The organism is Paenarthrobacter sp. RAF54_2 (genome assembly GCF_052113945.1).
Lineage (GTDB): Bacteria > Actinomycetota > Actinomycetes > Actinomycetales > Micrococcaceae > Arthrobacter.
The window spans coordinates 1-57,671 of sequence record NZ_JBFRDV010000010.1; the positions used below are offsets into that span (position 1 = coordinate 1).

The window sequence follows — 57,671 nt, forward strand, 5'->3', positions numbered from 1 at the left end:
CGCCCCACCCCTCGGATGGACAGATCCCACTCCAGGACACCCTTGCGGGGCCAGTCACTTACTGAGTCACATCCAAGGGGCAGCACGGCCAATACCCACTCTGCCAGCCAGTCCCAGACCAGCCACAACAATCCTCACAGTCACTTATGCACCATCCGGAAGCCCGGAAAGGTGCGTAAGTGACCCCGCGTTGAAATTAAACTTCCGCTGCTACACCGTCGCGGGAGATGTTGACCATGTCCTCGCGCGGCACAACCTTGACGCGCTCACGCGTGACCTCAACACCGTGGGAGCCGCCGGCCTCGGTGGCTGCTGCGCCGAGCGCGAGCTCGTGGGCGTCCAGAGCCAGCCAACCTTCCCAGCTGGTGAACTGCACGCCGCGGGAGTCGAGCAGATCCACGACGGCGTCTGCCGCCGGAACCTCGGCGAACGGCAGGTTTTCGCGGTCCTCCAGGAGGTACGTCACGGTCTCAAGGGCATCGCCCTTGGTGTGGCCGATGAGGCCTACGGGACCACGCTTGATCCAGCCCGTTGCGTAGAGGCCCGGCACGTGCTGGCCGTCGGCGTCCAGGACGCGGCCGCCGTCGTTCGTCACGACACCCTTCTTGTGGTCGAACTCGACGTCCGGCAGGGCCGAACCGAAGTAGCCGATGGCGCGGTACACGGCCTGGACCGGGTAGTCGACGAACTCGCCGGTGCCGCGGGCGTTGCCCGTGCCGTCCAGCTCGGTGCGCTCGAACTTGATGCCGGCAACCTTGCCCGGAGTTTCCGGGGAGTCAACGATCTCAACCGGGCTGTGCAGGAAGTGCAGGTGGAGGCGACGCGAGGCCTTGAGCTCCGAGAGGTCCTCGGGCTGCTCGGCGATCCAGTTGGTGAGCGTGCCAACCATGGTCTTGGTCTGGTTGTTCGTCTGGACCTGGCGATCGGACTCTTCGTCGAATTCGAAGTCCTCGGCGTAGAGGATGATGTCCACGTCCTTGGAGTGCGAGAGTTCGCGGAGTTCCAGCGGGGTGAACTTCACCTGCGCCGGGCCACGGCGGCCGAAGACGTGAACGTCCGTGACCGGGGAATTCTTCAGGCCCGCGTAGACGTTGTCGGGGATTTCGGTGACGAGGAGGTCGTCGGCGTGCTTGGAGAGGACGCGGGCGACGTCAAGGGCCACGTTGCCGTTGCCGAGGACGGCAATTTCCTTGGCGTCCAACGGCCATTCGCGGGAAACGTCCGGGTGTCCGTCGTACCAGGAGACGAAGTCGGCGCCGCCGAAGGAACCTTCGAGCTCGATGCCCGGGATATTCAGGTCCGCGTCCTTGATGGCGCCGGTGGCGAAGATGACGGCGTCGTAGTGCTTGCGGAGGTCCTCGATGGAGATGTCCGTGCCGTAGTCAACGTTGCCGAAGAAGCGGATGTCGCCGCGGTCCAGGACCTTGTGCAGGGCGTTGACGATGCCCTTGATGCGGGGGTGGTCCGGAGCGACGCCGTAGCGGATCAGGCCATACGGTGCCGGGTAGCGGTCGAAGAGGTCGATGCTGACGTTGAGCTCGCCGCTCTTGACGGCCTCGCTCTTGGTCAGGATGTCTGCTGCGTACACGCCGGCAGGGCCGGAGCCGATGACGGCGACGCGAAGCGGACGGTCCGCAGAACCTACGGGAGTGCTAATTGACACGGCTGTGTTCCTTCTTCTTGTTCAGTCCTCCCAACCAGGTCGCAGTTGTGCGCGTTTTGAGGGCTCAAAACGCGCACTGCTGCTACCTAGTTGGGCCGGGGGCTAGTTACTGCGGACGCGGGGACGGTTGGGGGTAATCGTGCTGTAGTCAGCGGTCTTGAAATGCTGTGGGGCGAAGGGGCTGACACGGACAACATCGCCGATCACGATGACCGCGGGATTGGCCACGCCGACGGCCTCAGCCTGGTCCGCGATGGTTCCCAACGTGCCGATCGTGACGCGCTGATCCGGCAAATACCCGTTCTCAACGATACCTACTGGAGTGTCCAAAGGCAGACCCGAGCCAGCCAGGGCAGCCGCGGAATCGCGCAATTGAGCCACACCCATGAGCAAAACCACAGTGTGATCCGGCCGGGCGGGGACCTCGGAAAGCTCTTCGTGACCGGTCACGACGCTGAAACCCTTGGCCAAACCGCGATGCGTGACGGGGATACCGGCAGCGGCAGGAACAGAAATGGCCGACGTCACACCGGACCCCACTTCAACCTCGACGCCGTTCTGGCGGCAGAACTCTGCTTCCTCGCCGCCGCGTCCCAGGACGTAGGGGTCGCCACCTTTGAGGCGGACCACGCGGTTGCCTTTGAGGGCTTCGTCCACGAGGATGCGGTTGATCTCAAGCTGCGGCACAGGGTGATGGCCGGGCGTTTTACCGACCTCGATCACGCGGACATCGGGAGCCAGTTCCTTGAGCAGCTCACGCGGGCCAAGACGGTCAGCAACCACGACGTCGGCCTGGCCCAGCAGGCGTCGACCCCGGACTGTGATGAGTCCCGAGTCGCCAGGGCCGCCACCGACGAGGGCAACAGAACCAGCAGGCGCTTTGCCGGCAGCGTCCGGCTTGCGGTGACGGCGAAGCGGCAGGTCTCCGGTTTCCAAGGCAGTGGCAACAGCATCGCGGAGCGCCATGGCGCGGCGAGGGTCTCCCCCTGCGTTGATGGCGATCTTGACGTCATCCACCACGGCCACGGCGGGCGTCCAGGCAGCTGAGGATTCGTGGTCCGAGGCGTTGACGCACCAGATGCGCTGCGCTTCGGCGTCGGCTGCTACCTGAGTGTCCACAGCGGCAGTCCCGGTGGCGGTCTGAACGAACCAGACGCCGTCGAGGTCTGACGTGCGGTACTCGCGCGGCTCCCAGGTGAGGAGTCCGGCATGGGCGAGTCCGCGGAGGTTTTCGGAGGCAACGGGAGCGACCACGGTGACTTTCGCACCGGCGTCGAGCAGTCCCTTGGCACGGCGCTCCGCGACGGGCCCGCCGCCCACAACCAGCACCGGGCGGCCGAGCAGCCGCAGTGCCGTGGGGTAAATGTCCTGTATTGCCATAAAAAAACTGTAGGGCGGGCCCGTAACATGCTTCAAAGGCTCGGAAACACCCGGTAACGCTGGGTAATCCAGCGTCACATACGCGTCATCCCTTGTTTCCGCCGGCAAACGTCCGGAAAGCAGCTAAAAAACGGACCAGCCCGTCCGCGTCGTGAATTCATCCAGGGCAGCCACACCTGCCACCGAGTTCCCGGACCGCCCAAGGCCCGGGCTCCACACACTGATGGCGCATTTGTTGGGGACCACTGCGACGATTCCGCCCCCAACTCCGCTCTTCCCTGGAAGGCCCACGCGGTAGGCGAATTCGCCGGCGGCGTCGTAGGTCCCGCAGGTGAGCATGACGGCGTTGATCCGCTTGGTTTGTGCCGGGGACAGCAATCGTGTGCCGTCCGCTCCCACTCCGTTGGCAGCGAGGAACCGCGTTGCGAGCGCCAGGTCTTCACAGGTCATGGCCAGCGCGCACTGCTCCACATAGGACTCGAGGACAGCTTCCACCGGGTTCTCCAGGTTGCCGCAGCTGGCAAGGAAGTGGGCCAGTGAGGCGTTGCGGTGGCTGTTGCGGAGTTCCGACGCCGCTACGTAGTGGTCCGCGGCCACTGTGGAGTTGCCGGTTTCGCGGCGCATCAAGTCCCGGACGGCGAGGGCAGCACTTCCCGTGACGCTGAGGAGCCGGTCGCTGACGACGATCGCGCCGGCGTTGATGAAGGGGTTCCGGGGAATCCCTTCTTCGCTCTCCAGCTGGATCAACGAGTTGAACGGGTTGCCTGAAGGTTCACGGAAGACGCGCTTCCAGATCCCATCGCCGTCGAAGGCCAACACCAAGGCGAGCGCGAACACCTTGGAAATGCTTTGGATGGAGAAGGGCACATGCGCGTCGCCTGATGAGTAGACGTCACCGTCCCGGGTTGCGATGGAGATGCCGAACTGGTGGGGGTCCACGGCTCCCAACTGCGGAATGTAGTCTGCAACGTTGCCCTGGCCGACGTGCGGCTGTACTGCCCCGACGATGTCGTCGAGGAGATTCTGGATGTCCAAGGGGTTCTAGCTCCTGGCCTCTGCGTAGGTCCAAAGTCGTATCTGGAGATGGGCAAGCAATCGTTCGTCTGCGGACTGCAGGTCCAGTCCGGCCTCTTCGCACGCGCGACGCAGCCGGTAGTGGACAGTGTTGCGGTGGATGGCCAGTTCCTCGGCGCAGCGGTTCACATCACCAAAGAATTCGAGGTAGGTCAGCAGCGTCAAAGCAAACTCTGGATAACGGTCGCAGAGCTTGGCTATGCCCTGGTGCCGGAGCCCTTTCCGGGTTTCCAGCAGATCCAGCAGTTCGTTGGTGAGGACCGTGGTTTCCACATCCCTGTAGGAGGCAACACGGATCGACGGCGTGCTCTGCAGCACTTTCAGGACGCTGCGGACGTGGTCAAGCGTGGCGTACAGGGCGTCCAGCCGCGGAACGATCGGGCCCACAGCGGCCTGGACCTGGAAGTGCAGGTGCGTGGTGGCGTCACGCACAATTGTGTTGACCAGCCGGTTGATCGCGGGCAGTGACTTTACGGGGTCCAGATCGGGCAGGATGATCGCTGTTTCCGTGCCCAGGGCTCCGACGACTGCTCCCGGACGGTAGGCCGCCGCATGGATGGAGGCGAGGTTCGAGAGCTCACCCCTTCGGAGCTGTTGACCCGGAGCGCTCTGATCCAGCCCGCCCGCGGAAATCAGTACCAAGGCAGCAGGTTTGGAAGGATCGATGCCTGCCGACTGGGCCTGTGCGTGAATCTGTGCCGTACCGCTGAGCAGGCTGGACACCCGGTCTTCGCGCATGGATTGGGATTGCTGGTTCCGGTGGCGGACCAGTTCAATCGCGGCGTGCCGGGCAGCGCCGATCATCAGCCTGTCAGTGTTCGGCGCCAACGGTTCGGCGCCTTCCTGCAGCCAGATATAGCCCATCACCCGGCTTCCCGCATGGATGCCAATGGCCACGCGTTCACGAAGGCCGGCCTCAGGGTTGGCCTCCACGTGGACGGGTTCCTCGGTGGCCTGAAGGTGCTTGTAGACACCTGACTCCTTGAGGAGTTTCTGGTACCGCTCCGGTCCGCGCCGCGCCAGGATGGACAAGCGCCGGAGCTCATCAACATCGTTGGATGCCGGCGAGTACGCGAGCACCCTGTTTCCCGGGTCCTCGATGACTACGTGGCCGTTGGTCAGCGTTGCCGTTGTTTGGGCGATGGCGAACAAGTCCCTGTGCACCGTGGTGGGATTCTCCCCGGAGACACCGCGTTCCCGGATACGGTCCATGGCGACGCTTTCGAACTTGTCCCAGCGAAGGCCGGGGGCTACCGCTACCAATCCGATTCCAGTGGATTGCAGCAGCTCCGCCACGGCTTCGAGTTCACGTTCGTTGCCCTTGACCGCGACGGCTGTGGGCCTGTCGCTGATGATCCGGCGGATTGCCGGCAGCGCCACACGGCCACGGGCACCGATGAGCATCACCAAGGACCCAGGGCGAGTTGCATCCTCGTCTTCTGCATCCACAATGACCGTTTCACGAACCGTCAGGTTGTCCGCGTCCGGGGCAAGCAACAAGCGTGCGTTGTCCACGCCCAGGTCTTCAAGTACATCGCTCAGCAAGGTGACGACGCCGTCGTCGTCAATGTCCAGGGCCTTCAACGAAGCTATCGCTTCCTCTCGTATTCAGTTCGGGTCAATCGGACGTCCTTCGCCATTGAAGAAGTCCTGCCCATGCTCCTGCGCAATCGCGCACAGCCAGAAACATTACCGGGCCTTCAGGACACCAGTGTTGTCCAGCCAGCACAAGAGCCGGGCACTGAATTTGGTTCGCCAGCCAATTTGCGCGATTCGCCTGAGATCTAGAGTTATTTACTGTCCCCAACGCCACAAACACTGTGTGTTGCGCCGTGTCAGAGAACACATCTGTGCCGTTTGGGACTGTTGAGCTGCCGACGGCGGCGCCGGAGTCAAAGGAGACCCCCAAGTGATACCCACGTCAGTTTCAGCGCATTCTGCTGCGCCCGACCGGTCCGACGAGGCCGGCACCCTGCTTGTCGGCCAGGAGCCAGGCCAGGATTTCTCAACGGAAGAATCGGGCTACCGGAAGACCCTCAAGCCCCGACAGATCCAAATGATCGCCATAGGCGGCGCGATCGGGACCGGGCTTTTCATGGGAGCCGGCGGCCGCCTCAATGGTTCAGGCCCGGCCCTGGTCCTGGTGTATGCGGTGTGCGGTTTTTTTGCTTTCCTCATCCTGCGCGCATTGGGCGAGCTTGTTCTGTACCGCCCGGCCTCAGGCTCGTTCGTTTCCTACGCCCGTGAGTTTTACGGCGAGAAGATGGCCTACACGGCTGGCTGGTTGTACTTCCTGAACTGGGCCATGACCTCCATCGTGGATGTCACCGCGGTGGCCCTGTACGTGAAGTTTTGGGGCCAGTTCTGGCAGCCCATCAATGACGTCCCGCAATGGCTCATCGCCCTCATCGCACTGGTGGTAGTGCTGGCGTTGAACCTCGTGTCAGTGAAGATCTTCGGCGAGATGGAGTTCTGGTTCGCCCTCATCAAGGTCGGTGCGCTGGTGGCATTCCTCGTCGTCGGCATCTGCTTCATCGTCCTTGGTGGCAGGACGGATGTGGGCGTTCCCGGCCTGAACGTCATTGCTGACAACGGCGGCCTTTTCCCCACGGGCGCTGTGGCACCGCTCCTGGCGATCAGCGGCGTCGTCTTCGCGTACGCAGCCGTTGAGCTGGTGGGCACCGCCGCCGGGGAAACTGCCAACCCGCACAAGGTCATGCCTAAAGCCGTCAACACGGTGGTCCTCCGTATCGGCATTTTCTACGTCGGCTCTGTCCTGTTGCTCTCCCTTCTGCTGCCCTTCACGTCCTACAAGTCCGGCGAATCGCCGTTCGTGACCTTTTTCTCGCACCTTGGCGACCCCCAGGCCGGTGCGATCTCGGCCTCCGTGATGAACTTCGTGGTTCTGACCGCGGCCCTCTCAAGCCTCAACGCTGGCTTGTACTCCACCGGCCGGATCCTGCGTTCCATGGCCATCAAGGGTTCGGCTCCCCGTTTCACCGCCCGCATCAGCGCTTCCGGCGTCCCGTACGGCGGCATCCTCCTGACTGCAGTCATCACGTTGATGGGCGTAGGCCTGAACGCGATCGTTCCGTCTCAGGTCTTCGAAATCGTGCTCGAGGTCTCTGCGCTGGGCATCATCGGCGGTTGGGCCACCATCATGCTCTGCCACATCAAGCTGCAAGCGTGGGTGCGGAGCGGCAAAGTCACCAGGCCCGCGTTCCGGCTCTTCGGCGCCCCCTTTACTTCCTACCTCACGCTCGGATTCCTGGCCTTTGTCCTGATCACCATGGGCTTCTCGGAAACCGGCCGATGGGTGCTCGCTTCCCTGCTGGTACTGGCACCGCTACTGGTGGGTGGCTGGTATGCCCACCGTGGCCGCATCCGTAATGAGCAGTCCGCTTTGAACCCGCCCTCAGTTTGAAAGAGAAAACACGTCACATGAGCACCCTCTCCCCCCTTCCAAAAATTGGCACGCCCAGCCGCGCCTGGAGGTCGCGCGCCGATGCTTGGGAGTTCCTGGGATATGCCATCAAGCAGCTTGCCTTGGACCGTCACGCCGGATCGTCCGACTCAGGTTTGAACTCCCAGATCAGCCGGACTTTTGCGCTCCTGGATGCAGTGGAGCCCTACTGGGCGGAGCCGGGCGTTGCAGCTGTGGCGCAGTTGCGCCACTTGGTCGACGACGGCGACCCCCACGCCGCGCTGGAACTTCTGGGCGGTTTGGCGCACCTTCCCCTCGCTTCCGGAGCGGAGCAAGGCTCAGTTTCCGGGGTTCTCCCGGAGTCGCCGGAGGACGAGGTTCCACAAACGGAGCAGGCTGAACGTCCTCGCTTCGAGGTTCTGGTGGTGGACAACATCACGGCCCAGGAAGCGGAGGCATTGAAGGGCAACATGGCAGCCCAGCGCCGCCCATCCGATGCTTTCACCTACGAAATCAACGTGGTCCCCAGTTACGAAGACGCGCTGGTCGCCGTCCTGCTCAACCCCGATATCCAGGCCGTGATCCTGCGTCCGGGCTTCTCCGTTCGCAGCTCCCAGCAGCTGGGCAGCGACCTCCGCCGGTTCCTGGCCGGGCACACTCCCGAAGGCCTGCAGGCCTTGCGGCCCGTCAAACGGATCCTGGGCCTGGCCGAGGAAATATCCGGTCTCAGGCCTGAGCTGGACGTCTACCTGGTTGCAGGCGTCTCCATCGAGTCCCTGGCCGGATCACTGACCAGGAAATTCCGAAGGATTTTCCGCAGGCAGGATCACCTGGATCTGCACTTGTCCCTGTTGTCCGGGGTTGCAGAACGCTATGAGGCTCCGTTCTTCACAGCCCTGCTGGATTACAGCCGGCGGCCTGCAAGCGTCTTCCACGCGCTGCCCATTTCGCGTGGCGGGTCCGTAGGGAACTCCCCCTGGATCCGGGACATGGCCGATTTTTACGGGACAAACCTGCTGTTGGCAGAAACCTCGGCAACGTCCGGCGGCCTCGATTCCCTGCTGGACCCGCACGGATCCATCAAGCAGGCGCAGGACCTCGCTGCCCGGGCCTTCGGAGCGCAGAGAACGTACTTCGTGACCAATGGCACGTCCACGGCCAACAAGATCGTTCATCAATCCCTGCTGGCCCCCGGTGACGTCGTGCTGGTTGACCGGAACTGCCACAAGTCCCACCACTACGCCTTCGTGCTCGCCGGAGCCCGCGTTTCATATCTGGATGCCTACCCCTTGGACAAGTACGCCTTCTATGGTGCCGTGCCGTTGGCCAGTTTGAAGCGCAGGCTGCTTGAGTACCGGCGGGCCGGACGGCTGCACGAAGTCAAAATGGTCACGCTCACCAACTGCACGTTTGACGGGATCGTTTACGACGTCGAGCGTGTCATGGAGGAATGCCTCGCCATCAAACCCGACCTGGTGTTCCTCTGGGACGAGGCATGGTTCGCCTTCGCTCGCTCCCACCCCATCTACCGGCGTCGAACGGCTATGGCTTCAGCAGCCGCGCTGGAAGCCTCCTTCAGCAGCCCTGCGTACGCTGCCCGGTACGCCGAGCAAGCAGCAGCCCTGCATGACCCTGCCACCGGTGAACCACTTGAAGACGAGGCGTGGCTGAACAGGCGGCTGATTCCCAACCCTGCCAAGGCACGCATCAGGGTTTACGCCACCCAGTCCACGCATAAGACCCTGACATCCTTGCGCCAAGGTTCGATGATCCACGTGTACGACCAAGACTTCATGGCGTCCAACCAGGAGTCCTTCCGCGAGGCGTACATGACCCACACCTCCACCTCGCCCAACTACCAAATCCTGGCTTCCCTGGACATTGGCCGGCGGCAGGTGGAGTTGGAAGGTTTTGGTTTGGTCCAGAAGCAATCCGACCTCGCCGTCTCTGTGGCACAAGCAGTCGCACGGCATCCCCTGCTGAAGAAATACTTCCGGGTGTTGACCTCGCGGGACCTTATTGAGCCCCGATACCGCGAAACCAGCGCCGCCATGCCACTGCGCGAGGGATTGGCGGAACTTGAGGACGCCTGGCAACGCGATGAGTTCGTCATTGATCCCAGCCGCCTTACGCTGGACATCAGCAGGACAGGGATCGACGGCGATACGTTCCGCCACAGCTACCTCATGGACGATCACGGAATCCAGGTGAACAAGACGTCCCGGAACACTGTGCTGTTCATGACCAACATCGGCACCTCGCGAAGTTCCGTGGCGTACTTGATCGAGGTCCTGGTCAAACTCGCCGAAGGTTTCGAAAACCCCCATCCCTCATCGCGACCCCGGACAGTGCCCGTGCTTTCGCCCGCATCTTCGGCCGCATCTTCGCAGCCCGGAGGATCAGCAGTGGTTGGACAGACGCCGCCGCTTCCGGACTTCAGCACGTTCGCGGCGCGGTTCCGTGTGGACGACGCCTGTGAAGACGGCGACATCCGCGCAGCCTACTTCGAAAGCTACAAGCCCGAATCCACTGCCTACTTGTCCGCCGACGAACTGTCCCGTGCAGTTCGTGCCGGGCAGGAAGTCATTTCCGCCGGCTTCGTCACTCCGTACCCGCCCGGCTTCCCCATCCTCGTCCCGGGCCAGGTCATTACCCGGCAGACGTTGGAGTTCATGGCTGCCTTGGACACCCGCGAGATCCACGGTTTCGATCACGAACGTGGCTACAGGGTTTTCGTGGACGGGTCTGGTGTTTCGGGGTCTGTGGTTTCGGGGTCCGGCTCCGCCGAAGCTGGTGTTTCGGAGACTGCTGTTGCAGCGGCGGGCATCGGGCGACTGCCCGCGGCTTCGTAGGGCTGGCCGGATACCTGCGCAGCGTGCGCTAGGCGCTTTGGCGGGCCCAACCAAAAGCAGGTGCGATGTACTTCGCGACGTTCCCCAGGAGCTTCGCGTTGTACTCCACCCCGAGTTGGTTGGGCACCGTCAGCAGGACAGTATCAGCAGCTTGGACGGCTGCATCGGCTGCGAGTTCTTCTGCCAGGTCGTCCGGCTCCCCGATGTAGCTTTTCCCGAAACGGGACAACGCGCCGTCGAGAATTCCTACCTGGTCCTGCCGGTCCGCTTGGGCGCGAAGGCCGAAGTAGCGGTTGTCCACCTCATCGACGATCGGCAGGATGCTGCGGCTGACTGAAACGCGGGGCTCGAACTCGTGCCCGGAAGCTGCCCAGGCCTCGCGGAACATGTGGATCTGCTCGGCTTGCAGTTGGTCGAACGGGACTCCGGTGTCTTCGGTCAGGAGCGTGGAACTCATGAGGTTCATGCCCTGCTCGGCGGCCCAGACTGCTGTCTTGCGGGTGCCGGCACCCCACCAGATTCGCTGTGGAAGTCCCGGAGAGAGCGGCTGAATAGGCAGAAGCCCGGTGGCTCCGCCTGCGTAGTGGGGATCAGCTTGGGCTACCCCGTGCCCGGCAATGGCTTTGCGGAAGAGCGCGGTGTGACGCCGTGCCATCTCGCCCGTGTCCTCGCCCTCGTTGGGAACATAGCCAAAGTTGGCGGCTCCGTTCAGGGCAGGCTCGGGTGAACCACGGCTTACTCCAAGCTGAAGCCGGCCGTCGCTGATCAGGTCCGTGGCAGCAGCTTCCTCCGCCATATACAGCGGGTTCTCGTAGCGCATGTCGATCACGCCGGTGCCCATCTCGATGGTGCTGGTCCGTGCGGCAATGGCGGCGAGCAGCGGGAACGGAGAGGCTTGCTGCCGGGCGAAGTGATGCACACGGAAGAACGCGCCGTCGATCCCTAGTTCTTCCGCCGCAACGGCCAGTTCGATGCCCTGCTTGAGCGCTTCACCGGCCGATGGCACCAGCGAACCCGGGACGCGCGCCCAGTGGCCGAAGGAAAGGAAGCCGATCCGTTTGTTGTGCATGTCCGGGACAACAGCGGTAGGCGCCCGGTAATTCCTCAGTCGGCGCGTCGGTAATGCATGGCGACCGCGCCGTTGCTGAGCGGCTCGGCCGAGATGAGTTCGAGGCGTCTGGTGCTGGGCAGTCCGCCCTGGTACAGAGTGGGACCGTGGCCCGTGATCATGGGGTGGACCAGGAACTTGTACTCGTCGATGAGGTCCAGTCGGTCCAACCCGGTAGCAAGTTTGCCGCTGCCGACAAGAACGCCGTTAGGAGTCCCATCCTTGAGATCCTGCACCGCAGTGCGCAACTCGCCGACGAGGTGATGGCTGTTGGTCCACGGGAAATCGCTACGGGTCGCCGAGACCACGTATTTGGGCTTGGTCTCCAGTTTGAGGGCCCAATCGCGCATGGCTGGCGGCGCATCGACGTCGCCACGGGCCACCAGCGGCCAGTAGTCCTCCATCATTTCGTACGTGGTGCGGCCCCAGAGCATCGCGCCGCTCTCCTCCAGGAGTCGGGTGAAGTGGGCATGCGTCTCGTCGTCGGCGATGCCCTCCCGGTGGTCGATGCAACCATCCAGTGTGACGTTGATGCTGAACGTTAGAAGGCCCATGCGGTGATTCTAGCCAAAAGACAGCTAGCGGCTGCTACCCGCCAGCAGACCGCGACGCTGCAGCAGGCGCTTCTCGATCGGGCCGAAAACGAGGAGCTCGATCAGGATGCCCACAGCCAGGATCAACAGGATCGCGGACATGACCACGGCCATGTCGGACAGCGCACGTCCTTGGTCAAGCAGCGAGCCCAAGCCGAAGCCAATGGTGCCACCCACAGCGATGATTTCAGCGGCCATCAAAGAACGCCAGGAGAACGCCCAACCCTGCTTCAATCCGCCGATGTATCCGGGAAGTGCTGCAGGAAGCACGATCTGCAGGGCCATCTGCAGCCGGTTCGCGCCGAGAACAGTGCCAACGCTGCGGTATTGCGGCGGGATCTGGTCCACACCGGAGATGAGGCCATTGATGATCGACGGAATGGCACCCATGAGGACAACGAAGTAGACGGTGGCATCGGTCAGGCCGAACCAGATGATCGCGGCCGGTACCCAGGCCACGGACGGAAGGACCTGAAGCCCGGAAATCAGCGGGCCAAACGCACGGCGGAGAGGAGCAACCTGTGCCAGCAACAAGCCCACGGGCGTAGCAACTACTACCGAAATCAGGAAGCCGATCAACCCGCGCTGCAACGAGGTCCATACCGATTCCTGAACCCTGCCTTCGCCCCAGAGCGTCACCAGCTGGTTCAGCACGTCAAGGGGCCCGGGCACCTGGTCACGGCGCTTGAGGCCGAGTGAAACGTAGAACTGCCAGGCGAGGACGAGAACTACCAAGGCAGCGATCGGCAGCAGTACGCGCTTCCATTCGATACCGGCTTTGCGTCCGGTATCGGACTGCAGGTTGTCCAGGCCCGCTTCGAGATCGCGCAGTTCGGAGGGGTTGCCCTTCAAGGACGGCGACGTAATGTGCTCGCTGGATTCGCTCACGGGCAGGGTCCGCTCCTGGGTAGTGGTGGGGTTACTTGGCATGGCGGCGGATCTCCTCGCGTAGCCGGCGGGTAATGACTCCGGTCAGCTCCCCAGCACGACCAGCATCAGTTCGGTGTTCTTCGGTCACATCCCATTCKGCCACAACACGGCCGGGCCGCGAAGACAAAAGCAGGACGCGCTGGCCCAAGCGGACAGCCTCACGAACGTTGTGCGTCACGAACACGATGGTGCGGCCCGTTTCCTTCCAGATCCGCTCGAGTTCGTCGTGCAGGAGATCGCGGGTAATGGCATCAAGGGCGGCGAAGGGCTCGTCCATCAACAACAGCTGCCGGTCCTGCGCCAAAGAACGTGCAAGGGCAACGCGTTGCCGCATGCCACCGGACAGTTCGTGCGGACGCTTGTCGCCGGCACCGCCGAGGTGGACGAGTTCCAGCAGTTCGGTTGCCCGTTCGCGGCGGCTGGCTTTGGTGCTGGACTTGTCAGCCAGCTGAAGTGCGAGCTCGATGTTGCCTCGCGCCGTCAACCACGGGAACAGTGCCGAGTCCTGAAACATGAAGGCCGCGCCGTCGCTGGGCACCTCAAGAGCGCCCGACGTCGGATGCTCAAGTCCCGCCATGATGTTCAGTAGCGTGGACTTCCCGCAGCCGGACGCACCGAGGAGGGCGACGAACTCGCCCTGCGCGATCGTGGCATTGACGTCGTCCAGCACCGGGGCGCCGTCGCCGAAGCGCTTGCCCAGGTTCTCGAGTACGACTGGCATGGTCCCGTCCTTCGTGTTGATTGGTAGAGCTGATATGGCTGAAGGCTGGCCCGCTCCCCCACCCGTATTCCGGAGGGGAAGCGGACCAGCCGGTTGGTGCTTAGTCCTGGCCGAGACCTGCAGCGGATGTCTTCTTGCCCTCTACTTCGTTCAAAGCCCGGAGGTCGAAGATGCCGTTGATATCGGCAGCCTTGGTGGTGCCGGCGTCTACGCCGTCCTGGAGGAGCTTCTTGTACGTTCCGGCGAGCGGATCAGTGGTGAAGGTGATGTTCTTCAATGCGCGGTCGATCACGTTGGCGGGAAGCGGCTTGCCAGCCGTGTCCTTGAGGACAGCGTTGATGGTGCTGGCCTTCTCCTCCGGCGAAGCGGAGTTCAACCAGTTCACGGATTCAACGTGGCCCTTGAGCAGTGCCCTCACAGTCTCCGGGTGCTCAGCGGCGAACTTCTTGTTCACGATCAGGATGGTGGTGGTGAATTCGCCCTTGTCCCACAGGTCCTTCTCGTCCACGAGTACCTTCGCGCCTGCTTCGAGGACCAAACGGGAGGCCCACGGCTCAGGCAACCACGCGCCGTCGAGCTTTCCGTCCTGGAAGAGCTTCAGCGTCTGGGCGTTTTCGGTCGGGTTGATGTTGACGTCGCCGCTGCCGTCCGGGTTGGTCTTGTAACCTTGGTGGCCCAACCATGCGCGAAGGGCTACGTCCTGCGTTCCGCCAAGCTGCGGCGAGGCGAGGACCTTGCCCTTGAGGTCTGCCGCGGAGTTGATTTCGGGCTTGACCACCAGCTGGGCTCCGCCTGCTGCGGCGCCGGCGATGATGCTGACGGACTCGCCGTTGCTCTTGACGAAGGAGTTGATGGCCGGGTTGGGGCCGATGTACGTGGCGTCGATGGCGCCGGCGTTCAATGCCTCGATCGCGGCAGGGCCGGCGTTGAAGATCTGGGTGCTGAGCTTGGTATCGCCGAGGTCCTTGGCGATGATGCCCTTGCTGATGCCCACCAGGGCGGGGCCGTGCGTCACATTGCTGAAGTAGCCGAGCTTGAGCTCAGCAGCAGGCGACGTTGTGGGAGCCGGGGCAGCCTGGTTGTTCTGGGAGACGACGGAGGCTACTGCGGCGCCAGCACCGATGAGCAGGGCCAGGCCGACGGCCAGGCTGATCTCAAGGGTGCGGCGGCGCTTGGGCTTGGGTGCAGTCTCACCGGCGACGATGCGGGTGGTGCCGGAATCGGGTTTCTGTGACTCGGGGGTGTTTGCCATTGGGGAGGTCCTAAGGAGATGTGGGATGCGAAGGGGGGCGAAGATCAGGCCCCGTAACATCGCCCGTCGAGGGCAAGGAAGGACCATTCCGGAAAGGTCATGCCTTCACAGTAGGGACTGTCATATTTCGGCTTCAATCCCATGGAAACCAAGGTTCACGCAGGGTCACGTGACGTCATATTCGGCGGTAGGCCTTCAAAGTTGCATCGCGTTGTGCGGCACGTGCGTTCACGCAGGGTCACCCGGCGTCATGTTTGTTGCCAGCTCCGCAATGTCCCGCGGCGTCGTGCGGCAGCAGCCACCGATCAGCCGGGCTCCCCGCTCGCGCCAGTCAGCGGCGTTCCCGGCGAGGGTAGTTGTGCCCTGACCACCCGCGGAAGGGCCCCACGTCTTCGTAACGGCATCGTAGGTCTCCCCGGAGTTCGGGTATGCGACCAACGGTTTGTCCGATACTCCGTTAAGCGTCCCAAGCGCCGACGTCACCAGTTCCAGCGGCACACAGTTGACCCCGACGGCGGCCACCCGCGGCTCCGTACGGAGCAGCGCAGCCACCTCAGCCAGAGGCGTTCCATCACTGATGTGTTCCGCATCCCGCAGGGTGAACGTGAACCAGGATTCGACGTCGAACTCCTCCACGAGCGCCAACAGCGCCTCCGCTTCGGCGAATGACGGCAGCGTCTCGCACGCCAGGAAATCCGCACCGGCTTCCACAAGTGCGGCAATGCGTGGGCGGTGGAAATCCATGAATTCCCTGCTGGACAGCGTGTAATCGCCCCGGTATTCGGAGCCGTCAGCAAGGTAGGCGCCGTACGGTCCCACTGATCCTGCCACCAGGAGCGGGCCGCTGGAAGGGTTTGCCTCGACGTGCTCGCGACGTGCCTCGTCGGCAAGCTGCACGCTCAACGCCACCAGCTCCAAGGCCTCGCGCTCCCCCAGCCCCCGACGCGCGAACCCCTGGGGAGTGGCCTGGTAGCTGGCTGTGATGGCCACGGAGGCACCGGCGTCGAAATAGTCGCGGTGGACCTGCTTGATCAGGTGCGGCTGCTCCAGCAGCACCTTGGCGGACCACAAGGCGTCCTCAAGATCGCAGCCGTGGGCCTCCAATTCCGTGGCGAGGGCCCCATCCAGGACGAGGTCCTGACCGGAGTCCAACAGGGTGCTGAGTGCTGTGTTGTGTGGCATGTAGTGATCTTCCTGCTAATCGCTCAATGAAAAAACCGCAGCTTGTTCGAAATCCCCGCCGTACAAGGCCGGGAATTTCGAACAAGCTGCGGTCTATCTGACTCTTCGACCTTAGATGACGTAACGCTCGTCCTCGTGGTCGCCCGGGTGGTCCTTGACCAGGCCGGCGGCAAGCGTGTTGCCGTCCATGGGATCGATCACCAGGAACGCGCCCGTACGGCGGTGGTGCAGGTAATTCTCCAGCGGCAACGGAGCAGCCAGCCGAAGCTGGGCGTGTCCGATGTCGTTGAGCTCAAGGCTCGAAGCAGGCTCAACGTTGAACGTAGCCAGGTCCAGCTTGCCTGTGACGTTACGGACCAAAGCCTGGACCGTGCGCGTACCGTGCTTCACCAGAACCTTCTGGCCTTCGCGCAGGGGCTTGGGCGAGAGCCATGCCAACGATGCGTACAGGTCAGCCGTGCTTTCGCGGACCGTGCCTGCGGCAGCGATGGTGTCGCCACGGGCAATATCGATCTCGTCAGCCAAACGAACGGCAACGGACTGCGGAGCAGCCGCTTCCTGAAGTTCCTTGCCAGCGAAGTCGATGCCAGTAATCCGGGTGATACGCGGCTCGTGGCCAGGGCTCAGCACAGTGACTTCGTCGCCAACCTTGACGGAACCCTCGGTGATCTGGCCGGCGTACGCACGGTAGTCACGGTAGGCCTCGACATCCAGCCCGCCAGCCACAGCATCAGGCGCCAACGCACCCTGCGGCCGGATCACCAGCTGCACCGGGAAGCGGAAGCTCTCCAGTTCAGCCTCAAGCTCATCGGCTGCCGGGAGGGTTTCGAGGACCTCAAGCAGTGCAGGACCGGTGTACCAGGGAGTGCGCTCGGAGCGGTCCACAACGTTGTCGCCATCAAGCGCAGAAACCGGAACCACCAGCAGGTCAGCGACGCCGTCGGAACCGAGTCCCAGCTCGCGGGCAACCTTCTGAACGTCAGTTTCGATGTCGCGGAACACCTGCTCGCTGAAATCGACGAGGTCGATCTTGTTCACGGCCACAATGACGTGGGCAACGCGCAGCAACTGCAGCACGGACAGGTGGCGGCGGGTCTGCTCAAGAACACCCTTGCGGGCGTCAATGAGTACGACGACGGCATCCGCAGTGGACGCGCCCGTCACCGTGTTCTTGGTGTACTGAACGTGGCCGGGGCAGTCCGCCAGGATGAAGCTGCGGCGGTCCGTAGCGAAGTAGCGGTACGCCACGTCGATCGTGATGCCCTGCTCGCGCTCGGCTCGAAGGCCATCGGTCAGGAGGGCAAGGTCGATCCCACCCTTGTCCCCACCAAAGCCGCGGTCGGCAGACGTGCGGGCAACGGCGTCGAGCGTGTCAGCAAGAATGGCCTTCGAATCGTGAAGGAGGCGGCCCACCAAAGTGGACTTGCCGTCGTCCACCGAGCCGGCAGTAGCGAAACGGAAGAGGGTTGTGGGCAGGGCTGTTTCCAGCCCGGCAGCCAGTGTTTCGATGCTCATTTAGAAGTAGCCGTCCTTCTTGCGGTCTTCCATGGCTGCCTCGGAGATGCGGTCATCTGCTCGGGTGGCGCCACGTTCGGTCAGGGTGGAGGCAGCGACTTCAACTACGACGTCGGCCACGGTGCGGGCATCGGACTCGACGGCACCCGTGCAGGACATGTCGCCCACGGTGCGGTAGCGAACCAGCTTGGTGATGACTTCCTCGTGCGGCAACGGCTCGGAAACCTCGCCTACCGCACGCCACATGCCGTCGCGGGCGAAGACCTCACGCTCGTGGGCGTAGTAAAGGCCGGGGAGCTCGATGTTCTCACGCTCGATGTAGCGCCAGATGTCCAGCTCGGTCCAGTTGCTGATGGGGAATGCACGGACGTGCTGGCCCACGGTGTGGCGGCCGTTGTACAGGTTCCACAGCTCGGGGCGCTGATTGCGCGGATCCCACTGGCCGAACTCGTCGCGGAGGCTCAGGATGCGCTCCTTGGCGCGGGCCTTGTCCTCGTCACGACGGCCACCGCCGAACACGGCGTCGAACTTGTTGCGCTGGATGGCATCAAGCAGCGGAACAGTTTGCAGCGGGTTGCGGGTGCCATCGGCACGCTCGGCCAGTTCGCCGCGGTCAATGAACTCCTGCACGGAGCCAACAACCAGCTTCAGGCCAAGACGCTCAACAGTGCGGTCGCGGAAGTCGATGACCTCCGGGAAGTTGTGGCCCGTGTCCACGTGCAGGACCGGGAAAGGAACCTTGCCCGGCCAGAAAGCCTTGGTGGCCAGGTGCAGCATGACCACGGAATCCTTGCCGCCGGAGAACAGCAGCGCAGGCTTCTCGAACTCGGCAACAACCTCGCGGATGATGTGAATGGCCTCGGACTCGAGTGTGTCCAGTGAGCTCAGGCGGGACGAGCCGCCGTCTGCCGCCCCCGCCCCTGCGCCGCGCGGCTGATCTTCGATCAGCCCAGCGCGCGGCTCCGACAGGCCCGAAGCCACTCCCTGGGCGGCAGACGGCGTCTCTAGGTCGCTTTCCAGCACGTCCAGCTCCAGTTCCTCGTTCGTGGTTTGAGTGCTCATGTGTGTAGTCCGCATTCTGTCTTGTCGGATCCTGCCCAACGGCCGGCACGGGGATCTTCACCCGGGGCCACCTTGCGGGTGCAGGGCTGGCAGCCGATGGACGGGTAGCCCTGGCTCAGGAGTGGGTTGACGGGAAGGATGTTGTCCTCGGAGTACTCCACCAGCTGATCGAAGGTCCAGTCGACCATCGGGTTCACCTTGACCAGGCCAAAGCCCTCATCCCAGGTGATCACCGGCGTGTTGGTTCGGGTGGGTCCTTCGTCGCGTCGAACACCGGTGAACCACACCTCATAGCCGGCAAGCGAGCGGCGGAGCGGCTCTACCTTGCGCAGCGCGCAGCACTGGGCGGGGTCGCGGGCGAACAGGTCCTTACCCAGCAAACGGTCCTGCTGTTCCACGGTGTTCTCGGGGAGGACGTCCACCACGTTGACGCGCAGGTTCGCCGCAACTTCGTCGCGGGTCTCGTACGTTTCCTTGAAGTGGTAGCCGGTTTCGAGGAACAAAACGTCGACGCCGGGAAGCTGGTCCGCGACCAAGGCCGGAAGAACGGCGTCGGCCATGGAGCAAGCCACCGTTACAGCGGGCAGCTCGAAGTTCCGGGCCACCCAGGCGATGACATCGCGGGCGGGCGCGTTCCAGCCAAGCTCTGCAGCTCCGGCTTCGGCCAGTGCCTTGAGTTCTTCGTGTGACCGCAAAGCGGGCCGTGCTGCGGTGTTCGGGAGCGTCTGGGGATCTGTCACTGGAGGTCTCCTTCATCTGCGGAGAGTGCCCACTCTGCGAAGGTCTGGCCCTCGGCGCCAACGGCGACGAATTTGCGGACCACACGCTCCACGTAGTCAGGCAGGTTTTCGACCGTGACCTTGAGGCCGCGGACAGTACGTCCCAAACCGGCTTCCTCACGCTCGTTGTTAGCCAGCCCGCCACCGAGGTGGACCTGGAAACCCGGGGTGGGGTCGCCGTCGGGCGTTGGCAGCATCATGCCCTTGAGTCCGATGTCCGCAGTCTGAATGCGGGCGCAGGAGTTGGGGCAGCCGTTGATGTGCAGGGACAGTGCCTGCGGGAGCTGCTTGCTCTCCACGAGGTCGGCCAGGCGGCGTTCCAGTTCAGCGATGGCGGTTGCCGCGGTGACCTTGGTTTCCACGATGGCCAGCTTGCAGAACTCGATGCCGGTGCAGGCGATGGTGCCGCGGCGGAACACGGACGGACGGGCGGAAAGGCCCAGGGTGTCCAGTTCAGCGATGAGGGGCTCCACCTGCTCCTTGGCGACGTCCAAGATGACGAGCTTCTGGTGAGGAGTGGTGCGGAGTCGGTAGCTGCCGTGCTGTTCCAGCGTGTCGGCGAGCTTCACCAGGGACTCACCGGAGGTACGTCCCACGGTGGGGGTCACGCCGATGAAGAACTTGCCGTCCTTCTGCTCGTGGACACCGATGTGGTCTCCCGGAGCCGTGGGCTTGGGAGCGGCGGGGCCGTCCGGGAGCTTGAAGCCGAGGTATTCGTCTTCAAGGATCTGGCGGAACTTGGCGGGGCCCCAGTCGTTCATCAGGAACTTCAGGCGGGCTTTGGTGCGCATGCGGCGGTAACCGTAGTCGCGGAAGATGCTGGTGACGCCGAGCCATACTTCAGCGGCGACGTCGGCCGAGACGAACACGCCAAGGCGCTCTGCCAGGCGCGGGTTGGTGGACAAGCCGCCGCCAACCCAGAGGTCGTAACCGGCACCGAGTTCGGGGTGGACAACGCCCACCAAGGCGAAGTCGTTGATCTCGTGGACCACGTCCTGGGAAGGGTGGCCGGTGATCGCGGTCTTGTACTTGCGCGGCAGGTTGGCCAGCTCGGGGTCGCCGATGAAACGCTCGGCGAGCTCGTGGATGAGCGGCGTGGGATCGATGATCTCGTCCTTGGCGATGCCGGCAACCGGCGAACCGAGGATGACGCGGGGAACGTCGCCGCAGGCCTCGGTGGTGGACAGGCCGATGGATTCAAGACGGCGCCAGATTTCCGGCACATCCTCCACGCGGATCCAGTGCAGCTGGATGTTCTGGCGGTCCGTGAGGTCGGCCGATCCGCGGGCGAAGTCCACGGAGATCTGGCCGATAACGCGCAGCTGCTCGGTGGTCAGCGCACCGCCGTCGATGCGGACGCGAAGCATGAAGTACTTGTCTTCGAGCTCGTGCGGCTCAAGTGTTGCGGTCTTGCCGCCGTCGATCCCGGGCTTGCGCTGGGTGTAAAGACCCCACCAGCGGAAACGGCCGTGGAGATCGGTGCCGTCGATCGAGTCGAAGCCCTCTTTGGAGTAGACAGACTCAATCCGCTCACGGACGTTCAGCCCGTTGTCTTCCTGCTTCCAGGTTTCGTTGGCGTTGAGCGGCTCAGTGCCATCAACCTTCCACTGGCCGTGAGGCTTGGCGGCAGGGCGGGTGCGTGCTGGGCGCGAGGGGACTGCGGAGTCCGCGGGCGCACCGGCTACAGCTGTATCTGTCATACGTCGACTTTAGGTGTGGCCAGTTTTGGTCAGCAAAGGTCCGGAAACGCTAAGTCACCTAGGGAAACATTTCGTCACGAACACGCCAGCGGCCTTGTCCCAAGAGCCTGTATATGCAGGTCCTTTTTGGGCTCCCGCCGCGCAAATAAAGGTTAGGACGCCCTTGCCAGTACGGCGTCAAAACGCTCCAGTGCTATCTCCGCGAGAACCGGCGACGGCAACAGCGGAGCCGTAACAATGTCCGCCCCAGCCTTGGCCAGCTGGTCGTGGAAATAACCCGTTGCGAGCAGGTACGAGGCGATGAAAACCCTCCCGTTTGCCCCGTCGTCGGCGAGTTCGGCACGCAAGGAGGCGACGCCGTCGGGCACTGTCGGCTGCGCGCTGGCACCGTAGGCCACCCGCACCTTGTTCGGCAGCAGTTCTGCGAGGAGTCGCGCCTGCTCCTCGGAGTCCACCGAGCCGTCTGGAAGGGACGATCCCGCGGCAGCCAGCAGCACGCCGTCGTTCTCCTTCAGCCCGGCGGCGCGCAAATTAGTGGCAAGCAGCTCCGCCAAGCGCGGATCCGGACCCAGCGGCCTCGCCGCCACTACTTCCGGCCGGCTCTTGATCGCCTTGGGCACGTCCACCTTGATGTGGAAGCCGGTACTCAGCAAAAGCGGCACGACGACGGCGGCAGTCCCCTCGGGCAGGCCCTCCACCACCCCGGACAGCTCAGGTTCCTGCACGTCCACGTACGCCTCAAGGACCTGCAGGCCCGGACGTTGGGCTTCAATTTCTGCCATGACGCGTCGGATGGCGGCCTGGCCTTCGGCGTTGCGGGTTCCGTGGGCACAGGCGATCAAAACGGGGCTGTTCATGGGAGCTAGCGTAACGTTGGGCAAGCACCTACTGAGAGTCGCAGGCAGAAAGAACCCGTCCACTTGATTTCCATCGACATTGTCCTTCTGTGGCTTGACCTGGTCGGCGTGTTTTTCTTCGCGGTCTCGGGTTCGCTGCTGGCGGCCCGCAAACAATTCGACATCGTGGGTTCCGTGCTCCTGGCATCCATCGTGTCGCTGGGTGGCGGCGCGATCCGCGACGTCGTCATCAACGCTGGCCCTCCTGTGGCGTTCACAAATCCGGTCTACCTGATCCCGCCCTTGTTCGCTGCCCTGCTGGTCTACTTCCTGTTCTCTTCCGTGCAGCGCTTCACGTCCCTCTTAACACTGTTCGACGCCGGCGGGCTGGCCCTGTTCTGCATCACCGGGACGTTGAAGGCACTCACTGCGGGGATGAATCCCGTGGCGGCGATCCTGCTGGGAGTGACAACAGCAGTGGGCGGCGGCCTGTTGCGCGACATCACCGCCAACGAGATTCCTACCCTTTTTGATGCGCGCGACATCTACGCGCTACCCGCTTTTGTGGGGGCTGGATTGACCACTCTGCTCTGGCACCTAGGCCTGTTCAGCGGGCTCACCGCCTGCTTGGTGGCCGGCATTGTTTTTGCCTTCCGTGTCACAGCCTGGAGGCGCAGTTGGTACGTTCCCCTGGCCGTGCGCGGATGGCAGCGTGCAGGCACCGGCGGGGGCGCAATTTCGGGTGCCCGCGATTAGCTAGGATAAGAGCATGACTGACATGTTCCTCGAGAAGTTCCGCGCGCTGGTCCCAAAGTATCTCGAGGATGAATGGCAGGAAGAAGACGGGCTCACCTCCGAGGAACTGGACGAGGCCCTCACCGACCACTCCTTCACCATCCCGCTGGTTCTGCGCGAGTTCTACCTCGCCCTCGGTGGCTGCGAAGACCTCATGGAGGCGTACCACTACTTCTGGGATCCCGAAGAACTCGAGGTGGACGACGAAGGCTTCCTCATGTTCCTCGAAGACGAAGAGGAACAATTCACCTGGGGCTTCCGCATTGCCGATGTCAGCATCCCCGACCCCATCGTCTGGCGCCGCAACAACGCCCGAGGCCAGTGGAAGAGCGAAGAAGGCACATTCTCCGAGTTCGTGTTCGACATGTTCGAGTGGGCGTTCAACGACGAAGACTAAGTTTTGACTGGCAGCCCCTGCGCTCCCTTTTTGGGTGGCGTGGGGGCTGTTTTGTTGTGGCGGCCTGTGCGGCCACCACCCACTTTGAATTTGGAACTGCCCTGACACGCCGCTTCCGGGGTGTGTCGCCGGAAAATTGGGGGGCAAAGTAGGTGGTTGCGGGACAAACTCACGACGGCGGAGCCCACGCAGGCGCGAACCTCGCCGGGGCGAAGCGGCCAACTTCCCTGTTGAACAGGACTGCCATGACTTCGGCGACCATCCTCTCCGGGTGATGAACGACGTCCACGTAGTAGTAATGGAGGCTCAACAGCCCTCTGCGCATGCCTGCGTTGTTCCTATACTGATCCTTCTTGACCTGTTTTCCCTCAAGGTGCGTGCCGCCGTCGAGTTCAACGATCAGGCATTCGTTTACCAAGCAGTCCACCTCCCCTACGCCCGGGATGTCCACGTGCATCTGGACCCTAAGACCTGCCCGGGTGAAGTGGGTGTGCGCGAGTACTTCCAGGAGTGAGTCGGCCCGAGGCAGAACCAAGTCCAGGGTTTCCCGAACCTTGCCGTTCCTGTTGCCAGGAAGCTTTGATTCCAGGAAATCCTTGGAAAGGAGCGCCAAGCTGACCGCGCTCTGCACCATGACCAGCGCTTCGGTTAAGGCAAACATCGGAGGGCGTGGATCAGGACATCGGCCACGCCCGCTATAGGCAGATACGAGTGGACTGGGTGCAGGCAGGCTCCGTGGTGGACTACACCCCGCCTCGCTTGTCCCGTGCTGCAGCTGAGATGGAGAGCGCCTGCGCCCCCTAGTGTCCAGAGACCATAGAAGCGCGCTGCCGAGATGCAGGTAATTAAGCCGTCGGCGCGGAAGGCGGCAACGACGTCGGGGTCTGATGCCCTGGACATGTAGACGCCGCGATGAAGGCGATTGACTACTCCGTCCCTCACTGCCTTTGTGAGCATGCGGCGACTAAAACCCGCAGTCATCAGGGTGGACGTGGTTGCTACTCCACGCCGGCTTCGGAGGAAATTGTCGATGTCCATACAGTCATGCTGAGTTCTTCGTGGCCTCTGCGATGGGCGCGAAGTCCCCTATGTGGATAACTGCCGCGTACCTCCCCCACCTGGTTTGGGGGCCCTGAGGTTGTGGCACACCCCAAATTCGGCGAGTCCTCCCTTCCAAAAATCCGAAGTTGGTGATGGAGGACCGGCGCTTGGTTGTAAACCGTTCTGCGGGACCGCGAAAACCATTGACGCGAAGAGTTGCATATGTGACAGGATTGTCATAAGCTATTTACGGATCCACTAAATGCCTCCGGTGGGTCTGATGCGAACGGAGATTGTGGTCCCGGTTCGGTGCAGCGTATGACTCGTAACGTTGCAGCGAGCCGGGGCCATTCCGTTTTTCCCAGGGGACTAAAAGTTTGGGCGTGTACGGCCACCACCCACTTTGGTTCCACCGATGGCACAACACACCGCATCCACCGGCGTGTCACCACGCCCGCAGCCTCAAAGTGGGTGGCGGGGGTACACCAAGGCCCGGGCCCAAAAATGTGGGGAACAAAAAGCAGGCGCCCGGCCCACGAAGGTCCGGACGCCCGTCAAAAAAGGGAAGCTAGCTGCTCCGGTCCACCACGGCATGCGCGAAGTTCGTCAGCGACGCCTTCACAACGCCCTCCGGCAACGGGGCCAGGGCAGCAACGGCCTCGGCGGACCACTGGCGGGCGATCTTCCAGGATTCAGTAGTCACCGGGTGTTCGCGCAAACCAGCCACAGCATCGGCAAGGGCGGAATCAGACGTCAAGTCACCGTCCACAAGCTTCAAGAGCGCGGCAGCTGACGAATCACCTGCAGCAGCATCGCGGCGCAGCAGCAGCACGGGCAGCGTGGGAACACCTTCGCGGAGGTCAGTGCCCGGGGACTTTCCGGACTTGACCTTCACACCGGTGACATCAATGACGTCGTCGGCCAGCTGGAAGGCCACGCCAACCTTCTCGCCGTACTCAACCAGGAGATCCTCGAACGCGGGATCGGCACCGGCGAAGATCGCGCCCAGCTGGCCGGAGGCTGCAACCAAGGATCCTGTCTTGTCGGCAATGACGGACAAGTAGTGCTCAACAGCGTCTTCATCCTCGCGGGGGCCGACCGTTTCGTGGAGCTGGCCGAGGCACAGGCGTTCGAAGGTCCGGGCCTGGATGCCGAGAGCGCGGGAGCCGAGCTCGGAGACCAGAATGGAGGCGCGGGCAAAGATGAGGTCACCGGTGAGGATGGCCACGGAGTTGCCCCATACTTCGTGGGCTGTCGGAGCGCCACGGCGGAACGGCGCAGAGTCCATGACGTCGTCGTGGTACAGGGTTGCGAGGTGCGTCAGTTCAACCACAACTGCAGCCTGGACAACTTCAGGACGGGAAGCATCTCCAAGGTGCGCGCACAGCAGTGTGAGCAGCGGACGGATGCGCTTCCCCCCGGCTTCCACCAGGTGGCGCGACGTTGCGTCAGCCAGGGGGTCCGAGTTGGAGATGGCTTCGCGAAGCTTCTTTTCCACGCGGGCGAGGTTGGTGGTGATGGCTGGGCCGAGTTCGGCGTCGCCGGCGATGGCGGCAAAACCGGCGGGCAGCTGGAGACCCGTTGCGATCGCGGTGGTGTTGGGGGCAGGCTCAACAGAGTCCGGCAGGCCGTGCCCGGCATGCGTCCAGCTGTGTTCGGCAGAGTTCGTCACGGCTTAACCCTAACTAGTTGTTGCGGAAACCGCGGTGTCGGAGTCTGCCGCCTTAAAAGGGCGGACAGAGGAAGTGTTGGACGTGGCCGGAACGAGCATCTCAAGGACGCGGATTACGCGGTCTTCGAAGCCCTTCGCGGACGGGTCCGTGAGGTTGGCGAGCATGCGCACCACAAAGCGCATCAACATCGGAATCGGCATACCCGTTCGCAAGGCAAGCTTCATCACGGCCGGCTTCCCGATCAAGGAAGCAAACATACGCCCCAATGTGAAGTGCGATCCCCACTGGTCCCGCACATAGTCCGCGTACCGCGAAAGGTGGGCGTCGGCGTCGTCGGCGGTCCATCCGGCGGAGGCCGAACGTGAAGCAGCGTCAATCAGGAACTCAGCCGCGAACCGGGCAGACTCCATGGCGTAGGAGATGCCCTCGCCGTTGAATGGGGACACCATGCCACCGGCGTCGCCAAGCAGGAGCAGCCCGGGCGAGTAGTGAGGTGTGCGGTTGAAGCCCATGGGCAGCGCGGCGCCGCGGATCTCCCCCATCTGGTTTTCCGGCGTAAAGCCCCAGTCGGCGGGCATTCCGGCGGTCCATTCGCGCAGGACCTGTTTGTAGTCCAGCTTCCCGAATTCCTTGGACGAGTTCAGTATTCCGAGGCCCACGTTGGACGTTCCATCACCGACGCCAAACACCCAACCGTAACCGGGCAGCGGCTTTCCAGACTTTCCAGGCAGCTCCAGCCAGCCTTCCATCCAGTCGTCTTCGTGCCTGGGAGATGTGAAGTAGGTGCGAACGGCGACACCCAGCGGGCGGTCGTCACGCTTGTGCATACCCAACGACACGGCGGTTCGCGTGGAGTTACCGTCCGCGGCGAGTACGACGTCGGCATGGAAGTCGCGCGTTTCGCCCGTCTTGCGTCCGGACTCGTCAAGGATGGAGGCCCGTGCGCCGATGACGCGACCGTCGTCGGACTGCAAGGCTGAAGTGACGCTGTGGCGTTCAAGCACGACGGCGCCCGCGGCCTCCGCATGCCGTGCCAACGACTCGTCGAACCCCAGACGGGTCCGAATCAGTCCGTACGTGGGAAAGTCTGAAACCTCGGGCCACGGCAGCTCAATGGTACGGCCGCCTGCAATAAGTCGAAGTCCCTTGTTCCGGCGCCAGCCCTCGGATTCAGCATGAGGCAGTCCGAGCTTCTGGATCTCACGGACCGCGCGCGGGGTCAGACCGTCGCCGCAAACTTTTTCGCGGGGAAAGGAAGTCTTTTCCAGCACTGTGACATCAATGCCGGCCTGGGCGAGGTAATACGCGGCGGTGGACCCAGCAGGCCCCGCGCCAACAATCAGTACTTTCACGTCGTCCTAAATCAGTGGCACGTCAGCTGGGCTGGCTGCCGGACCGGCGCGGTTTGATCTGGCGGCGAAGCTTGGCCACAGGAACGCTTTCGCGGTGCTCGGCCGGCTTCTGTGCGCGGTGTACCGCTACGATGCCTCCGCTGAGGTTGCGGTAGGTGATGTCCGTCCAGCCTGCTTCGCTGAGCCACTGGGCCAGGTGGTCCTGGTCCGGCCAGGCTCGGATGGATTCGGCGAGGTACACGTACGCATCCGGGTTGGAGGAGACCTTGGTGGCGATGGCCGGGAGGGCGCGCATCAGGTATTCGGTGTAGAGGTTGCGCCACAGCGGCACCACGGGGTGGGAGAACTCGGCGATGACCAGACGGCCGCCGGGCTTGGTGACGCGCAGCATTTCCTCGAGGGCTTTGCGCGGTTCGACAACGTTCCGCAGGCCGAAGGAAATGGTGGAAGCGTCAAAGCTGTTGTCCGCGAACGGCAGGTTGGTGGCATCTCCGGCGATGAAGTCGATGTCCGGGCGGCGGCGTTTGCCTACTTTGAGCATGCCCAGGGAGAAGTCGCAGGCCACAACATTCACACCGGCATCGGCGTACGGTTCGCTGGAGGTGCCCGTTCCAGCGGCAAGGTCCAGGACCTTCTGGCCCACCTTCACATCCATGGCATCAACAACGATGCGGCGCCACCGACGCGTCTGCCCCATGGAGAGGACGTCATTCACGACGTCGTATTTGGGGGCGACATCGTCAAACATCGTCGCAACTTCGTCCGGACGCTTTTCCAAGGATGCTCGGTTCACCCTGCAATTGTCTCAGACATTCAGCCGACTTTGCTGCGCTGTAGAACTCGGCTCAGGTTCTGGCGGCACGCGGGAGTACTGTTGTTCCATCATGACGAGCACGCTCCGTACCTTGACAGTCCCCCTCGATGTCGAATCATCCTCCGGGGGGCTGCCGTCGTTTCTGGTCCGGGACGACGTCCTCTGCTGGTCACGCCGCGAGGCCGGCCTGGTGGGGTACGGCGAGCTGACACGGTTCAACGCCTCGGGCCCTGAGCGCTTCCTTGAGGCTGATATCTGGTGGCGGCACCTCATTCTTGAGGCCGAAATCACCGATCACGTGGAGATTCCAGGCACTGGCCCGGTTGCGTTCGGCTCGTTCGCTTTTTCCAAGATGTCCCCGCACGTTTCCCGGCTGATCGTCCCTGAGATGGTGATTGGCATGCGCGATGGCCGCGCCTGGGCCACCCAACTAACGTTCGACGACGCCGAGCTCACCGAGGCGGGCGTCCTCGCCGCCCTGGACCGCTGGCTCAATGAGCTCGAGCCAAACGGCGACGGGTCAGCGGCAGGAGCGTCCGACGTCGGGCTGTCACCTGAAGCTTTTTCGCCCAACGGTGCGGCTGGTTACCTCAGCCGCGGTTCCCTGAGCGAAACGGATTGGATGCAGGCCGTCTCCAACGGTGTGGCGGAAATCCGCACCGGCAAGCTGGAGAAACTCGTCCTGGCGCGCGACGTCGTAGCCAACCTTCCTGCGGGCGTGAACGCTGCGGAGGTGCTTCGCCAGCTGGCGGCACGGTACCGGGAATGCTGGACTTATGGCGTTGACGGCCTGGTGGGTGCGACACCGGAAATGCTGATCCAAGTGGAGGGTCGGACTGCCCAGGCCCGTGTGCTGGCCGGAACGTTGGACCGCCGCGACGCCGAAGGTGTTGACGGATCCCCTATGGCGTACGCCGAGCGGGTTCTGGCCGGATCTGAAAAGCAGCGCCACGAGCACGAGATCGCAATTGATTCGCTGACCCGCCAGCTCGCGCCGTTTTCCGAGGCGATGAACTCCCACAGCGAGCCCTTCATTCTTGAACTGCCCAACGTGTGGCATCTGGCCTCGGACGTCAAAGCCGAGCTTGCTGATATCGAAGGCCACGTCCCCACCTGCTTGGCCTTGATCAACGCCCTGCATCCAACGGCGGCGGTCTGCGGAACACCCACGTTGGTTGCCGGTGCCCTGATTCGAAAACTGGAGCATCTGGACCGTGGCCCGTACGCCGGGCCTGTGGGTTGGCTGGACGCTGCCGGGAATGGCGAGTGGGGCATCGCCTTGCGCGGCGCGGTCATCGAGGACGCCAACACAGTGCGCCTTTACGCGGGTTGCGGGATTGTGGAGGGTTCGCAGCCGGAGGCTGAGCTTGCCGAGACCTGGGCTAAATTCCGGCCGATGCTTGAGTCGCTGGGCATCCAGCGCTGAATCTGGGATCTCAGACTGCGACTCGCAGGGGGCGCTTGCATATTCGCTAAACTAGTTATCCAATAGTGAAACTTAGTTTCCTGTGATGCACATCTCAGGTTCGGCGCTACACTAAAACCGACTTAGTTCAGCATCCACTGCAACAAAAGGTAAAAAACATGCAGATCTCCCGTTCGGTTCTGTCCGGCACCAAGATGGCCGCCGTGCTCGCAGCAGGCGTCCTGGCCCTGACCGCCTGCGGTGGCGGCTCCTCCACCCCGGCAGCCTCGAGTGAATCGGGCGGCCCCAAGCTCATCAACGCCGGCAAGCTCACCGTGTGCTCGGATGTCCCCTACGAGCCCTTCGAGTTCCAGAAGGACGGCAAGATCGTCGGCTTCGACATGGACATCGCCAATGAACTGGCCAAGGACCTCAAGGCCGAACTCAACGTGGTGGACAGCTCCTTCGAAGCAATCGAGACCGGCACCGCACTGACTGGTTGCGACGTCTCCATCTCCTCAATCTCCATCACAGACGTCCGCAAGAACGTCATGGACTTCTCCAACCCCTACATGGATGACGACCTGACCCTCGTGGCTACCACGTCCTCGGGCATCAGCAACCTTGATGGCGCCAAGGGCAAGAAGGTTGGTGTCCAGCAGGCCACCACCGGCGCCCAGTACGCCAAGGACAAGGGAATCGACGCCCAGCAGTTCGAAGACTCCGGCCTCCTGGTCCAGGCCCTCAAGGCGGGCACCATCGACGCCGCCGTCGGCAACCAGTCGGTTCTGGGTTACGCCATCATGGACGATTCCAAGCTCAAGCGCGTTGAAGACTACGCAACGGGCGAGAAGCTGGGCATCTCCATCAAGAAGGGCAACACGGCCATGACTGATGCCGTCAACAAAACCCTGAAGCGCATCACCGATGACGGCACCCTGAAGAAGTTCCAGACCACCTGGTTCGGCGAGACCACCAAGAAGTAGTCCGAGCCCCGGCTCCCAAGAATCACGCAGGCGGGCCCCGCAACGATCTGTCCAGGCAGTCCGTTCGGGGCCCCAGCTGCGCAACACGAATGTGAGAACACCATGGCAATGACTACACGTCAACGAGCCAAAGTCAGTCTGAACGTCCAAGCCGGGATCTTCGTTGTGGCCGTGGCCGCAGTGATCCTCGCCGTGGATTGGAAGACCGTTGGAAACAGCGTCTTCAACTTCGCCAAAATCGGCCCGATGTTCCCCGACATCTTCCTCATCGGCCTCAAGAACACCCTTATCTACACAGCGCTTGCCTTCGTTGTGGGCCTCTCCGGTGGTCTGCTGCTCGCACTGATGAAGCTCTCCTCTTTCCCGCTGTACCGCTGGCTCGCTACCGGATACATCGAATTCTTCCGCGGCGTCCCCGCCCTGCTGGTGTTCATCGCCTTCGGCTACGGCGTTCCCCTGGCCTTCGGCGTGCAGTGGGATGTGAACATTGTGGTCATGGTTTCCCTCGGTATGGTGGCTTCGGCATACATCGCTGAAACCCTGCGTGCAGGCCTCCAGGCTGTCCCCCGGGGACAGATGGAAGCCGCCCGCTCCCTTGGCATGCCGCACTGGCGCGCGATGGTCTCCATCGTCATTCCGCAGGCTTTCAAAATCGTCCTGCCGCCGCTGACCAACGAGGTCATCCTCCTCACCAAGGACTCCTCGCTGATCTACGTCCTGGGCCTCACCGCGTCCCAGTATGAGCTGACCAAGTTTGGCCGCGACGGCATCTCCAGCCTCGGAGCCGGGCTGACCCCGTTGCTCGTGGCCGGTGCCTTCTACCTGGTCATCACCATCCCCCTGAGCCTCCTGGCACGGAAGTTCGAAAGCCGCTCCGCGCGGGCGAATCGATAGGCAGGACAATCATGAACAACTCCAATGGGAGCACCTCCGTTCGCGCCGCTGGCGTGAATATCCAGGACCTCCGCAAATCCTACGGAAGCAATGAGGTCCTCAAGGGCATCTCGCTGAACGTGGAACCAGGCCAGGTAGTCTGCCTGATCGGCCCTTCCGGTTCCGGAAAGTCCACCCTCCTGCGCTGCGTGAACCTGCTTGAGCACCCGAATGCGGGCACCATCAACGTGGGCAAGTTCGAGGCAACCGACCCCGACGTGGACCTCAACCGCATGCGCCAAAGCGTCGGCATGGTGTTCCAACACTTCAACCTGTTCCCCCACCTGAGCGTGTTGGACAACTGCACCATCTCCCAGATGAAGGTCCTCAAGAGGTCCAAGTCCGAGGCCGGCGAGGTAGCACGCCGCAACCTTGAGCGCGTTGGCCTTGGCCACTTGGCTGACCGTTTCCCGGACCAGCTCTCCGGCGGCCAGCAGCAGCGCGTGGCCATTGCGCGCGCGCTGTCCATGGACCCGCAGCTGATGCTCTTCGACGAGCCAACATCTGCCCTTGACCCCGAGACCGTGGGCGATGTCCTCGCCGTGATGCGCAAGCTGGCCCAGGAAGGCATGACCATGCTGGTGGTCACCCACGAGATGGGCTTCGCCCGCGAAGTTGCTGACCGCGTGGTCTTCATGGACGCTGGCGTCGTAGTCGAAGAAGGCCCGGCAGAACACGTCATCAGCGCCCCGACCCAGGCGCGAACCAAGGAATTCCTGCGCCGCGTCCTGGACCCGACGCACATCGACGTCGTGGAGGACTAGCTCCTCTCGGCTCGCTGATTTTTGCGGCTCGCAGAACCGCTTGCGCCGGGCACACGGGAGGGTGACACCTATATATATTAGTGTCACCCTCCCGTATTTGTGTCCGCTACGAATTTGCGTGTCCTGCAGAAGCACGACGGCGGCGGGGAACCCCGGCTGTCGCAAGCTCACGTTCCAGCTTGCTAACTGTCAGGTCACTCCACACCAACCGGAACACACTTCTCCCTGTGGCACGTATCGCATCTTCGCGGCTCTTCTCCTCGATCACAACCTGAGAGGGTGTCCGGCCCTTCAGGAATTCCGGTTTCAGATACTTTTCGCGGCCATCGAATTCCCCCACCACCCTGGCGTCCTTCCAGTAATAGTCCGTATAGACGACCCCTACTTTCGTTCGAACTTCATACTGCAACTCGGGAGCAGCGAAACCGGCGAGATGCATGAGCCCCCGACAGTAGGACTCCCCCGGCGAACCTGAATTTGTAGCAGCAAATTGAACAACCGCTGCCACGCGCTTGGCGGCGGCCTTCGAATACCGGGAATCAATATTATTCAGCAGCTCATCCCTCGTTACGGGTTTGCGATGACGTCCTTGGGATAAGAGGAAATCCATGGGAACAACAGCCTCGGCAAATGGCACGGAGGCTGCGATGTCCAGTGCCGTCCTGACCCGGCCCGTCACAAGGAAACCGTTCGCTTCCTCGGCTTCCTGGAGACCATCGCTGACATAGTGCCGTCGGACGCCTGCTCTGGACCTTCCCCCGCCGGCGTAGGAGCTGAGTGCGTGAACGGGTTGTCGTCCGACGATCGTTGGAATGCCATGAATGGTGGCCGCGGAGTGGTGCGAGAACACCGTGGCGGAAGTAAATGTCTCAGCAGCAGCCGCAACGCTCAGGGCATAACGCTCCCATTTCTCCAGGGCTGCCCATCTTTTCGCATCGACATAGACTCCGTGGCGGACTCTCACGAGATTCCCACTCTTAGCTGCCATCGACAGTTTGCGGGAGTCCCCGCCAATGAGGGATAAGTCCTTGGCAAGAATGAGTTTGGGTAGGGTCCGCATGGAGCAAGTCTTTAGACTCGCCGGGTCAAAGAGGAGGGCTTGGTGGCCGTATGTGGAAATCTCATCGCACCCTTCCGGATGCATGCGGCCACCCTCACGGGATCCGCCACCCGTGTGGACTCCGGCACGACACTCGAACTGCCTGCTGACACATATGCCCGCTAGTGACACCCATATCCAAGTGTCACCTGTCCGTTTCAGCAGCGGGGAGACATGTGGGTGGCGTGGGCGAATTTGGGTGGCGTGGAACCCCGGCTAGCCTGCCGTCAACACCTTGCCCACGGCACCCGAGACTGCTTCCTTGATGCGGGCATGAAGTGTCCGCAGGCCTGCCCGGTCCACGCGCACCTCCACAATGGTGCGTCCCTTCAGCGGCGACTTAAGCGCCTCCGCGAGTTCCGCCGTCGTACTTACCGCCTGATGTCCGACGCCGTAGGCCGCCGCGAGTGCCGCAATGTCCACTGAGTGTGGGGTTCCGAAGAGGCGTTCGACGGCGGTGCCGTAGGCCCCCGAGTCCTCCACCGCGCCGTGTTCGAGGAGGCTGAAGATGGCGCCGCCGGAGTCGTTGAGGACCACGATCCGGAGATCGGGAATGGGTTCGCCGTGGCCGAGAAGCAGTCCGCCGGCGTCGTGGAGGAAGGTGACGTCGCCCAGGAGAAGTGTAGTTTCGCGTCCGCTGCCGAGGGCAATTCCGGTGGCCGTGGCGATAGTGCCATCGATTCCGGCCAGACCGCGGTTGGCGTAGACGGTGGCGATGGGGTCGGGGTGGGGCTGGCCGGCGAGGTCCACGTCGCGGATGCCGTTGGAGGATCCGAGGACCAATTTGCCGCGCGAGTGCTCCCAGACAGTGGCTCCGACGGAAGGACCGTTGGCTACCGATTCCCCGGCCAATATTCCGTCCAAGGCATGCTGGGCGGCAGCCCCGGCCAGGAGCCAGGAATCCAGCCAGTCGGCAGAGCCCCGACCTGCAAACCCGGCCAGTTCAGGGAGGGTTTCGATGGGTGTCTCGCGGCGTCTGCCAGCCTCGTACCAAGCCACGGGGACCGGTTGGTAGATGGCGGATTCGACGGTGGGACGAGCCAACAGCGCGGCCACCGGTCGGGAAAGAGTGGCCCGGCCGAACAGGACCACGCGCTCGATCGGTGTCGCCGAGTCCGGGCCGAAGTGCTCCAGCAGAACCCGGTATGGGCCCACGGCATTGGGGCCGAAACGCGCGTTGGATGAAGGTTCGGCAAGCAAAGGAAGGCCGTGCGCGCGTGCGAAGGCCTCGGCCACGGGACCGGCATCATGGCCTGCGAGAACCACGGTGCGTCGCTCGGCGAGCTCGTTCGAAGCCGTCGGGAGATCCAGCGCCTGGGGACCGGCGTCGTAATGGAACACGCTGTGACCAGCGGCCGTGGGAAGGGCATCGCCGGGGCCTGGAACCAACGGGTCGCGGAAAGCGAGGTTTACCTGAACTGGGCCCGGCGGCGTGTCCTCGAGGGCGCCGGTGGCAGCATAGAGCGCTGTGGCCACTGCCCGTTGGGGGCTATCCCCCGCGGGGACGTCGACGGCGAAGCGAACGTGATCGCCGAACAGGTCCAGTTGGGCCGTGGTCTGGTTCGCCCCGGTACCGTGAAGCTCTTCCGGCCGGTCCGCGGAGACGACCACCAGCGGCACGGCCGAGTGGTTGGCCTCCATCACGGCCGGCAGCAGATTCCCGACGGCGGTACCCGAGGTTGTCAGGACGGCGGCGGGCGCTTCGGTTGCGAGGGCGAGTCCAAGGGCTGTGAATCCGGCATCCCGTTCATCGATCCGGACATGCAGGAGAACTTTGCCCGCCGCTTCTGCCTCGGCGAGGGCGTAGGCCATGGGCGCAGAACGTGAACCTGGCGCCACCACCACGTGCCGCACACCGCCGTCGAGCAATGCCGTAACGGCTATTCTGGCGGCGGCGATGGATGTCAGAGAGTCCTGGGAAGTCACCATTCCAGTCTATTGGCGTCGACGGAACCCCAATCCTTCTCTCACATCCCACCGCCTTCCACCGGATCCTCTCGCACATCCAACCGGCCCCCACCGGATCCTCTTCCACATCCAACCGGCCCCCACCGGATGCTCTTCCACATCCAACCGGCTCCCACCGGATGCTCTCGCACATCATGGGCCACGAAAAGAACCGGCCCGAGCCCGTGGGAAGTGATAGAACGATCGCCCAAAAGCCGCAGGAAATGATAGAACGATCGCCCAAAAGCCGCAGGAAGTGAAAGAACGATCGCCCAAAGGCAGCAGGAAGTGAGAGAAGATCCGTCAGAAAGCCGCAGGGAGTGAGAGGAGATCCGTCAGAAGGCCGCAGGAAGTGAAAGAACAACCGCCCAAAAGCCGCAGGATGTGAGAGAGCATCGGGGGGACAGAAGCGCTCCCCCACCCGTCAACCCGGGTGAGGGAGCGCTTCGTCAGGTACGTTACTTGCGGAACACCTGGACGATCGACGGCCGCGGCGCCCGCACCGCACCGGCGGCCGGGGTGGCTCCAGCGTCCACGTAGTCCGGGAAGAACGAGTGCTGGTCCGCGAACGTGCCTTCCTCGCCCGGGTGCTGGACCGCTACGAAAACGCTGCGCTCCTCGTCGTGGACGATCGGGCCACAGGTCTCGGCTTCGCGCGGGACTGCGAGGAACTGCTCCACCTTTCCGCGTTCGGGGCCTTCGAGGGTGACCTTGAACAGCCCATCTGCGTAGCCAATGGTGGAGGGTGCACCGTCGGTGGAGATCCAGAGGTTGCCTACGGAGTCGAAGGCAACGTTGTCCGGGCAGGAGATCGGGGAAACCTTGTCCGCCGGGAATCCTGAGAAGTACGTGGATGTGTTCTTGGCAGGGTCACCGGCCACCAGCAGCAGGGTCCAGTTGAACTTGGTGCCAGTCTGATCCGGGCCCTCAGTGATTTCCACAATGTGGCCGTCACGGTTCAGCGTTCGGGGGTTGACCTCGGTGGCGCCTTCCTTGCCGGCCTTGCCGCGGTCCGAGTTGTTGGTGCAGGCCACGTAAACCTTGCCCGTGAGCAGGTTGGGCTGGACGTCTTCGCAGCGGTCCATCTTGGTGGGGCCCACTTTGTCGGCGGCAAGGCGTGTGTAGACCAACACTTCAGCAACAGACATGCCGGGAACCGCCGAGACGCCACCCACTACCAGCGGCAACCACTCGCCGGTGCCGTCAAATGCACCGTCGGCAGGAACCTTGCCCGTGCCGTCAATTTCTGCCGCCGGGGAGTCACCGGTGAAGCGCGCAACGAACAGATCACCTTCGGAGAGCAGGCTCATGTTGTTCTTCCGCGCCTCAGCTGAGTCGCCGGGCTGGTATTTGCCCTTGGACACGAACTTGTAGAGGTAATCGAAGCGCTCATCGTCACCCATGTAAGCCACAACCTGGCCCGACGGAGCGACAATCACGTTGGCGCCCTCATGCTTGAAGCGGCCCATGGCGGAGTGCTTCTTCGGAGTCGAGGTGGGGTCGAACGGGTCCACTTCCACGATCCAGCCAAAGCGGTTGGTCTCGTTGGCGTAGCCGGCGTTGCGTGTGTCGAAGCGCGGCTCGTCGAGTTCCCACTGACGCGTGGTCGGCTTCGCAGAAATGCCGTAACGCTTGTCCCCGTCGCTGGTACCGGGGGCGGCAAAGTAGCCGTTGAAGTTCTCTTCGCCCGAGAGGATGGTTCCCCACGGAGTGGTTCCGCCGGAGCAGTTGCCCAAGGTTCCCTTGATCCAGCGGCCGTCCGGGTCATCGATTGTCTTGACGAGGTTGGTGCCTGCAGCTGCACCGGTCAGCTCGTAGACGGTGTCCGTGAGGAAGCGGCGATTCAGGGGTGCACCCTGAACGTAGCTCCAGGGCTGGTTCTTGTTCTTGCGCTCCAACTCCACCACCGTCAGGCCGTGACCAGCTCGACCAATGGCACGGGTTTCAGCGGCGTCAAAACCGGCCGGCAGCATGATGTTCTCGTTGGTGTATTCGTGGTTCGTGAACAATACGGCTCGGCGGTCCTTGGACCCGGGAACCGGGATGATGTCCGTGTAATCGTTGTTGTAGCCGAATTGGCGTGCCTGGGCAGCAGCAGTCTGCGCATTGAGGTTGAAGGCCGGCGAATCGGCGAAAAGGGGGTCGCCCCAACGGATGATCGGCTTCCAGTCGAACCCCTCTGGAACTGTGAACGCGTCAACAGCGGCGTCCACTGGCTTGATTGCCGTGAACTGGAGCTTGGACTTCCCGAAGCCCTTCTTGGCTGCGTCTGACAAACCGTTGCCGGCATCGGCAACTGCAGAGTCGGCACCATTCATTGCACTACCAAGAACGACGGCGAGGGCACCGGCGGCGCCAAGCCCCAGGGCGGCGCGGCGGCTCATGGCCGTTGAGGCGATGTCGCGGAAGTAGCCGTTGGAGCTGGTGTTGCAAACATCGCCGGCACAGGCGTTGTCGCACTTGAGAGCGCACGTGACGGCACTGCGCTTGCCTTTGGTGTGGCCGAACATGGGCAGCAGTGGGAATGTGCGTCCAGTGGTATCAGACATGAGGGGACCTTCCAGAGAATGTACGAGGTTCCCGCTGAGCCTTTCAGCGCAATCGGAATCCGAGAGGACTCTCTGGTTAAGTTTCGGTGAACAGGTCTTCTTGGGAGGACGCGAGCGCCGAATGTACGCGTCTGAGCCTCTCTAACCACCAGTCCCGACGTTCCCCCGGAGCCGCATAGTGCTCCAGCAGCCCAGGATCGGCGACGGCCTCGCGAAGGCGGATGGCGCCGTCGTCGGCTACCAAGGGATCCAGTGTGATGTCCGAGGCGAAGAGCGAAACGGTGCCAAGCCCGCAGGCGTATGGAAGCGAAGGCAGCGCGGCGGCGAGCGCCAAACCAGCACGGATCCCAATGGAGGTATCGAGGGCGGAGCTGACGACGGCGGGGAGGCCAGCTTGGGCGACGATGTCCAGGGCGCGTGCCACTCCCCCTAGCGGCGCTACCTTTACGACGATCAGGTCAGCGGCCCCCGCCCTGGCAACGCGAAGGGGGTCCGCTTCTTTCCGGACGCTTTCGTCGGCGGCTATCAGGACGGGCGTTCCCGCTGTGGCAAGGCGGCGTCGCACCTCAGCCAGGCCCTCAATGTCCGACACAGGTTGTTCCGCGTATTCAAGTCCGACGACTGACAGTTTGCCCAGTGCCTCTACAGCCTGGTCAACCTCCCAGCCCCCGTTGGCATCGACGCGGATGGCGGCGTCTGGGAGGGCGTCGCGCACGGCGGTGACCCTTGCGAGGTCGTCGGCCAGAGATTGACCACGCTCCGCAACTTTGATCTTGACGGCATCCACCCGGCCGAACCGCGCAAGAACTTCCGGCACACGCTCCGCAGGGACCGCAGGAACGGTGGCGTTCACGGGAATGCTGCCCCGAAGCGGTGGAGGGAAACCGATCCAGCCTGCTTCCAAGGCGGCAGAGAGCCAACGCGAGGATTCGTCGTCGTCGTATTCCGGAAAGGGGCAGAATTCACCCCAGCCCAGAGGCCCTTTCAAGAGAAGTGTTTCCCGCTCCATGATGCCGCGGAACTTCACGCGCATGGGCAGTGAAACAACGTGGGCATTATCGAGGAGTTCTTCGAGCGGCGGCACATCAGGAAGGCGAGCGGGCATATTGCCACTGTACCGGCGGCTCCTCACGCCTAAGGCACGTCAATTGGGCTATGTGGACAACTGGATCAGGGAGCTTTTGGCGGCCGCGGACTCGTCCACGGCAGCGAGGATGTGCTGGACGTTGAGGCCCTCTTCGAATGATGGCGAGGGCTGGTTTCCGTCCCGAATGGCAAGGAGGAAGTCCCGGATTTGGTGGGTAAAAGTGTGTTCCCAGCCGATGATGTGGCCTTGGGGCCACCACGCACCCATGTAGGGATGTTCGGGTTCGTTGACGAGGATCCGTCGGAAGCCTTGCTCTCTGATGGGAGAGGTCGCGTCCAGGAAACCGAGCTCGTTCAGGTTCTCGAGATCAAAGGTCAATGATCCGGATGAGCCGAAAACTTCGATTCGAAGGCTGTTCTTCCTGCCTGTGGCAACCCGGGATGCTTCGATCGAGGCGCCGACGTTTCCTGTGAGGCCAAGGGTTGCCCAGACAGCGTCGTCCACCGTCACCTCCTCCATTCCGTCGGGACCGGGGCGCGCGGCGACAAAGGTCCGCAACGTGCCAGTGACCTCCGTGATGGTTTGACCGGTGAGGAACAGCACCTGGTCGATTGCGTGGGAGGCGATGTCACCCAAAGCCCCGGAGCCAGCCATTTCCTTCCGCAAACGCCAGGTCATGGGTGATTTAGCGTCGGCGAGCCAATCCTGGAGGTATGCGGCGCGGACGTGACGGACTGTACCCAATCGTCCCTCGGCGATCAGTTCGCGGGCCAACGCCAGGGCCGGAACGCGACGGTAGTTGAACCCGATCATGGACTGCACCCCCTTTCCCCGAGCGATACCTGCGGCTGCGGTCATGGCTTCGGCTTCAGCCAAGGTATTGGCCAGGGGTTTCTCGACGAGGACATGCTTGCCGGCTTCCAGTGCGGCGATGGCGATTTCAGCGTGCATCCAGCCAGGGGCGCAGATATCGACGATGTGGATGTCGTCCCGCTCAATGACGGACCGCCAGTCGGTGGCGGACTCGGTCCAACCGTACTTGGCGGCGGCCTCGGCTACCAGGGAGGCGTCGCGGCCTACCAGGACCTTCTGCTCAAAGGCCGGGACGTCGAAAAAGCTTGCTACGTTCCGCCAGGCATTTGAATGGACTTTTCCCATAAAGGCGTAACCAATCATGGCCACCCCCAAGGGGCGAGTCTGTTTCCGCTCGAGGTTTTGTTTCGGGGATTTCAAGGCGGGTCTCCTAGAGTGTTTGGGTTGACGGGTCCCAGTCCTCGGGGAGCGCAGCGGAGGCTGGGGCAGAGCTCTCGACGTCAATGAAAGCGCCCGATTCGATTGATTCATTGATTGAGACCATGGCGTCCACGACGTGGTAGGCGAGGTTCCCGGTGGCCCGGTGTGGGACGCCTGCGCGGATGGAACGGGCCATGTCCAGCACTCCCAAACCGCGGCCGTCTGCAGGGCCGGTGGCCGGAATCGTGGTCCAGTCCTCGTCTCCGGCCTTCCAGATACGGACGTTACCGTCGAATTCGTTGGGATCAGGAAGGGAAATGGTGGCCTCCGTCCCTGTGATCTCCACGAATCCCATCCGCTCACGTGGTGATTCGAAGCTGAAGACGCTGTGGGAGGACGCACCGTTGTCGAACTGGGCCATGGCGGAGAGGTGCGTGGGTACGTCGACGGCGAACTCCTCACCTGCCCTTGGTCCGGACCCGATCACGCGCAACTCCTTGGCTTTTGAGCCGAGGGCAGCAACCCTTCGGACAGACCCGAAGGTCTGAACGAGGGCGGTGAGATAGTAAGGGCCCATGTCGAACAGCGGTCCGGCGCCGTACTGAAAAAGGAAGCCAGGGTTGGGGTGCCAGGATTCCGGGCCAGGCGTCTGGAAAGTAGTCATGGCGGTGAGGGGCGTTCCGATATCCCCGCGCTCAATAACCCGCCGCGCCGTCTGCAGCCCGGCGCCCAGGAACGTATCGGGCGCGCAACCCAGACGAATACCTGCTGCGTCGGCTGCCTTCAGCAGGCCGAGCCCAGATTCCCGGTCCAACGAAAACGGCTTTTCGGTCCAGACGTGTTTTCCCGCCAGGACCGAAGCGGTCGCAACTTCCACATGCGCGGCCGGGATGGTCAGGTTCACTACGATTTCGACGTCGGGATGGTTCAGCGCCGCTTCTGCCCCACCCCACTCGGGGATGCCGTACTCCTTGGCCCGGGATTTGGCAGCGTCGTCGAACAGGTCGGCGATGATGTGGACTTTCAGGTCAGGGAAGCCCGTGAGGTTGTCCAGGTACTGTTTGCTGATGTTGCCGGCGCCGATGACGGCGACCCCGACCGGCCCGTTGCCGGTGGCGATTAGGCCGTTCATGCCGGCTCTCCTGCGTTTACTGCTGCATTCTCCAGATACCTCAAGCTCTGGCTGATGCCTTCGAAGATGTCCCCTGCGTAGTCGTCGAACTCAACGACGCCCACTTCGAGGGACTTGGCCGCCGCAATGACATCCAGGACAGCGATCCGGCCCTGGCCAGCGGGTTGCTGCGCTTTGATGTCGGCAGTTATCGGGCCGTCCTTGATATGGATGAGCTTCACCCGTTCACCGAGCCGCCTGAGGAGGGCTTCGGGGTCCTGGCCTCCCACCGCTGCCCAGTAAACATCCACCTCCAAAACAACTTCCGGATCCAGCAGCCCGGCGAAATACTCAAGCGCCGGCTGGCCCTCTATCACCGACTCCAGTTCCCACTCGTGGTTGTGATACCCCACCCGAATTCCATACGCAGCGCCCTTCCTCGCCGCGGTATTGAGCTTTTCAGCCGTGACCTGGATGTCCTCGGCCTTTTGCCAATGCTCTGCCGGCAGGAAAGGGTCGATCACCGTAGTGATGCCCAGTTCCCTCGCAGCCGCAAAGATTTTGTCCTGATCCTGACTCATCAGCGGTGCATGGCCAGAAGGTGCCGATAAGCCGTGCTCGGCCAGTGCAGCACCGAGCTCCTTGGCTGTGTCCACGAAGTCGTAGGGCTCCACTTGGGTGAAGCCGATCTCAGCGACCTTGCGGATGGAACCCGAGAGATCATCCTCCATGGCCTTGCGAAGGGTGAACAGCTGAATTGAATAAGGCATTTCTTTCCTTGGAGGTTGGGCTGTGTGTTGGGCAACAGACGGTGCTCGCCACTTGCCTTGCGACGTGGGTGAGGACAGTGAAGGGCTCATTTGATGCCGGTCGCCGCTACGCCTTGGATGAAGAATCGCTGCAGGCATATGAAAAGCACCACGATGGGGGCGATGACCAACACCGAGCCAGCCAGCAGCAGCCCGTAATCTGTCGCGCTTTCACCGGTCGAGAACAGGGACAACGCAACGGGCAGCGTGTACTTGTCCTCGCTCTGGGCAGCGACCAGGGGCCAGAGGAAGTTATTCCATGATCCGAGGAAGGTAAGGATCCCCAATGTGGCCAGCGGCGGCCCGCAAAGCGGCATAACGATCCTGGTGAAGGTCCGCAATTCACCGGCCCCGTCGATCCTTGCCGCCTCGATCAGGGAATCCGGGATCCCCATCATGAACTGCCGCATGAGAAAAACGCCCAGGGGTGAGACCAGGAAAGGCAGGATCAGGGCTGGGTAGGTGTTGACCAAGCCCAGCTTGCTGACCATGACAAACAATGGCACGAAGGTCACAACGCCCGGAACCATGAGGGTCACCATCACCAGCAAGAACAGGACCTTCTTTCCCGCGAAGTCCATCTTGGCCAGGGCGTAGCCCACCATTGAACAGAACAGAAGATTTCCCAGGACCGTGACGACGGCAACGATGAGGCTGTTCATGAAGAAGAGGTCTATGTGCAGATCGGTGAACCAGCGCACGTAGTTGTCCAAGGTGGGGTCCTGGGGCCACCATGTGACGGGTCTGCGAAGGAGTTCCCCCTGGGTTTTGAAGGATCCCAACAGCATCCAAGCAAACGGCAATATGGTTGCCGCTCCGGCAAGAATCAGCCCGCCGTATACCCACGGCTGTTTCCCGATGCCGGGCTGCTGCTTGCGCGTCGTGACGGCCCTGCGGGGCGCCGGGCGGGCCGGCATTGCAGGAGCGGTTTTTGTATTTGTCATCGTCTACTCGCTTCAGTCTTTGGAGCGGAGGGTACGGAATTGGATCAGGCTCAGCAGCGCAATGGCTATGAACAGCACGTAGCTGGCGGCAGAGGCCAGCCCATACTTACCGAACCCGAACTGGTTGAAGGTGAAGTAGCTCACCGAGAGCGTGGAGTCCAAGGGGCCACCCTTGGTCATCACGAAAGGCTCCTCAAAGAACTGCAGGAACCCGACCGAGAGCAGGACGGCACCCAGCAGTAGGGTGGGGCGCAGGATAGGGAGTGTGACCCTGACGAATCTCTGCCAGGCGTTGGCCCCATCCACTTGAGCCGCTTCAAGAATCTCAGTGGGGACGTTCTGCAGCCCCGCCAGGAAGATGATCATCAGGGTGCCCATGTTCCGCCATACCGCCATCAGGATCATCGCAGGCATGGACCATTCGGTGCTGTTCAGCCAATCCGGCCCGGCGATGCCCACCCAGCCCAGCACGAGGTTCAATAGCCCGTCCGGTTGCAGGATGAACCGCCATACGACGGCGATGGCGACGATGCTGGTCACCACCGGTGTGTAGAAGCCGACCCTGAAGGCGCTGCGGAACCGTGTAATGCCGTTGTTCAGTGCCACGGCCAGGGCTAGGCCCGCTGCCATGGTCAACGGGATTCCGACGACGACGAAGTAGCCCGTGTTGAGCAGCGAGTGAAGGAACTGCTGATTGGCGAACAACTCAGCGAATTGGTCCAGGCCGACGAAGCCGACACTGAAGGGGTTCCTGACGTCCTTGCTGGTGAAGTCCGTGAAGGACATCACGAATGAAGACAGCAGCGGCATCAGCATGAAGACACCGAATATGAGGACGAATGGCAGGGCGAACAGCCAGGCGACCAGTGTTTTCCTGCGGCGTCTGGAGGCTGGACTACGGTGTTCCGGCGTCCGGGGCGGGCCAGCGGACGGGGTCCGGCCGGTCTGCCCCGTGGCCGTTGTGGCGGTCATGGTTACTTCCCGGTTCCGATTGAATCGGCCGCGGCTTGAAGGTCCTTCATCGCCGCTGCGGGATCCTTGCCGGCCTTTACGATCTGTTCAAGCTGCGTGTCGGCTGCGGCGGAAACCTGGGTCCAGGTGGAGATGGTGGGAGGGAAGTTGGTGTCCTTCAACTGTTCACCGAAAACGGCCAGCTTCTTGTCATCAGCCAGCGCGGGATCCTTCCAAGCGCTCTGCAGTGCCGGGAGGCTTCCCGAAAGCTTGTACCACTTGATCTGGACTTCCGGCTTGGCCAGCCACTGTGCGAGCTTCCACGCACCGTCCCGGTTCTTGGCGTCCTTGAAGACCACCATGTCTGATCCGCCGATGAATGATGTCCCGCTGACCTTCTTGGGGAAGGGCGCCACCATGTACTTGTCTTCAAAGCCCGGACCCCCGGCCGTGTTGAGCTGAGCGAGGCCGGATGGTCCCAGGATCAATACCGGGGCTTCGCCGTTGACAAAGGCCGCCTCACCGGCGCCTGCCCCTGTTGCCGGGTTCTTATTGGCAAGTTCGTCAGTGAAGAAGCTCTGGTAGTACTTCAGCGCGTCCACAACCTCAGGGGTGTCGAACGTCCACTTTGAGTTGTCCCCGCTGATGAACTGTGCGCCGTTGGACCACAGGAACGGAAGCATGGACTGGAAGGAATCAGCACCGGATACCGGCAGTTGGAGTGGGTATTTCACGCCATCCTGCGACTTCAAGGCCTTCGCCATGGCAGTCAGGCCGTCCCATGTCTTAGGGAATTCCGGGTACCCAGCCTGGGCAGCCAGGTCCTTGCGGTAGTACAGGACCCGCGTGTCGACGTACCACGGCACGCCCAGGGTAGCGCCGCTGACCTCCGTGGATTTGACGGAGCTGGGGAAGAACCCGGAGGTATCCAGCTCGGCCGGCTTGGGATCGAAGGCATCACTGAAATCGGTCATCCAGGTGGTACCCATCTGGGCAAGATCCGGAGTCGTTCCACCGGCGATGGCCGTCTGGTACTTGTTGTGGGCCGCATCCCAGGGGATGGCCGTAACGTTTACCTTCACTCCGGGGTTCTCAGCCTCGAAATCCTTCATCAACTCAGGCAGCAACTTCGCTTCGCCTCCCTGCGCCCATAAATTGATCGTGCCGGTGGCGGCACCGCTCGCGATTGCCTTCCCGGTCTCCGTGCCGTTGGAAGCCTGGTTATCGCGTCCACAGCCGGTCAGTAGCAGCCCGGCGACAAGGCCAAGCACCGCGATTTTCCTCATTCGGACGCGTGGGTCCGCAGTGGTTTGGATCATCATTGTTCCCTTCAGTCGGACGCTTGAAAGCGCCAGATGGTAGACCGGATTTATGCGCTTAGACTCCAATAAAGAAGGGATTCAATGCGCTTAGATCGGTGGGTGTACTCAATCTAAGCGCATTACTGTGACTTTGACAACAGTTTCGGAGGAAACTCCGTTGGGATTACGTTCTTGGGCAGCCGCAGCTTTCGCGAACCACAAGATGCACCGGCAGCTGCCTCTCGACGAGTGGGGCCTCGGGCCTGGAGATGGCATCCACCAGGATCTCCACTGCCGTGCGGCCCATCAGTTCCATGGGCTGGCGGACCGTAGTCAAGGTAGGGCTGACCAGGCGTCCGGCGACGACACCGTCAAAACCTGTTACAGCAACCTCACCCGGCACGGAGACGCCGGCAGCCTTAAGTGTCTCCAGGACCACCAATGCTTCTTCATCGTTGGCGCACACAAAAGCCTCGGGGAGGGAACCGGAGCCCCGGAGGTCCGCGATCAACTCAGCAGTTACAGCACTGGCTCCGGGCCTGCTTTCCAACACGGGGAGAACATCCAAGCCGCGGGCAACCATGGCAGCGCTAAAAGCGTTGTACCGTGCCTCCGTCTCTACGTTGGGGATGCTGACGAACATCAACCTCCTGAACCCGTGAAYTCCCAGCAGGTGTTCCATCAGCTGGCGCACACCCGAAGCGTTGTCCACCGTCACATGGTGAAGCCCGTCATCGTGGGAGGGTTCAGAGAGTTCAAGAACGGGAATGCGGGCTGAAATGCGTCGTGTCATCTCTGCGGGTATGGTGCGCGGAAAAATGATCAGGCCGTCGACGCGCCCCGCAATGTCAGTCACTGCCCGCTCGCTGCTGGCCTTGTTGCCCCCGCCGATCATCAGTGCGTAGCCCCGGCTGAAACTCTCCAGCTGGACGCCTCGTTGGACTTCGTCAACCCAGACAGGAAACAAGCGGCAATTATCATTAGGCGCCACCACAGCAGCGGCGCGGTCCTTCTTCATACCCTCCGCATCGGGCAGAAAATTCAGGAAGTCGAACGCAAAAAGCCCAAGGGCACCCGTTCGTCCCTTGGCAAGGCCGCGGGCGCTGGCGCTGGGCACATACCCGAGAGCCCGAGCAGCATCCAGGACGGAATTCCTCGTCGAATCCTTGACCCTGTGAGGCTGGCTGAAAGCAAACGACACCGTGGCAATCGAAACCCCCGCCCGTTCCGCAACATCGTAAACTGTGGGTCCCTTGACCACTGCCACCACTCCCCTAGATACGCAGACTATGCGCTTAACAATAGAGGCGAAAGCGGAAGCGGATCTCGTCAACACCACGTGGCATGTCGGTCGCAGATCCCCCGACAACTACTCCGTCCAGTATTTCCGTATCTTGCCCAGTGCATCGCCCAACTGCTCACCGGATAAGGTAAGGGAACTTTCCGGCATACCCAGCTCATCCCACCGAGCCACCAGTTGCGTATCGCCATCGAGCGGTAAAGGCCACAACCAGTAGTGCGCCGTGGACTGAACGACCTCATCATTGCTGCTACCGCCACCGCCGCCAAGAGTCGTAAGGACGGGGCCGGTGACGTCGTCCGTCCCTTCGTACATGGGCGGCCCGTGGACGGCTGCAACGGCCTTGCGACCATCGGGGAAAGCGACGCCGACCTGTAAACCTGTCCCGATATCGAGGCTTGAGCGCGGATGGTTAAAGGACCGATCCATGACGTCCCGCCACTCGCTGTCCGACTCGTCGCCACGGCGAACCGACCACACGAGGTCCAAAACACATCCTGTGGAATACACCTCCACCAGTTTCAGGGCCATCACCATCTGCCGGCTGTTGTGAACGAACTCCCCGATGTGAACCACGCCAGGCAACTCGTCCGACGGCGGACCGGACCACCCGGGGCGGAGCGGCTGGGGTAGGCGCGGACGTTGGGGTGGCTCTGGAAGATCGTCGAAGAACGTCATGTTCCATGCTTACACCGCCACGACAGCTAAAGGCAGGGTTGCCATCCGAACGGAATCGTGGAACCGCGCTATCCTCTGATTCACGACTCGTTTTCAGGGGAAATATGACGCACGCACCCAACGGCTCCACGACGCCCGCCGGCTGGTACCCGGATCCTTCCTTTCCGCAGCAGATGCGGTGGTGGGACGGTGTTCAGTGGACACCGCATTTGGCACCAGCCAGCCAGCAGTTCATGCCGCTCCAGCGGGTCCTGATCAGCAACCAAACGCCGGTGCTCAACCCCTTCATTTGGGCCTTGGTGCTGCTGCCGCTGGTGTCGCTCCTGCTGGTGCTTACCTGGCAGCCCGAATTCCGAACCATCACCACGAGGCAGGGCGTCACCACCCTCGACCCGATGTCGATGTACACGCCTGGCTACTTCCTGCTCCAAGCGTCAGGGCTCGTTGTTTATGGCGTATCTGTCCTGATGGCTTACTTGGACTATCGGCGGCTGGCGCGTTCCGGCGTCGTCCGTCCCTTCCACTGGGCATGGTGCTTCCTGAGCCCCGCCGTGTACGTCATCGGCCGCACAGTGATTGTCCGGAAGGTGGCTCCCGGGCGTGGGATGGGGCCGGTGTGGGGGCTCATTGGCATGGTGGTGTTGGCCCTCATCGTGGCCGGCTTCAAGATGGCCAACATGATGCAATCGCTGTACTCCCAGTTCGGTTACTCGATAAACGCCTGATGTCCTGGCAACAACGATTTAGGCAGTAAGCGCATACGCCGCGCGAACCCAGCTCAGGAACTCGGCATCGATCTCAGTGGCATCCTTCACGATGACCTCGTTGTGCCACCGGTTACTCGATACGCGCTCGGCCCGGTGAACACGGTCTGACTCAAGCTCGCTCTCGAGAACTACGTTGACCAGAATGCCGCCACGACGAGGATGGATCCCCAGAAACGCGCGGCCATGTGTGACGTGGAAAGATGAGGCGTTCTCTTGTAATTCGCAGCCTTCCAACGCGGAGAGTGAATCCATGAGTGCCTGGAAAATGCCGGATGAAGCAGGGTCGGTTTCAATGCGCTCTTTAGCGGTGCGTGCCATGCTGCCAGCATAAGTGTCGCTTCCCTGAACCGGGACGGCACCAGTCCTCACACGCGTTAGGTAGACTGCTGACAAATGACGGATGGAAGGACCTCCCGATGAACCGCAAGGCCACTGCACTGGACGTCGCCAAAAGGGCGGGAGTGTCCAGAAGCGCGGTCTCGCTGGTGCTCAATGGCCGCGGCGACGGCAACGTGGCCAAGGAGAGCCAGGACCGGATCCGTCTGGCCGCACAGGAACTCAACTACTCCCCCAACGCGATCGCGCTCAGCCTGCGGAACCAGCGCTCCCGGGTGATCGGCATCCTGTCCGACGAAGTTGTGGTCAGCCCCTTCGACGGAAACATCATCGGTGGCGCGGACGACGTCGCCCGCAGCAGGGGGTTCGTCACCGTGGTCATGGACACCGAGCGCGACACCGCCCGGGATGCGAGCGCAATCGAAACCCTCCTGGACCGCCAAGTGGACGGGCTCATGTACGTGACCGTGGGTTTGAAGCCGCTCGACGTGCCCTCTGGCATGCTGCGCGTCCCGTCAGTCCTGGCCAATTGCTACGGCAGCAGCTCCAAACCTCAACTTCATCACGTCATCCCGGACGAAATCACCGGCGGCAGGGACGCTACCGAGCACCTGCTGAAGTTGGGTCATCGGGACATCGCCTTGCTCGCTGGCGCTGAGGAATCCCCGGCCGCTCCCCTGCGCGTCGAGGGCTACCGGGATGCCTTTGCCGCGGCTGGCCTGTCGGTTCGCGCGGACAGGATCACCATGGCGGGCTGGGATATCGACGCCGGTTTCCACGGCGCCATGAAACTGCTCGACGGCGTGTCCCCGGCCGAGCGGCCCACGGCCATTATGTGCGCGAATGACCGCCTGGCAATCGGTGTTGCCCTGGCTGCCGCCCGTTTAGGCCTGAACATCCCTACCGATCTCTCAGTGATGGGTTACGACGACGAATCACGCATCGCCGACACCATGGTCCCCGCCCTCACAACCATGGCCCTGCCGCTGCGTGAAATCGGACGTGCGGCCATGACAACGCTCCTGGACAGAATCGAAGGCGTACCCGCCGGCACAGAAGGCACCACCGACACGAGTGTGGAAACAATGGTCTCCTGCCGACTGGTTATCCGGGAATCAACCGGCCCGGCGCCAACGCGCTGACCACGGGGACTGAACCTCTGGGCAACCCCGTCGTTGACCCGCTATTCAGTTGTTGGGCAACAACGGAACAGCGGGTTTCCCACGTCGATCCATCCACGCCGGACGGCCTTCTACCTCTCGAGCCCGATCTCCTCGGGGTGCCGCGCGACCAGGCTCCCGAGCAGACGGAGGGCGTGGTCAGTGGCGGAGCCGGGTTCCGCCGTGAAACCGACTAATTGGAGGCCAGGATCGGTCATCAGTTGCATGGCCTCATAACTGAGATCCAGGTCGCCCACGTCCGGGTGATGGAACAGCTTCTTACCGGCCAGGTGTATCCGCACGTCGTGGGCTTCCCAAAGCGCTGCGAACTCCCTGCTGCCGTTGATCAGTTCTTCAATGAGGTTCCGGAGGGCACGATCGGACGGAACTCGACCTGATTCAGCGCGGAGCAGGGCGACAACTTGCTCCGACGAGTCGTTCCACTCCCGGTAGGCCAACTTGGCTCGGGGGTTCAGGAAGAGGAACCGCGCGAAGTTCACCGGCTCTCGGGGCTCCGCATACATCTCGGAGAAGAGGGCACGCCCCAGTGCGTTGCTCCCGACGACGTCCATCCGGCCATTCTGGATAATTGCAGGGAATGTCATCGCGTCCAGTAGCTGCCGGGTGCCCGGGCGGATCTGATGGGTGCGGGACGCGGGCTTTCGTTGCGGCGTCCTCGCACCCCTGTTCGCGGCACGAACCAGATCATACAAATGGGCGTGCTCGGCGTCGTCGAGCTTGAGCGCACGACTGATGCCGTCAAGGATTGCGTCCGAAATTCCTGACGCGTTGCCCCGTTCGAGCCGCACGTAATACTCAACGCTCATCCCTGCGAGCAGCGCGACTTCTTCGCGGCGAAGCCCGGGCACACGACGACGACCTCCGAAGTCCGGCAATCCCGCTTCAGCCGGGGTCAGCCTCGACCGGCGCGAAATGAGGAACTCGCGAATGTTGGCGGCGGTGGTCATGCTCCAAATGTACGTCAGCGGCTTCCCCGTAGAGGGGCCCGCTTATTAACCCTATAAAGCGGGCCTGCCTCCCGTTCGCAGGTACTCCTTTACTGGATCTATCACGTCAACGGGACGACAACGAGCCAGCCCACACAACAAAAGGACCACAAATACTATGAAGACCGCACGCCTCGGAGGCCTGGAAGTCTCCGCCATCGGACTCGGAGCCATGACGATGGCTGGCGTCTACACCAGCGAGGGCTCGCTGGATAATGCAGAGTCGATCCGCACCATCCATCGGGCTCTCGATCTCGGGGTCACCCACATCGATACGGCCGAGATCTACGGGCCATTCCTGAGCGAGGAGATCCTTGGCCAGGCGATTAAGGGACGCCGCGACCAAGTCAAGATCGCGACGAAGTTCGGCTTGGTGTCTCACTTCGACGGCGGCCCTGGAGTGACCGACAGCAGTGCTGCCAATGTGAAAGCCGCGGTGGAAGGCTCCCTCAAGCGCCTCGGCACAGATCACATCGACCTGTACTATCAGCACCGCGTCGACAAGACTACGCCGATCGAAGAAACTGCAGGCGCCGTGGCGGACCTGATCGCTGAGGGCAAGGTTCTGCACTTCGGGCTGTCAGAAGCCTCGCCGGAGACCATCCGCAGGGCACACGCTGTCCAGCCGGTCACTGCTTTGCAGACGGAATACTCGCTGTGGACCCGCGACGCGGAGGAGGAGATCTTGCCACTGCTGCGTGAACTCGGCATTGGCTTCGTCCCCTACTCACCGCTTGGTCACGGCCTCCTGACCGGTCAAATCCGCTCGGTGGATGACTTTCCCGACGACGACTGGCGCAAGAGCAACCCCCGCTTCACGGCGGAGAACTTCCGCCGGAACCTCGCGATCGTCGAGGAAGTGAAGGCAATCGGCGCCGAAATCGGAGCCACCCCCGCACAAACCGCCCTCGCCTGGCTGCTGACGCGAGGCAACGACATCGCCCCGGTCCCCGGAACCCGTCGTGTTTCACGGGTGGAGGAGAACACAGCTGCCGACGGCATCAACCTCACCGACGACCAGTTGGAGCGGCTGAACGCGCTCCAGCCAGCCGCGGGGGAACGCCATGACGAAGCCAACATGGCCTCGATCGACCGCTGATTCATGACTTTGCCCAGGATTGCTCGACTTGTGAGGCCCACTCTGCGCCCCAAACCGAAATAGGGCCCACAGCGCACGACGTCGGCCTGCCGCCTACTCGGGGAGCGTCAACTCCCACACGTTGGCAGTTGCGCCGGCGGGCAGGGTGAGCTTCCACTCCTCGCCAGCCACCGGGTAGGCGCGAAGCGTCGTGGCCACGGAACCCGGGCGGTAGACCTCCACCAGGGAAGCATCTATGAATATCCGAAGCTCCTCCCCCGCAGCCAACCAACCCGAATAGACCACTTGCCGGTTGTCCCCGGAGTCACCCGCCGAACCCGAGACAAGCACGAGCTCCACGTCACCGGAAGGCGCGTCGCCGAAAGACACATCCCCAGAAGACACCGGACCACCCGTCACGAGCACCTCGGCAAAGGCGGGAACCGCCACCGAGCCAGCAGCACCCGCAGCACCCGCAGCACCCGCAGCACCCGAGCCAGCAGCACCCCCAACAACAGCAGCACCCCTGTAAGCCAACACCTCGGGCGCCGGGGAAACAGCCAGTGCCCCGTCAACCACGGACAGAACGCGAGGATGTGTCAGCACACCCGCCCATCCGGCGTCGTCGATTTCTTCCTGGGTGCGACCTCGGCGACCATCCCGACCCGGACCTTCGTTAGCCCACCCCCACAACAACGCAGCAGGCGAAGAAGCAGAGGAACCATAAGAGAGCTGGACAACCTGCGGCGCATAGAAGTCGCGGCCAAGATCCGATTTCCCGCCGGAGGACGCCACAAACACAGGCAACCCGGAGTCAGGATCCGAAGCCAGGGAACCGATCAGGTGCCCAACCCCGTTGGCGTGCTCGTGGTCGTCGCCGGAGAGCCAGAGCGAGAACATCATCACCCAGGCGGAGCCGCCGGAAGAAGAAGGCACCTGCACCAGTTGCGGGCACTCCCAAATCTCTGCCGGCGTGTGAACTGCAGCCACGGGATCAGCAGAGGTTAGCCAGATGCCCTCGTACTTCCAGGAGTCCATGTCCTCCACTGTGTACAGCAGCAAAGCGGCGCGCCCGTCAGATAGACCAGCTCCCTGGATGGCGTATCGAGCACCGTTGAAGTGGAAGATGAACGGATCGCGCACGGCTGTGACCAGAGGATCGGCGGGCATGGACGCAGCAACATGGCCGGTCTGCTCCCAGGTCACCAGATCGGCCGAACCACGGGCAATCACCACCTGCGAATGGCCGCCGTGGTCCTGGACACCCGAATAACAAGCAGTGGGCACGCCGTCATCCGAGGTCACCACGCCGGTCCAGCAGCCTGCAGAGTCGGGACCGCCCGACTGGGGCGAAAGCGCAACTGGGTGTTCTTCCCAGTGGATCAGGTCAGGGGAACTCACATGCCCCCACTGGATCTGCGAGTGTCGGGCCGATTCCGGGTTGTACTGGAAGAAGACGTGGTACCGGCCGTTGATGTAGCTGACGCCGTTGGGATCGTTGATCCAGCCTTGGGCCGGGCGCGGGTGGAAGCGCGGGAAGGCCGGATCGGGGTGGCTGGCAGCCGAAACAAGGGAGCCAGAAACTGCGAGGTCCATCAATTGGAACCCTTTCAATAAGAGAAGCTACTTGCCCGTTCCAGCGGTGAGTCCGTCCTGCAGTGCGCGCTGGCCGAACATGAACACCACCAGCGCGGGAATCATGGAGAGGACAACGCCTGCCAGCACCACGGAGATGCTTCCGGTGCCGAGGTTGCCCTGCAGCGACACCAGGCCCAGGGGCAGGGTGAAGTTTTGCTCGGAGATGGTCATGATGAGTGGCCTGAAGAACTCGTTCCAGTGGAAGTTGAACGCCAGGATGCCCACGATCGCCAGGCCGGGCACAGCCAGAGGTGCGTACACGGAGCGGAAGGTACGCCACGGCGAGGCGCCGTCGATCGCCGCCGCTTCAGCGAGCTCACCTGGCAACCCCAGGAAGTACTGGCGCATCAGGAAGGTGCCGAACGCCGTCGGGATGGCCGGGATGATCAACGCGAGCAGTGTGTCCGATAGTCCGACGCCGCGGATCAGCATGAACACCGGCACGATCGTCACCTGCGCGGGCACCATCATGGTGGCCAGCACGATGGAGAACAACGCGCCGCGTCCCCTAAAGCGAAGGTGCGCGAATGCGTAACCGGCAAGGGCTGCGGTGAGCATCTGCCCGACGGCGATCAGTCCGGTCACCAGGGCACTGTTCAGTACCAGTCCCACGATGTTGAGTTGCTTGAACACCTGCTGGTAGGACGCGAGATCCGGGTTCAGGGGCAGGAATGCCGGTGGCAGTTTGAAGGATTCCGACGGCGGCCGCAGCGAGGTGGATAGCGTCCAGAGAACGGGGCCCAGGACAAAGACGGCCGCGATCAGCAAGGCGGCGACGCGCCCGGCAACTGACCAGTCGCGCTTCTTGCGCGTAACCACAGGCGCCGTGGTTTCGACACGTTCTGAGATGAGGGTCATGGCGGGCCTTACTGGTAGAAGACGAATCGTTTGCTGAGCCGGAACTGCGCGGCTGTGATGGCCATGATGATGAGCGTCAGGATCACGCCGATCGCCGAGGCCTGGCCGAATTCGAGGCGTTGGAACGCGGACTCGAAGATCACCATCACGGCGGTACGCGTTGAGTCGCCGGGCCCGCCGCGTGTGAGCACGTAGGGCTGATCGAACACTTGCAGCGCGTTGATGATCGCCATCACCGAGGCCACCAAGGTGGTGGGGCTCAGCAGGGGCAGCGTCACGTAGAAGTGTTTGCGCCAGCCCGTGGCGCCATCGATCGAAGCGGCTTCGTACGTCTCCACCGGGATCGAGGCCAACCCACCGATGAACAGCAGGAACGAGAAACCGAAGTTCTGCCACACGTACACAAGAATGACGACGGCGGCCGAACCACCTGGCGTCGTCAGCCACGGCACCGCTGGGACGCCTACGAGCGAGAGCAGCCAGTTCACCACGCCGAACTGCTCGTTGAAGAGGTAGCGCATGAAGATGGACACCGAAGCTGCGGACAGGATCAGTGGGAAGAAGAAGGCGGAGCGGAAGAACACCCTCAGCCAGGCAGGGAGTTTCTCCTGCACCATGATCGCCAGGCCCAGCGCGAGTCCCAGCTGGAGGGCTACGGCGACGATGACGAACACGATGGTGTTGAGGAACGAGACTCGGACGGTCGGGTCCTGGACTACCTCGGCGAAGTTGTCGAAGCCCACGAACGTTGGCGCGGAGATGATGTCCCAGCGGAAGAAGGCGAGCGCCAGGGACGCGACGATCGGCAGGAGGGTGAAGATGCCCATGCCCACGATGGTCGGGGCAAGGAAGGCCCATGGCAGCCAGCGTTGCTGGACACGGCCATGCTTGGAGGGTTGGCTGTGCCTGTGGGTGACTTGGCGGCCGCCCGGCCGCTTCCCGGTCCCGGTGGGTGTACTGGTGGCGGTGCTCATGGCTGCCTCCTCAGGGCCAGTTCAAGATCGCGCTGCATTGATTCGAGGGCCTGCTTGAGTTGGCGCTCGTCCCCGCTGACAGCCAGGGATACGTTCTTCATGAGGGCGGTTTCGACGGCGGCCTGCTGGGGTGGCGCCGGAATGGGACCTGTGGTGGGGAACTTGTCCAGGGTCTCGTAGAAGACCTTCCAGTTCCGTGGACCGGTGCCGGCATAGAGTTTCTCGTTGACCATGGAACGGCGCGCGGGAGTGGTGTTGGGTGTGGGGAACACGATCTGCATGGCCTCTTTGCTGGAGCTGAATTTCACCCATTCCCAGGCTGCGTCCTTGTCCTTTGCGGTCTTCATGATCGCGTAGCCGGCCGTGCCAAACTGGTGCCGCTGGGTCCGCCACTTCGGGAAGAACTGGACGTCGAATTCATCCTCCGTCATCCCCGCCTCGTGGAGGCCTTGCACCCAATAGCCGCCCGCCGGCGTCGTACCTATCCTGTTGGAGGCGAAGAGACCGATCAGTGCGCTGCCGCCGCCTTCCTCGGGCCGGACACCCAGTCCGTCTTTGACCAGGCCGCGGAGGTAGTCGAAGGATTCGAAGACCCGGGGATCGTCGGCGTTGGGTTCGAGCCACTGGTAGCCGCCGGAGCGGAGGCCGCGTGAGGGGTCGTTGGCGTAGAAGCCATCCCAGAGCCATTCGCCACCGGTGGACTTGGTTTCCTTGAGGAAGCTCGTCTCGTTGGCGTAGAGCCACGGCACCACTCCACCGAAGAGTCGGTTGGTCCAGTAATACGGGGTGAAGTCCTGCGGCTTGGCCTTCTTCATCGCAGCGAGCGTGCTGCGGAAGTCCGTGTGCGTCCAATCGTCGGCGGGGCGTTCCAAGCCGGCCTGCCGGAGTGACGCAGTGTTGTAGTACATGTTGGCGGCATTCCAGTCGATGGGGAGCTGGAAGAGGCTGCCTTTGTACATGAAGGCTTCCACCAGGCTGGGGTGGACGTCCTCGAAGTACTCCTTCATGTGGTCGGCGTCGCGGCGGAGGTACTCATCCAGCGGGTGGGCCAGTTTTTCTGCGAAGAGCTGAGCGCCTTCAGTGGCCACGTACACAACGTCCGGCGGCGTGCCTGCTGCCACCATGGTGAGGATCTTGGTGAAGAAGTCCTTCCAGTCCACGGCCTGGATGGCTTGGACCTTGACCTTGATCTCGGGATGGACTTGGGCGAAGGCGTCGATGACCTTCTGGCGGGCTGCGGCGTCCGCGGCGGTGCCCATGATGGCGATGCTGAGGCTGTTGTCTCCCCGGCCCGGAATATCGGTCCCGGTCAATCTCGGCCACGACGCCGCTGTTGCTCCGACTATCCCGACACCGAGGGCTGTGAGGGCTGTTCTGCGTGTGAATTGTCGCAAAGCCCCATTGGTTCCCGGCATGTAGATTCCCTTTCCTAACACGTGTGAGGTAGCCTATTCCTGCTACCTAACACGTGTCAATCGTCACTGGAATGTTGCACCAACCTCACCCCACCGACCCGCATGGAGGGCCGCCGCCGCGTCATGATTCTTCGCCAAGGCATTATCCAGTTGAGTTAGGTTAGCTTTACCTTGTTACATAGTCTTTCGTGACTACCCATCCGGACGTTGCCCGAATGTCGTTCGCCACCAACCTGGCGTCCTTCGGCGACCGCACCGCCATCAGCACCGGGCACAGCTCCATCAGCTACCGCGACCTTGCCGCGCGAGTAGAGGATATGGCGCGCCAACTTGGCCCTGCGCGCCGCTTGGTTGCCCTTGAAGCTGACAACACTTTGCCGTCGTTGACCGTGTATCTCGCGGCCTTGGCATCGGGCCATCCGTTGCTCATCCTGCCCGCGGGCGGAGGAAAAGCAGCCGAAACACTCATTGCCGCCTACGATCCGGACATCATCGCGCGGGCCTCCAACGGCGAGCCCGTCCTGGACGTGCGCCGCGATGAGACAACACACGAGTTGCACCCGGATCTGGCACTCTTGGTGAGCACTTCAGGATCTACAGGCTCGCCGAAACTCGTTCGCCTTTCCGCGGCTTCCATCCAGGCAAACGCAGAGGCAATCGCACAATACCTGCACCTGCGTCCCAGCGATACTGCCGCCACAACGCTTCCTCTCTCCTACTGCTACGGGATGAGCGTGGTGAACAGCCATTTGCTGGTGGGTGCATCCCTGGCGTTGACGGACCTCTCCGTCGTGGACCCTTGTTTTKGGGACCTGGTCCGCACCGAGGGCGTGACCTCGTTCGCCGCCGTGCCCTACACTTTCGAGCTTCTGGACCGTGTGGGATTCGAGCACATGGATGTTCCCAGCCTGCGCTACATCACCCAGGCTGGAGGTCGCCTTGCTCCCGAGCGCGTCCGGTCCTATGCAGAGTTGGGCCGGGAGCGCGGCTGGGACCTTTTCGTCATGTACGGGCAGACTGAAGCCACCGCCCGCATGGCCTACCTGCCACCGGACTTGGCGGCGGAACATCCGCAGGCCATTGGCGTCGCGATTCCCGGAGGAGAATTCCGGCTCGAACCAGTGCCGGGGCTGGATGACTGGGAACTCGTCTACACCGGGCCCAACGTCATGCTGGGATATGCCGAGAAGCCCGAAGA

General features: G+C 62.7%; 50 protein-coding genes (1 of these 50 running past the window's edge). 12 read left to right on the forward strand and 38 right to left on the reverse strand.

Annotated features, from left to right (window positions below; all coding sequences use genetic code 11):
* Window positions 1–196: 196 nt before the first annotated feature.
* From AB4Y87_RS11775 to AB4Y87_RS11790, 4 genes are all read right to left on the reverse strand, one after another.
* Complete coding sequence (locus AB4Y87_RS11775; protein ID WP_442004525.1) at window positions 197–1,663, reverse strand: FAD-dependent oxidoreductase; 1,467 nt, start codon at window positions 1,661–1,663, stop codon at window positions 197–199.
* A 102-nt stretch (window positions 1,664–1,765) separates the two neighbouring features.
* Window positions 1,766–3,043 (reverse strand): uroporphyrinogen-III C-methyltransferase, encoded by a 1,278-nt coding sequence (gene cobA, locus AB4Y87_RS11780; protein WP_442004526.1) that lies wholly within the window; start codon window positions 3,041–3,043, stop codon window positions 1,766–1,768.
* A 123-nt stretch (window positions 3,044–3,166) separates the two neighbouring features.
* Window positions 3,167–4,078 (reverse strand): glutaminase, encoded by a 912-nt coding sequence (locus AB4Y87_RS11785; RefSeq protein ID WP_442004527.1) that lies wholly within the window; start codon window positions 4,076–4,078, stop codon window positions 3,167–3,169.
* Between the two features lie 6 nt (window positions 4,079–4,084).
* Entirely contained in the window at window positions 4,085–5,701 is a 1,617-nt protein-coding gene (locus AB4Y87_RS11790; RefSeq protein WP_442004528.1) for a PucR family transcriptional regulator, read from the reverse strand.
* 388 nt (window positions 5,702–6,089) lie between these two features.
* Between AB4Y87_RS11790 and AB4Y87_RS11795 the strand changes: the two genes are divergently transcribed.
* Window positions 6,090–7,541 (forward strand): amino acid permease, encoded by a 1,452-nt coding sequence (locus AB4Y87_RS11795; protein WP_442004650.1) that lies wholly within the window; start codon window positions 6,090–6,092, stop codon window positions 7,539–7,541.
* A 17-nt stretch (window positions 7,542–7,558) separates the two neighbouring features.
* Window positions 7,559–10,393 (forward strand): aminotransferase class I/II-fold pyridoxal phosphate-dependent enzyme, encoded by a 2,835-nt coding sequence (locus AB4Y87_RS11800; RefSeq protein WP_442004529.1) that lies wholly within the window; start codon window positions 7,559–7,561, stop codon window positions 10,391–10,393.
* Window positions 10,394–10,421: 28 nt separating this feature from the next.
* On the opposite strand, the gene AB4Y87_RS11805 is transcribed toward AB4Y87_RS11800, so the two are convergent.
* From AB4Y87_RS11805 to AB4Y87_RS11855, 11 genes are all read right to left on the reverse strand, one after another.
* Window positions 10,422–11,462 (reverse strand): LLM class flavin-dependent oxidoreductase, encoded by a 1,041-nt coding sequence (locus tag AB4Y87_RS11805; protein WP_442004530.1) that lies wholly within the window; start codon window positions 11,460–11,462, stop codon window positions 10,422–10,424.
* A 35-nt stretch (window positions 11,463–11,497) separates the two neighbouring features.
* On the reverse strand, window positions 11,498–12,055 hold the full coding sequence (locus AB4Y87_RS11810; protein ID WP_442004531.1) for a dihydrofolate reductase family protein: 558 nt from the start codon (window positions 12,053–12,055) through the stop codon (window positions 11,498–11,500).
* Window positions 12,056–12,079: 24 nt separating this feature from the next.
* Entirely contained in the window at window positions 12,080–13,024 is a 945-nt protein-coding gene (locus tag AB4Y87_RS11815) for an ABC transporter permease (RefSeq protein ID WP_224088454.1), read from the reverse strand.
* Window positions 13,014–13,745 carry an ABC transporter ATP-binding protein gene (locus tag AB4Y87_RS11820; RefSeq protein ID WP_224165081.1) on the reverse strand — a complete coding sequence of 244 codons (732 nt, stop codon included), beginning with the start codon at window positions 13,743–13,745 and terminating at the stop codon, window positions 13,014–13,016. Before AB4Y87_RS11820 ends, AB4Y87_RS11815 begins: the two co-directional genes overlap by 11 nt.
* Window positions 13,746–13,845: 100 nt before the next feature.
* Complete coding sequence (locus AB4Y87_RS11825) at window positions 13,846–14,997, reverse strand: ABC transporter substrate-binding protein (RefSeq protein ID WP_442004532.1); 1,152 nt, start codon at window positions 14,995–14,997, stop codon at window positions 13,846–13,848.
* A gap of 228 nt (window positions 14,998–15,225) precedes the next feature.
* Window positions 15,226–16,179, reverse strand: coding sequence for a homocysteine S-methyltransferase (gene mmuM / locus AB4Y87_RS11830; RefSeq protein ID WP_442004533.1), 954 nt, complete (start codon window positions 16,177–16,179; stop codon window positions 15,226–15,228).
* Window positions 16,180–16,290: 111 nt separating this feature from the next.
* On the reverse strand, window positions 16,291–17,694 hold the full coding sequence (locus AB4Y87_RS11835) for a sulfate adenylyltransferase subunit 1 (protein ID WP_442004534.1): 1,404 nt from the start codon (window positions 17,692–17,694) through the stop codon (window positions 16,291–16,293).
* Complete coding sequence (gene cysD, locus AB4Y87_RS11840; protein ID WP_442004535.1) at window positions 17,695–18,756, reverse strand: sulfate adenylyltransferase subunit CysD; 1,062 nt, start codon at window positions 18,754–18,756, stop codon at window positions 17,695–17,697.
* Window positions 18,753–19,496, reverse strand: a complete 744-nt coding sequence (locus AB4Y87_RS11845; protein ID WP_442004536.1) for a phosphoadenylyl-sulfate reductase — start codon at window positions 19,494–19,496, stop codon at window positions 18,753–18,755. Before AB4Y87_RS11845 ends, cysD begins: the two co-directional genes overlap by 4 nt.
* Complete coding sequence (locus AB4Y87_RS11850) at window positions 19,493–21,235, reverse strand: nitrite/sulfite reductase (RefSeq protein ID WP_442004537.1); 1,743 nt, start codon at window positions 21,233–21,235, stop codon at window positions 19,493–19,495. Before AB4Y87_RS11850 ends, AB4Y87_RS11845 begins: the two co-directional genes overlap by 4 nt.
* Before the next feature lie 152 nt (window positions 21,236–21,387).
* Entirely contained in the window at window positions 21,388–22,155 is a 768-nt protein-coding gene (locus AB4Y87_RS11855; RefSeq protein ID WP_442004538.1) for a sirohydrochlorin chelatase, read from the reverse strand.
* Between AB4Y87_RS11855 and AB4Y87_RS11860 the strand changes: the two genes are divergently transcribed.
* Window positions 22,156–22,827 carry a trimeric intracellular cation channel family protein gene (locus AB4Y87_RS11860; protein ID WP_442004539.1) on the forward strand — a complete coding sequence of 224 codons (672 nt, stop codon included), beginning with the start codon at window positions 22,156–22,158 and terminating at the stop codon, window positions 22,825–22,827. It begins immediately after the preceding gene.
* A 13-nt stretch (window positions 22,828–22,840) separates the two neighbouring features.
* Window positions 22,841–23,263 carry a hypothetical protein gene (locus tag AB4Y87_RS11865; protein WP_431116082.1) on the forward strand — a complete coding sequence of 141 codons (423 nt, stop codon included), beginning with the start codon at window positions 22,841–22,843 and terminating at the stop codon, window positions 23,261–23,263.
* 169 nt (window positions 23,264–23,432) lie between these two features.
* Here the strand turns inward: AB4Y87_RS11865 and AB4Y87_RS11870 are convergent, their stop codons facing one another.
* From AB4Y87_RS11870 to AB4Y87_RS11890, 5 genes are all read right to left on the reverse strand, one after another.
* Window positions 23,433–23,924 (reverse strand): endonuclease domain-containing protein, encoded by a 492-nt coding sequence (locus AB4Y87_RS11870; RefSeq protein WP_442004540.1) that lies wholly within the window; start codon window positions 23,922–23,924, stop codon window positions 23,433–23,435.
* Window positions 23,912–24,301, reverse strand: a complete 390-nt coding sequence (locus tag AB4Y87_RS11875; RefSeq protein ID WP_442004541.1) for a type IV toxin-antitoxin system AbiEi family antitoxin domain-containing protein — start codon at window positions 24,299–24,301, stop codon at window positions 23,912–23,914. The genes AB4Y87_RS11870 and AB4Y87_RS11875 overlap by 13 nt, the downstream gene beginning before the upstream one ends.
* Window positions 24,302–24,872: 571 nt before the next feature.
* Window positions 24,873–25,976: a polyprenyl synthetase family protein gene (locus AB4Y87_RS11880; protein ID WP_442004542.1), complete on the reverse strand. Its 1,104-nt coding sequence runs from the start codon at window positions 25,974–25,976 to the stop codon at window positions 24,873–24,875.
* Between the two features lie 9 nt (window positions 25,977–25,985).
* A complete protein-coding gene (locus AB4Y87_RS11885) occupies window positions 25,986–27,329 on the reverse strand; it encodes a geranylgeranyl reductase family protein (protein ID WP_442004543.1) in 1,344 nt (447 codons plus the stop codon).
* Window positions 27,330–27,351: 22 nt separating this feature from the next.
* Window positions 27,352–28,122, reverse strand: coding sequence for a demethylmenaquinone methyltransferase (locus AB4Y87_RS11890; RefSeq protein ID WP_431116086.1), 771 nt, complete (start codon window positions 28,120–28,122; stop codon window positions 27,352–27,354).
* Window positions 28,123–28,213: 91 nt separating this feature from the next.
* On the opposite strand from AB4Y87_RS11890, the gene AB4Y87_RS11895 reads away from it, so the two are divergent.
* The 4 genes from AB4Y87_RS11895 to AB4Y87_RS11910 all read left to right on the forward strand — a co-directional run bounded on the left by AB4Y87_RS11895 (window position 28,214) and on the right by AB4Y87_RS11910 (window position 32,231).
* Window positions 28,214–29,569 carry an isochorismate synthase gene (locus tag AB4Y87_RS11895; protein WP_442004544.1) on the forward strand — a complete coding sequence of 452 codons (1,356 nt, stop codon included), beginning with the start codon at window positions 28,214–28,216 and terminating at the stop codon, window positions 29,567–29,569.
* Window positions 29,570–29,727: 158 nt separating this feature from the next.
* Window positions 29,728–30,534, forward strand: coding sequence for an ABC transporter substrate-binding protein (locus tag AB4Y87_RS11900; protein WP_442004545.1), 807 nt, complete (start codon window positions 29,728–29,730; stop codon window positions 30,532–30,534).
* Between the two features lie 102 nt (window positions 30,535–30,636).
* Window positions 30,637–31,428: an amino acid ABC transporter permease gene (locus tag AB4Y87_RS11905; RefSeq protein ID WP_442004546.1), complete on the forward strand. Its 792-nt coding sequence runs from the start codon at window positions 30,637–30,639 to the stop codon at window positions 31,426–31,428.
* A gap of 11 nt (window positions 31,429–31,439) precedes the next feature.
* Complete coding sequence (locus AB4Y87_RS11910) at window positions 31,440–32,231, forward strand: amino acid ABC transporter ATP-binding protein (protein ID WP_442004547.1); 792 nt, start codon at window positions 31,440–31,442, stop codon at window positions 32,229–32,231.
* Between the two features lie 106 nt (window positions 32,232–32,337).
* Here AB4Y87_RS11910 and AB4Y87_RS11915 read toward each other — a convergent pair whose 3' ends face one another.
* The 12 genes from AB4Y87_RS11915 to AB4Y87_RS11970 all read right to left on the reverse strand — a co-directional run bounded on the left by AB4Y87_RS11915 (window position 32,338) and on the right by AB4Y87_RS11970 (window position 47,240).
* Window positions 32,338–33,291 (reverse strand): hypothetical protein, encoded by a 954-nt coding sequence (locus AB4Y87_RS11915; protein ID WP_442004548.1) that lies wholly within the window; start codon window positions 33,289–33,291, stop codon window positions 32,338–32,340.
* Window positions 33,292–33,546: 255 nt separating this feature from the next.
* Window positions 33,547–35,256, reverse strand: coding sequence for a 2-succinyl-5-enolpyruvyl-6-hydroxy-3-cyclohexene-1-carboxylic-acid synthase (menD, locus tag AB4Y87_RS11920; RefSeq protein ID WP_442004549.1), 1,710 nt, complete (start codon window positions 35,254–35,256; stop codon window positions 33,547–33,549).
* 479 nt (window positions 35,257–35,735) lie between these two features.
* Window positions 35,736–37,826: a PhoX family protein gene (locus AB4Y87_RS11925; protein WP_442004550.1), complete on the reverse strand. Its 2,091-nt coding sequence runs from the start codon at window positions 37,824–37,826 to the stop codon at window positions 35,736–35,738.
* Between the two features lie 76 nt (window positions 37,827–37,902).
* Complete coding sequence (locus AB4Y87_RS11930; protein ID WP_442004551.1) at window positions 37,903–38,931, reverse strand: o-succinylbenzoate synthase; 1,029 nt, start codon at window positions 38,929–38,931, stop codon at window positions 37,903–37,905.
* Between the two features lie 48 nt (window positions 38,932–38,979).
* Window positions 38,980–40,089, reverse strand: coding sequence for a Gfo/Idh/MocA family protein (locus tag AB4Y87_RS11935; protein WP_442004651.1), 1,110 nt, complete (start codon window positions 40,087–40,089; stop codon window positions 38,980–38,982).
* A 67-nt stretch (window positions 40,090–40,156) separates the two neighbouring features.
* Window positions 40,157–41,278, reverse strand: a complete 1,122-nt coding sequence (locus tag AB4Y87_RS11940; protein ID WP_442004552.1) for a Gfo/Idh/MocA family protein — start codon at window positions 41,276–41,278, stop codon at window positions 40,157–40,159.
* Window positions 41,275–42,027, reverse strand: coding sequence for a sugar phosphate isomerase/epimerase family protein (locus AB4Y87_RS11945; RefSeq protein ID WP_442004553.1), 753 nt, complete (start codon window positions 42,025–42,027; stop codon window positions 41,275–41,277). Before AB4Y87_RS11945 ends, AB4Y87_RS11940 begins: the two co-directional genes overlap by 4 nt.
* Window positions 42,028–42,113: 86 nt before the next feature.
* Entirely contained in the window at window positions 42,114–43,010 is an 897-nt protein-coding gene (locus AB4Y87_RS11950) for a carbohydrate ABC transporter permease (protein ID WP_442004554.1), read from the reverse strand.
* A 12-nt stretch (window positions 43,011–43,022) separates the two neighbouring features.
* A complete protein-coding gene (locus tag AB4Y87_RS11955) occupies window positions 43,023–43,982 on the reverse strand; it encodes a carbohydrate ABC transporter permease (RefSeq protein ID WP_442004555.1) in 960 nt (319 codons plus the stop codon).
* Between the two features lie 2 nt (window positions 43,983–43,984).
* Entirely contained in the window at window positions 43,985–45,283 is a 1,299-nt protein-coding gene (locus AB4Y87_RS11960) for a sugar ABC transporter substrate-binding protein (RefSeq protein WP_442004556.1), read from the reverse strand.
* A gap of 163 nt (window positions 45,284–45,446) precedes the next feature.
* A complete protein-coding gene (locus tag AB4Y87_RS11965) occupies window positions 45,447–46,529 on the reverse strand; it encodes a LacI family DNA-binding transcriptional regulator (protein ID WP_442004557.1) in 1,083 nt (360 codons plus the stop codon).
* A gap of 102 nt (window positions 46,530–46,631) precedes the next feature.
* Entirely contained in the window at window positions 46,632–47,240 is a 609-nt protein-coding gene (locus AB4Y87_RS11970; RefSeq protein ID WP_442004558.1) for a hypothetical protein, read from the reverse strand.
* Window positions 47,241–47,344: 104 nt separating this feature from the next.
* Between AB4Y87_RS11970 and AB4Y87_RS11975 the strand changes: the two genes are divergently transcribed.
* Window positions 47,345–47,965 carry a DUF2510 domain-containing protein gene (locus tag AB4Y87_RS11975; RefSeq protein WP_442004559.1) on the forward strand — a complete coding sequence of 207 codons (621 nt, stop codon included), beginning with the start codon at window positions 47,345–47,347 and terminating at the stop codon, window positions 47,963–47,965.
* Window positions 47,966–47,983: 18 nt separating this feature from the next.
* Here the strand turns inward: AB4Y87_RS11975 and AB4Y87_RS11980 are convergent, their stop codons facing one another.
* On the reverse strand, window positions 47,984–48,325 hold the full coding sequence (locus tag AB4Y87_RS11980) for a DUF5655 domain-containing protein (protein ID WP_442004560.1): 342 nt from the start codon (window positions 48,323–48,325) through the stop codon (window positions 47,984–47,986).
* 98 nt (window positions 48,326–48,423) lie between these two features.
* On the opposite strand from AB4Y87_RS11980, the gene AB4Y87_RS11985 reads away from it, so the two are divergent.
* Window positions 48,424–49,485 (forward strand): LacI family DNA-binding transcriptional regulator, encoded by a 1,062-nt coding sequence (locus tag AB4Y87_RS11985; RefSeq protein ID WP_442004561.1) that lies wholly within the window; start codon window positions 48,424–48,426, stop codon window positions 49,483–49,485.
* A 110-nt stretch (window positions 49,486–49,595) separates the two neighbouring features.
* Here AB4Y87_RS11985 and AB4Y87_RS11990 read toward each other — a convergent pair whose 3' ends face one another.
* Complete coding sequence (locus AB4Y87_RS11990) at window positions 49,596–50,471, reverse strand: helix-turn-helix domain-containing protein (RefSeq protein WP_442004562.1); 876 nt, start codon at window positions 50,469–50,471, stop codon at window positions 49,596–49,598.
* A gap of 157 nt (window positions 50,472–50,628) precedes the next feature.
* On the opposite strand from AB4Y87_RS11990, the gene AB4Y87_RS11995 reads away from it, so the two are divergent.
* Window positions 50,629–51,609, forward strand: coding sequence for an aldo/keto reductase (locus AB4Y87_RS11995; protein ID WP_442004563.1), 981 nt, complete (start codon window positions 50,629–50,631; stop codon window positions 51,607–51,609).
* Window positions 51,610–51,702: 93 nt separating this feature from the next.
* On the opposite strand, the gene AB4Y87_RS12000 is transcribed toward AB4Y87_RS11995, so the two are convergent.
* The 4 genes from AB4Y87_RS12000 to AB4Y87_RS12015 are packed head-to-tail and all read right to left on the reverse strand — an operon-like array spanning window position 51,703 to window position 56,473.
* On the reverse strand, window positions 51,703–53,187 hold the full coding sequence (locus tag AB4Y87_RS12000; protein WP_442004652.1) for a glycoside hydrolase family 32 protein: 1,485 nt from the start codon (window positions 53,185–53,187) through the stop codon (window positions 51,703–51,705).
* Window positions 53,188–53,211: 24 nt separating this feature from the next.
* Window positions 53,212–54,084 carry a carbohydrate ABC transporter permease gene (locus AB4Y87_RS12005; protein ID WP_442004564.1) on the reverse strand — a complete coding sequence of 291 codons (873 nt, stop codon included), beginning with the start codon at window positions 54,082–54,084 and terminating at the stop codon, window positions 53,212–53,214.
* Window positions 54,085–54,092: 8 nt separating this feature from the next.
* A complete protein-coding gene (locus tag AB4Y87_RS12010; protein WP_442004565.1) occupies window positions 54,093–55,058 on the reverse strand; it encodes a carbohydrate ABC transporter permease in 966 nt (321 codons plus the stop codon).
* Window positions 55,055–56,473 carry an ABC transporter substrate-binding protein gene (locus tag AB4Y87_RS12015; protein WP_442004566.1) on the reverse strand — a complete coding sequence of 473 codons (1,419 nt, stop codon included), beginning with the start codon at window positions 56,471–56,473 and terminating at the stop codon, window positions 55,055–55,057. The genes AB4Y87_RS12010 and AB4Y87_RS12015 overlap by 4 nt, the downstream gene beginning before the upstream one ends.
* 188 nt (window positions 56,474–56,661) lie before the next feature.
* On the opposite strand from AB4Y87_RS12015, the gene AB4Y87_RS12020 reads away from it, so the two are divergent.
* On the forward strand, window positions 56,662–57,671 hold the 5' portion of the coding sequence (locus AB4Y87_RS12020; RefSeq protein ID WP_442004567.1) for an AMP-binding protein. It continues 1,717 nt past the right edge of the window; only the first 1,010 of its 2,727 coding nucleotides appear in the window; it begins with the start codon at window positions 56,662–56,664; the stop codon falls past the right edge of the window.

What these genes read in the sequence shown, in the direction of transcription:
- AB4Y87_RS11950 (WP_442004554.1), bottom strand. Translation starts at nt 43,010, where the DNA reads ATGACAAATACAAAAACCGCTCCTGCAATGCCGGCCCGCCCGGCGCCC.
- AB4Y87_RS12005 (WP_442004564.1), bottom strand. Translation starts at nt 54,084, where the DNA reads ATGACCCTCATCTCAGAACGTGTCGAAACCACGGCGCCTGTGGTTACG.
- AB4Y87_RS11980 (WP_442004560.1), bottom strand. Translation starts at nt 48,325, where the DNA reads ATGGCACGCACCGCTAAAGAGCGCATTGAAACCGACCCTGCTTCATCC.
- AB4Y87_RS11815 (WP_224088454.1), bottom strand. Translation starts at nt 13,024, where the DNA reads ATGCCAAGTAACCCCACCACTACCCAGGAGCGGACCCTGCCCGTGAGC.
- AB4Y87_RS11930 (WP_442004551.1), bottom strand. Translation starts at nt 38,931, where the DNA reads ATGCCCGCTCGCCTTCCTGATGTGCCGCCGCTCGAAGAACTCCTCGAT.
- AB4Y87_RS11900 (WP_442004545.1), top strand. Translation starts at nt 29,728, where the DNA reads ATGCAGATCTCCCGTTCGGTTCTGTCCGGCACCAAGATGGCCGCCGTG.
- cysD (WP_442004535.1), bottom strand. Translation starts at nt 18,756, where the DNA reads ATGAGCACTCAAACCACGAACGAGGAACTGGAGCTGGACGTGCTGGAA.
- mmuM (WP_442004533.1), bottom strand. Translation starts at nt 16,179, where the DNA reads ATGCCACACAACACAGCACTCAGCACCCTGTTGGACTCCGGTCAGGAC.
- AB4Y87_RS11915 (WP_442004548.1), bottom strand. Translation starts at nt 33,291, where the DNA reads ATGCGGACCCTACCCAAACTCATTCTTGCCAAGGACTTATCCCTCATT.
- AB4Y87_RS12015 (WP_442004566.1), bottom strand. Translation starts at nt 56,473, where the DNA reads ATGCCGGGAACCAATGGGGCTTTGCGACAATTCACACGCAGAACAGCC.
- AB4Y87_RS11910 (WP_442004547.1), top strand. Translation starts at nt 31,440, where the DNA reads ATGAACAACTCCAATGGGAGCACCTCCGTTCGCGCCGCTGGCGTGAAT.
- AB4Y87_RS11875 (WP_442004541.1), bottom strand. Translation starts at nt 24,301, where the DNA reads ATGGACATCGACAATTTCCTCCGAAGCCGGCGTGGAGTAGCAACCACG.
- cobA (WP_442004526.1), bottom strand. Translation starts at nt 3,043, where the DNA reads ATGGCAATACAGGACATTTACCCCACGGCACTGCGGCTGCTCGGCCGC.
- AB4Y87_RS11935 (WP_442004651.1), bottom strand. Translation starts at nt 40,089, where the DNA reads ATGATTGGTTACGCCTTTATGGGAAAAGTCCATTCAAATGCCTGGCGG.
- AB4Y87_RS11805 (WP_442004530.1), bottom strand. Translation starts at nt 11,462, where the DNA reads ATGCACAACAAACGGATCGGCTTCCTTTCCTTCGGCCACTGGGCGCGC.
- AB4Y87_RS11925 (WP_442004550.1), bottom strand. Translation starts at nt 37,826, where the DNA reads ATGTCTGATACCACTGGACGCACATTCCCACTGCTGCCCATGTTCGGC.
- AB4Y87_RS11850 (WP_442004537.1), bottom strand. Translation starts at nt 21,235, where the DNA reads ATGACAGATACAGCTGTAGCCGGTGCGCCCGCGGACTCCGCAGTCCCC.
- AB4Y87_RS11870 (WP_442004540.1), bottom strand. Translation starts at nt 23,924, where the DNA reads ATGTTTGCCTTAACCGAAGCGCTGGTCATGGTGCAGAGCGCGGTCAGC.
- AB4Y87_RS11940 (WP_442004552.1), bottom strand. Translation starts at nt 41,278, where the DNA reads ATGAACGGCCTAATCGCCACCGGCAACGGGCCGGTCGGGGTCGCCGTC.
- AB4Y87_RS11960 (WP_442004556.1), bottom strand. Translation starts at nt 45,283, where the DNA reads ATGATGATCCAAACCACTGCGGACCCACGCGTCCGAATGAGGAAAATC.
- AB4Y87_RS11975 (WP_442004559.1), top strand. Translation starts at nt 47,345, where the DNA reads ATGACGCACGCACCCAACGGCTCCACGACGCCCGCCGGCTGGTACCCG.
- AB4Y87_RS11800 (WP_442004529.1), top strand. Translation starts at nt 7,559, where the DNA reads ATGAGCACCCTCTCCCCCCTTCCAAAAATTGGCACGCCCAGCCGCGCC.
- AB4Y87_RS11825 (WP_442004532.1), bottom strand. Translation starts at nt 14,997, where the DNA reads ATGGCAAACACCCCCGAGTCACAGAAACCCGATTCCGGCACCACCCGC.
- AB4Y87_RS11970 (WP_442004558.1), bottom strand. Translation starts at nt 47,240, where the DNA reads ATGACGTTCTTCGACGATCTTCCAGAGCCACCCCAACGTCCGCGCCTA.
- AB4Y87_RS12010 (WP_442004565.1), bottom strand. Translation starts at nt 55,058, where the DNA reads ATGAGCACCGCCACCAGTACACCCACCGGGACCGGGAAGCGGCCGGGC.
- AB4Y87_RS11865 (WP_431116082.1), top strand. Translation starts at nt 22,841, where the DNA reads ATGACTGACATGTTCCTCGAGAAGTTCCGCGCGCTGGTCCCAAAGTAT.
- AB4Y87_RS11985 (WP_442004561.1), top strand. Translation starts at nt 48,424, where the DNA reads ATGAACCGCAAGGCCACTGCACTGGACGTCGCCAAAAGGGCGGGAGTG.
- AB4Y87_RS11895 (WP_442004544.1), top strand. Translation starts at nt 28,214, where the DNA reads ATGACGAGCACGCTCCGTACCTTGACAGTCCCCCTCGATGTCGAATCA.
- AB4Y87_RS11995 (WP_442004563.1), top strand. Translation starts at nt 50,629, where the DNA reads ATGAAGACCGCACGCCTCGGAGGCCTGGAAGTCTCCGCCATCGGACTC.
- AB4Y87_RS11835 (WP_442004534.1), bottom strand. Translation starts at nt 17,694, where the DNA reads ATGAGCATCGAAACACTGGCTGCCGGGCTGGAAACAGCCCTGCCCACA.
- AB4Y87_RS11905 (WP_442004546.1), top strand. Translation starts at nt 30,637, where the DNA reads ATGGCAATGACTACACGTCAACGAGCCAAAGTCAGTCTGAACGTCCAA.
- AB4Y87_RS11990 (WP_442004562.1), bottom strand. Translation starts at nt 50,471, where the DNA reads ATGACCACCGCCGCCAACATTCGCGAGTTCCTCATTTCGCGCCGGTCG.
- AB4Y87_RS11945 (WP_442004553.1), bottom strand. Translation starts at nt 42,027, where the DNA reads ATGCCTTATTCAATTCAGCTGTTCACCCTTCGCAAGGCCATGGAGGAT.
- AB4Y87_RS11955 (WP_442004555.1), bottom strand. Translation starts at nt 43,982, where the DNA reads ATGACCGCCACAACGGCCACGGGGCAGACCGGCCGGACCCCGTCCGCT.
- AB4Y87_RS11810 (WP_442004531.1), bottom strand. Translation starts at nt 12,055, where the DNA reads ATGGGCCTTCTAACGTTCAGCATCAACGTCACACTGGATGGTTGCATC.